Genomic DNA, 56,727 nt, shown 5'->3' on the forward strand with positions numbered 1-56,727 from the left:
CGATGTCGGCCGCGCTCACGCCCTCCAGGTTGAGGCTCTCGACGAGCAGTTCGGCGAGTTCGCGTTCGGCATCGGTTTGCACGGACATGGCAGGGAACACTGGCTGACAGGCCCGCCACGATCCTGCATCGGGCCGCGCGGCGCAAGCGTGGCGCGCTTGGCGGCGCCGGATCGACGACGTCCGGCGGCCCTTCAGGATGCCACCGGGCGGTCCGCTATCATGCGCACCCGTTCAGCGAACCCGCGTCCCGCACGTCCAGGATGGCCAACCCCGCATCGCCCGTCGCCGCCCCAGCAGCGCCCATGGACTGCGACGTCCTGGTGATCGGCGGTGGCCCGGCCGGCAGCACCGCGGCCGCCCTGCTGGCGCGTCGCGGCCGCCGCGTGGTCCTGCTGGAGAAGGACGCGCATCCGCGTTTCCATATCGGCGAGTCCCTGCTGCCGATGAACATGCCGATCCTGGAGGAGCTGGGCGTGCTGGACCGGGTCCGCGCGATCGGCGTGCGCAAGCCCGGCGCCGACTTCCCGCTCACCGAGATGGCCGGCAGGCGCTACGTGTTCCATTTCAGCCGCGCGCTCGACCCGCGCCACGACTACGCCGTGCACGTGCGCCGCGACCAGTTCGACCAACTGCTGTTCGCACACGCGCGCGACTGCGGCGTCGACGCGCGCCAGCGCACGCGTGTTGTGGACGTGACTTTCGGCGCGGACGGCCGCCCCGGCGTGGTCGAGGCCCGCGCCGCCGACGGCGCGACGCTGCGCTGGGCGCCGCGCTACCTGCTCGATGCCAGCGGCCGCGACACCTTCATCGCCACGCGCCGCCGATACAAGCGCAAGGACCCCCGGCACCAGTCGGCGGCGCTGTTCAGCCATTTCCGCGGCGTGGCGCGGCACGAGGGCGAGGACGCGGGCAACATCACCGTGGCGCGCTTCGACCAGGGCTGGTTCTGGCTGATCCCGCTGCCCGACGACATCATGAGCGTGGGCGCGGTGTGCTTCCCGGAATACCTGAAGCAGCGCAGCGCCGATGGCGGGCGCATCGACAACGAGGCCCTGCTGATGCGCACGCTGGACGCCAATCCCGAGGTGCGCGCGCGCATGCGGGGCGCGACCCGGGTGGCGCCGGTGCACGCCACCGGCAACTACTCCTACGGATCCACCCGCATGGCCGGCCCCGGCTGGATGCTGATCGGCGACGCCTATGCCTTCGTCGACCCGATCTTCTCCTCCGGCGTGTATCTGGCCATGGACAGCGCGCGCCAGGCCAGCGAGGTGGTCGACGCCGCGCTGCAGGATCCGGCGCGCGAAGCACCGATGCAGGCGGCGATGCAGGCGCGCCTGCACCGCGGCCTGCGCCACTTCACCTGGTTCATCCACCGCTTCAACACGCCGGTGATGCGGCGCCTGTTCTCCGCGCCGCGCAACGACTGGCAGCTGGAGCAGGCGGTCATCTCGATGCTCGCCGGCGACGTGTTCGACAACGCCGCGGTGCGCAGGCGCCTGCACCTATTCCGGTTGATCTACGCGCTCAACGCGGTGGCGATCGCACCGCGCGCGTTTCGCGGCTGGGTGCAGCGCCGCCGCCAGGCGCGCGTGGGCTTCCGTGGCGACACCCTGCACGAGGGCAATCCGTGAGCCGTCCCGCACCGATCCCGCCCGTCGCCCCGCGGCTGCGCGTCGAATACGTCGACCACGCCGATCCGGCCATCCCGCTGTCCGGCAGGGATGTGCTGGCGGTGCTCGGCTTCGGCGCCGACGCGCCACGCCTGGACGATCCACGCTACCTGCGCGTGCCGCTGCAGCCGCACGGCCGCGCGCCGCTGGAGGTCTGGCACGCGCATGCGCCGGTCCGCAGCGGGCGCAGCGGCGGGATCGCCTGGTCCTGCGACGGCCAGTTGCTGTTCGGCGCCATCGAGATCGACGAACCTGCCGGCCATACCGGGCTGGGCGACAACAGCGGCATCCTGCTGGCCGCCGAACACGCCTATCGCGCACTGACACGTTTCGTCGGCGAGAGCGAGTACCCGCACCTGCTGCGGGTCTGGAACTATCTGGACGCCATCACCCTGGGCGAGGGCGACGCGGAGCGCTACCGCCAGTTCTGCGTCGGTCGCGCGCGGGGCCTCGGCGATTTCGACGCCAGCACGCTGCCGGCGGCCACCGCCATCGGCCGCTGCGACGACGCGCGCACGGTGCAGGTGTACTGGCTGGCCGCCCGGGCGCGCGGAGCGCCGGTGGAAAATCCCCGCCAGGTCAGCGCCTACCGGTATCCGCGCCAGTACGGGCCGCAGCCGCCGAGCTTCGCCCGCGCGATGCTGCCCCCGCCCGGCGGCAGCATGCCGCTGCTGCTCTCGGGCACCGCGGCCGTGGTCGGCCACGCCTCGCATCACGCCGCCGACGAGCTGCTGGCCCAGTTGGACGAGACCTTCGCCAACTTCGACGCCCTGCTGGGCGCCGCGCGTGAACGCGCCCCCGACCTGCCCGCGCATTTCGGCCCGGGCACACGGCTGAAGGTCTACGTGCGCGACCGCGAGGACCTGCCGCTGGTCGAACGCGCGCTCGACGAGCGCTTCGGCGACCGCGTGCCGCGGATTCTCCTGCACGCCGCGATCTGCCGCCGCGAGCTGGCGGTGGAGATCGACGGGGTGCACGACGCGAGCTGAGGCCCGGCCCCTGACGCGTCGCAGCGGGACCAGGGCGAGACCCGGGCGGATCGAGCGCACGGCGAGCAGCGAGCAGCGAGCGGCGAGCATGGTGAATGTTCGGAGAGGCAAGCGGCGGGGGCTTCGGAGAGGGCCGCAGCGCCGCGGGCGGCGAGGGTGCCCCGCTCGGGCACACGTCCCTGTGCGCACTCGCGGCCGCCGCACATCCATGTGCAGCTGGCACCCTCCCCGCCCGCGTCGCTGCGGCTCGCGACGTTGATGTCGTCGCTTCGATGGCCGACCGAGCGCGCGATCGCGATTCCATAGCGCTTGGAGCTACGCTTTCGGCCGGCGCCACACTACCCTGTCATCAGGGATGCCGCCGAAGCCTCGCAGCGGAAAGCGAGGGCCGTTCTCATGGCGGCAGGAACTGCGACCAGGCGAACCGCGTGTTTGCGCGAGCGTCGGCGCGGCGGCGCAATCCGCAGGCATCGGCAGCGCTGCCATGGAGCTGCGACTTCACGCTACCCAAGCAACATCGCCGAAGCCTTATTGGGCAGGAAGCGTAGAGGTGCGTCCTGGCGGCCGGGGATCGCGAGAAGCAGAACATGGATGCTTTGCGCGCGAGTCGGGGCAGGGTGAGCGTGGATGACTTGCGCGGCATGTTGCGCTTACCGCGAACGCCCGGCCCGCTGGGTCGGGCCGGACCATGAAGCGGCCCGGCGGGGCGAAAAGCGATCCCCGATCGACAGGGCGCGGCGTCCGCACGAAGGCATGCTTATGGGCGCTGACGAAGCGGCGGCCATGCGATCGCGGCGCCGCTGGCAGCGACGACACCGCCGCGGACAGGCTTCCCGCAGGACGTCACGGGCCGACGGGGCTGCAGACCGCGGTGGAGCACCGTGCACGGAGCCTCCCCCGAAGCTGCGTCACAATCTCCCCGCAACCGTCGTCCCGTCACCGGGCACACGCCCGCATCTACCGGAGAACACACATGGGAATGATCAGTCTGGTCTGGGGCATCCTGGCCATGGTCTGGATGGTCCTCGCGCTGATTCCGATCATCGGCATCACCAACTGGCTGCTGATCCCGTTCGCCGCGGTGGGCGCGATCGTCGCCGCCATCGGCTTGCTGCTCACCCGCACCGGGCGGCGCGGCCGCGCGAAGGCCGGCCTGATCCTCAACGGGATCGTGATCTTCGTGGCGATCTGGCGCCTGGGCCTGGGCGGCGGCCTGATCTGAGCCGGGGCCGGGACATTCGGTCCCGGCCTACCACCATGGGCGGCGCGTAGAATGCCGCCCATGGCCTACCCCGATACCCGCATGCGGCGGATGCGCTGCGACGACTTCTCGCGCCGGCTGATGCGCGAGACCACCCTCAGCGCCGACGACCTGATCTACCCGGTGTTCGTGCACGAAGCGGACGGGCGCGCGCCGGTGCCGTCGATGCCGGGGGTGGAGCGGCTGTCGATCGACGAACTGCTGCGCGTGGCCGAAACCGCCAGCGAACTGCGCATCCCAGCGCTCGCGCTGTTCCCGGTGACCGCGCCGGAGGCCAAGTCGCTCGACGCCGCCGCGGCCTGGGACGACGAAGGCCTGTGCCAGCGCGCCGTGCGTGCGCTCAAGGCGCGCTTCCCGCAGCTGGGCGTGATCACCGATGTCGCGCTCGATCCCTATACCGCGCACGGCCAGGACGGCCTGCTCGACGCCGACGGCTACGTGATGAACGACGCCACGGTCGAGGCGCTGGTGCAGCAGGCGCTGTCGCATGCGCGCGCAGGCGCCGACGTGGTCGCGCCCAGCGACATGATGGACGGGCGCATCGGCGCGATCCGGCTGGCGCTGGAGGAAGCGGGCTTCATCCACACCCGCATCCTGGCCTACGCGGCCAAGTACGCCTCGGCGTTCTACGGGCCGTTCCGCGACGCCGTGGGCTCGGCATCCGCGCTGGGCAAGGCCGACAAGACCACCTACCAGATGGATCCGGCCAACAGCGACGAGGCCCTGCGCGAGGTCGCGGCCGACCTCGACGAAGGCGCGGACATGGTGATGGTCAAGCCCGGCCTGCCCTACCTCGACATCGTGCGCCGGGTGAAGGACCACTTCGGCGTGCCCACCTTCGCCTACCAGGTCAGCGGCGAGTACGCGATGCTCAAGGCCGCCGCGGCCAACGGCTGGCTGGACGAGCGCGCCTGCGCGCTGGAGGCGCTGCTGGCGTTCCGCCGCGCCGGCGCCGACGGCGTGCTGAGCTACCACGCGCTCGATGCGGCGCGCTGGCTGCGCGGCGGCTGATCGGGCGCATCGCGTCCCGACGCGCCGGGGCGGGGCTCGACCCGCTCCCGCGGCGCACCGTGCAATCGCGCCACCGGGCGTTCTATGCTGGCGGCGGACGCCGCGTCCCGGCCCGCCGCGCGGCGGCCGACTCCCCAGGAGGCTGCATGAGCAAGTTCGCCGTGTTCGGACATCCGGTCGCGCACTCCCTGTCGCCGCGGATCCACCGCGCGTTCGGACGCCAGCTCGGCATCGCGCTGCAGTACGAGGCCGTCGACGCCACGCCCGAACTGTTCTTCGAGGCGCTGGAGGCCTTCGCCGCCTCCGGCGGCGCCGGCGCCAACGTCACCCTGCCGCTGAAGGAGTCGGCGTTCGCGCTCAGCGCCAGCACCACCGAGCGCGCGCGCCGGGCGGGTGCGGTCAATACCCTGGCGCGACTCGACGGCCAGTGGCATGGCGACAACACCGACGGTGCCGGCCTGGTGCGCGATCTCACCGGCCGCCACCAGCTCGACCTGCGCGGCCGCCGCACCCTGCTGATCGGCGCCGGCGGCGCGGCGCGCGGGGTCGCGCCCTCGCTGTTGGACGCCGGCATCGCCGACCTGTTCCTGGTCAACCGCACCGCGCAACGCGCCGATGCGCTGGCCGACGCGCTGGGCGAACCGTCCCGCGTGCATCCGCGCCACCTCGGCGACCTGCGCGAACTGGGCGAGTTCGACCTGGTGATCAATGCCACCTCCGCCGGGCGCGGCGGCACCCTGCCGACGCTGCCGCGCTCGCTGCTGGGCATGCGCAGCGTCACGGTGGACCTGAGCTATGGCGAGGCGGCCATCCCGTTCCTGGCCTGGGCGCGCGCGCACGGCGCCTACCGCGCGATCGACGGCCTGGGCATGCTGGTCGAGCAGGCCGCGGAAAGCTTCGCGCTGTGGCACGGCGTGCGTCCGGAAACCGACGAGGTGTACGCGGAGCTGGACGCGCGGCACGCGGCCCTGGTGACGGCCGACTGAGATCCCGCCCGGGTTCTAGAGCAGGCCCTCGCGCTTGATCGCCAGGTAGCGTTCCACCAGCGCCGCGGGCAGCTGTTCGGCGGTGACATCGAGGACCTGCACGCGATGGCGGCGCAGGGCATCGTGGGCGGCAGCGCGCTGGGCGAGATAACGCGCGGTCGCACCGGCACGGATCGCGGCGTCCACGTCCGCCACGTCCTGCTCCAGTACTTCGTCGAGCGCGCGCTCGCGCAACGAGGCCACCACCACCAGGTGCCGTTTCTGCAGCATCCGCACCGCCGCCAGCACGTCCTCGATGTCCTCGTCGCGCAGGTTGGTGACCAGCATCAGCAGTCCGCGGCGGCGCTGGCGCAGCGACAGCTCGGTGGCGGCGGCGAGGTAGTCGGTGGCCACCGGCGTCGGTTCCAGGTCGTAGCTGGCGCGCAGCAGGGTGTCGATCGCGGCCATGCCGCGACGCGGCGGCACCCAGCGCGATTCGCCGCCGATGGCCAGCAGCCCCACCGCGTCGCCCTGGCGCAGCGCCAGATAGGCCACCAGCAGCGAGGCGTCCAGCGCATGGTCGAAATGCGCCAGCGCAGGCCCGGGACCGCCCGCGGACGGGTCGCGCGCGAGCATGCGCCGCCCGGTGTCGAGCACCACCACCAGTTGCTGGTTCTTCTCGTCCTGGTACTCGCGCGAGATGAGCTTGCGCGCGCGCGAGGTCGCTTTCCAGTCGATCTGGCGCAGGCTGTCGCCCACCCGGTATTCGCGCATCTGGTGGAAGTCGGTGCCCTCGCCACGCCGGCGCTTGATGTGCGCGCCCATCATCCGCGAGGCCTGCTCGGCGCTGACCAGGGCGAACTTGGTCAGCGGGGCGAAGTTGGGAAACACGCGCACGCGCTGCGCGGTGCCGGCCAGGCACAGCCGCCGCCACAGCCGCATCGGCGAGTGCAGCAGCAGGTGCACGCCCTCGAAGGCGAAGCTGCCGCGCGCCTGCGGACGCAGGCGGTAGTCGAACGCCGCCACCGTCCCGGGCGACAGGCGCAGCCGCCGCGGCAGCCCCTCGACCTCCCAGGCGCCGGGGTGCAGGTCGTGCACGTCCACGCGCAGGCCGCGCGGGCCGGATTCGAGTTCCAGCCGCACCTCGCGCTCGACCCCCAGCGCCAGCGCCTCGGGCACGCGCCGCGCCACGTCCGGCAGCGGCAGGCGCAGCAGCAGCGCCAGGTCGAGCAGCACCACCGCCGCCAGCGCGGCACCGGCCAGCGTCCATGCCGAAGCGGGCAGCCAGCCCAGGCTGGAGGGCACGCCCAGCAGCCCCCAGGCCACCGCGGCCACGACCACGCCCGGTGCGGGGCGCGGCAGGTGGCGACGGCGCACCGGCCCGGCATTGGTGGAGGTCGCGCTCACTTGCGCGGCGCGTCCACCTTGGCCAGCAGCGCGCGCAGCACCTGGTCGGCGTCCTGGCCCTCGATCTGCAGTTCCGGCGCCAGCGCGATGCGGTGGCGCAGCGCCGGCAGGGCCACATCGCGCACGTCGTCGGGGGTGACGAAATCGCGCCCGGACAGCACCGCCTGCGCGCGCGCGGTGCGCACCAGCGCCAGGCTGCCGCGCGGCCCCGCGCCGAGCGCGATGCCGGGCCAGCCGCGCGTGGCCGCCGCGATGCGCACGGCGTAATCGATCACTGCCGGGTCCAGCGTGGTCGCAGCCGTGCCCTGCTGCACGGCGACGATGCCTTCGGCGTCGAGTACCTGCCGCACCTGCTCCAGGTCGAAGCCGGCGGCGACGCTGTCGTGGCTGATCGCGGTGACCATCGCGACTTCGTCGGCATGCGCGGGATAGCCGATCAGCACCTTGAGCAGGAAGCGGTCGAGCTGCGCCTCCGGCAGCGGGTAGGTGCCTTCCTGCTCGACCGGGTTCTGCGTGGCCAAGGTCATGAACGGCGGCGGCAGGGCGAAACTCTGGCCCTCGATGGTGACCTGCTGCTCCTGCATCGCCTCGAGCAGCGCCGACTGGGTCTTGGCCGGCGCGCGGTTGATCTCGTCGGCCAGCAGCAGGTTGGTGAAGATCGGGCCGCGGCGCATGCTGAAGGTCTCGCTGCGCGCGTCCCAGACCGCGTGGCCGCTGACGTCGCTGGGCATCAGGTCGGGCGTGAACTGCACGCGCGCATGGCCGCAGCCCAGCGCCCGCGCCAGCGCCCGCACCAGCAGGGTCTTGCCCAGGCCCGGCACGCCCTCGATCAGCACGTGCCCGCCGGCCAGCAGCGCCACCAGGATCTGGTCGAGCACCTCGGCCTGGCCGATGAAGGCCTTGGAGACCTCGTCGCGCACGCGGGCCACGCGCTCGACCAGGGCATCGCCGGTGACCGGCGCGGGCGGGGTGTAGGTCTGGGTCATAGTCGTTTTCTCATCTCGACGAGTCGGGCCACGCGCAGCCGGAAATCGCCGGCATCGCGCGGTCGCGGGGAACGCAGGGCGTGTTCGATGTCGGGCGCGGGCAGGCCGGTGCGCGCGGCGATGGCCTCGGCCTGGGCCACGCCCTCGAGCGCGGCGGCCAGCGGATCGCGGCGCCGCAGGCGCGCCAGGAAGTCCTCGCGCATCGCGGCGTGCAGTAGCGAGGACAGCCCGTGGCGGCGCAGGTGCTCGCCGCTGGCCTGCACGTGTTCGAGCAGGGAACGGCGCTCCTGCGGCGGCGCGGGCATGGCCGGACCGACCCGCTGCACCCGCATCCACAGCCAGGCCAGCAGCGCCAGCAGCAGCGGCAGCCAGGCCATCCAGGCGCGCTCGAGCAGCAGCCGCCACAGCGGCGGCATGTCGGCCGCGTACACCAGGTGCATGCGGCCGTGGCCGTAGTTGGGCGCAAGCAGCTGCCGGGCCAGGGCCAGGTGCGGCACCTCGCGCAGGCCGTCGTTGGTCAGGAAGTCGGCCGAGGCCAGCACATCGACCAGGCCTTCGCCCCGCGCCAGCCGCACATAGGCGAAGCCGGCGCTGAAATCGCCCCAGGACAGCAGCGGATCGACCCGGGGCACGAAGCGGGTGCCGCCGCAGAACTCGGTATGCCGCTCCTGGCCCGGGACGTGCAGTTCCTCGCAGCTGGTCTGGCCCGGGCGCAGGGTCAGGCCCAGCCCATCGAGCAGATCCACCTCGCGCGGCGCCGCCCGGCGCTGGCCGCGCGGCGTGGTCAGCAGCAGGTGGCCGCCAGCATCCACCCAGTCCAGCAGCGCCTCGACGTCGCGTTGCGCCAGGGTGCGCGGGTCGCCCAGCAGCAGCACGGTGTCGCTCCGGTCCGGCCGCGCAACGGCGAAGTCCAGCCGTTGCCGCGACTGCGCCTCGATGCCGTCGGCACGCAGCGCCAGGCGCAGCGCATACAGCGGGTTGTAAGCCGCCTCGCCGGCCGGCGGCAGCGGCCGCGTCTGCACGACCCGCTCGTAGCGATGGTTCCACCACGCCGCCAGCAGCCCGGCGCAGACCAGCCCCAGGGCGACCAGCGCCGATGTGCGCAGACGGCTCACCGCGCCCATCCGAAGCGCTGCGACAGGTCGGCGAGCAGCGATTCGAACTCCTCGTCGCGCGGCAGCCGCTGCGCGTAGGCCGCCAGCTGCCAGACCCGCACCATGCGCGCGAAGCTCTCGCGGTCGGCCGGTTCGGGCATGCGCCGCGAGGCGCGCAGGCATTCGGCCTCGGTGGCGCCGGGCACCAGCGCGCTGCCGATCCGCGCGGCCATCGCCTCGACGCTGCCGCGGTACAGCAGCGCCAGCGCGCGCCGCGGTCGGCCTTCGCGCCACAGCCGCCGCGCCTGCGCGACGAGGTCATCGGGCAGGACGTCGGGCTCCGGCGCGGCACTGACGCTCACCGCGCTGGGCAGTTCCCGCCGTCCGCGCGCGCCGCGCATCCATGGCAGCCAGCGCCGCGCGGTGAGCGCCAGCGCAAGCACCACCAGTCCCAGCAGGATCCACAGCCCGAACTCGCCGACCACCGCCAGCACCTGTCCCAACCCCCGCAGCCAGGGTGGCGGCGTACGCGGCGGGGGCGCGGGCCGCTCCTGGCGCAGCCGCCAGCTGGCCTCGGTGCGGCTGCGGGTCAGCAGCGGATCCTCGTAAGCGCGCTTGACCGCCTGTCGGAAGGGCGCGTGGTCGACCACCGCATCCTTGCCAAACACGCGCGGTAGCGTCGGCCGCCGCGCGCGGTTCTCTTCGGCCGCGATCTCCTTGGCCCGAAGCCGCTGCCTGATCACCTCGCCCGGTTCCTGCACGCCCTGGCCGGCCTGGGCATGCGCCTGCGGCGCCAGCAGCGGCAGCGCGGCCACGGCCAGCAGCAGCACCACCGCCTGCGCCAGGCGCGCGCGCAGGCGGCGCAGCACGATCTCGATGTCCCAGGCCTCGATCCGCACGCGGCGGTTGAGGTACAGCCCGAACCCGGCACCGACATGGAAGGGTTCGACCGCCGAGATCGCCAGCCACAGGGCCGCGTTGAACCCCAGCTGGGCGATGCGCGGGGGATCCTGAATGATCAGGGTGAACATCGCGCGCGCCGATTCCGACAGCAGTTCCTCCGGCACGAACATCATCACCAGCAACAGCAGCGACACCACCAGGACCCCCACGAACAGCAGGCAGGTGCCGGCCAGCAGCGCCGCATGGCCCTGGATGCCGTCGACGATCACCGCGCGGCGGCGCGCCAGGGCCTCGCCCGACACGCCTTCCAGCATTTCCACCGGCATCGCGATCGACCGCCACGGGCTGGGCCGGCGCCAGCCGAGCCGCGCCACCGCCGCCCGCCAGCCGCCACGCCAGGGCGCGGCCAGCGCCTCGCGCGTGCCGGGCACCTCGCCGAACACGGATCGCGACAGCACGAACAGCACCAGGCGGTCGAACAGCGGCAGCAGCCACCACATCGCCAGCGCCGCCAGCCACAGCGCATCGACCGCCCAGGCCGCGGCGTTGAGCAGGACGAACAGCGGCAGCGTGGTCAGCGCCCAGGGGCGCCAGATCGCAGCGGCATGCCGGCGCACCAGCGCGTTGCCCAGCTCCATCGCCTCCCAGGGCGAACGCGGGCGCAACTCGAGGCGGACACGGTCAAGGCGCACGGCCTGGTTCCCTGGGGTGCCGACGCTGCCATCCGTGGCGGGACACCGGCATCTCCGGAACGTCCGGCCCAGCCATCCGTGGCCGCTCGCCCGGCATGGCGGCGCGGCCGTGCCGCGCCAGCGCGTCATGCCCCCGCCCACCCAGCGCCAGCCAGCCCAGCACCAGGCTCCACAGCAGCGCGCCAACGCCGAACTTCACCGGCGCCGGGATCGAGCCGGTCGAGGACCAGAACGCCTCGACGAACGCGGCGAACACCAGCATCGCCAGGATGCCCAGGCACAGCCGCGCGCCCACGCGCCCGGCTTCGGCCAGGGCATCGACCCGGCGCAGCCGCCCCGGCGCCAGCAGCGCCAGGCCCAGGCGCAGGCCGGCCGCACCGGCGATCACGATCGCGACCAGTTCCGGCGCCGAATGCCCGGCCACGAAGCGCCAGAACGGATCGCCGTGGCCGATCACCTGCAGGTGGCCGGCGACCGCCCCGAACACCACGCCGTTGAACACCAGCACGAAGGCCGCGCCCACCCCGGCCAGCAGTCCGGCGGCGAAGCTGCGGAAGGCGATGCTGACGTTGTTGTAGATGTAGTAGCCGAACATCGCCAAGTCAGTGCCGCTCTCGCGGCCCAGGCGATTGCGCGCATCGGCCGGGTCGTACATGGCTTCGAAGCTCGCCAGCTGCTGCTGGCTGAATACGCTGTGGACCAGCTCCGGCCACTGCTGCACGGCCAGGAACAGGGCCAGCGTAGGCAGCGCGAACAGCACCGCGGCCAGCCACAGGCAGCCGCGCTGGGCGCGCACCAGGCGCGGGAAATCGGCCGCCAGGAAGCGCAGCGCGCGTCGCCAGGGCGGCGGCGGCGCGCGATAGAGCACGTCGTGGCCGCGCTGCATCAGCGCCTGCAGCCGCTCGGTCACCTGCGGGCTGTAGCCGCGCCTGCGCGACAGCGCCAGCTGCTGGCACAGGCGCCGGTAGCGGGTGGGGATCTCCTCGTCGCGCGGCACCTCGCCACCGCGCCGGCTCGGACCGCGCGCATCCAGCCAGCGTTCGAACCCGCGCCACTCGGCCTCGTAGCGGGCGATGAATGCTTCCTGCCTCATGCGCGCCGCCCGAGCAGCCACTGGGCGATCGCGGCCAGCCGGTCCACGCCGGCGGCGCCGTGGGTGCCGGTGAGCGCGCTGGCGATGCCGGCCAGTTCTTCCTGGCGCTGCGGGGTGAGCGCATGCGCGCGCTCGGCGAACGCGATCAGGGCGGCCTGCTCGGCCGGCAGCAGCGGCACCATCGGGGCCAGGACCGGGCCCGGCGGCAGCGCCGCGCCATGGCCGCGCGCGGCGGCGTGCACCACCATGGTCCGCGCCACGATGTCGCCCAGGCGCCGGCTCCAGGGATCGGCCAGGCTCGCGGCCAGGCCGAAGGCGTAGCCGAACGGCAGCATGTCCACGGTCCGCATCAGGTTGCGCAGGAACGAGGCCATCCAGCCCACCGGCGCGCCGTCGGCCGAGACCACGCGCAGGCCCAGCGCGCGCTTACCCGGCGTCTGCCCATGCCACAGCGCTTCGAACAGCACCGGATAGCCCCAGACCACCGCGAACAGCAGCACCAGATACAGCCCGGAGCCGGCGCGGCCGAGCAGGGCGAACACGGTCGAGGCCAGCAGCAGCAGGCCGAAGCGGATCGCCAGGTCGATCAGCCAGGCGAAGGCACGCGGCACCGGCCCGGCGGCCGGCAGCCGCAGCGCCACGCCTTCGGGCGTGTGGATCTCGCGCACGGTGTCGAGCATCAGGGCGTCGCGCGCGGACACGCCGCCACCTCCGGCGCGCGCATCCCTGCGTCCAGTCCCACGCCCCCGCCTTGGCCGCGCTGCTCCCCGTGCACGCGGCTACTGTACGCCAGCCCCCGGCTCAGCGGGAGGCGTCGAGCAGGTACTCGTCCTTGAGCCGGACGTAGTGCTGCGCGCTGTAGTACAGCGCCTCGATCTGCGCGTCGTCGAGCTTGCGCACCAGCCGCGCCGGATTGCCCAGCCACAGCTCGCCTTCGCCCACCACCTTGCCCGGTGAGACCAGCGCGTTGGCGCCGACGAAGCCGTGCTTCTTCACCACCGCGCCGTCCATCACCACCGCGCCCATGCCGATCAGGCAGGCGTCCTCGATGCGGCAGGCGTGGATGATGGCGCGGTGGCCGATGGTCACGTCCTCGCCGATCACGGTGGCGAAGCCGCCGTCCTTCAGGTGCGGGCCGTCGTGGCTGACGTGCACCACCACCCCGTCCTGCAGGTTGCTGCGCGCGCCGATGCGGATGTAGTTCACGTCGCCGCGGATCACGGTCATCGGCCAGATCGAGACGTCGTCGTCCAGCACCACGTCGCCGATCACCTGGGCCGATGGATCGATGTACACGCGCTGCCCGGTTTCCGGGCGCTTGCCGCGGTACGGGCGCAGGTTGGGTGGGAGCGTCATGGCGGCATTGTAGGGCCTCGCCCGGCGATGCCCGTCACATGCCGACCGCTGCCGCCGGGCGCGCGCTCCAGAAAACATGGGGAGCGGCCGATACCGCAGCCAGTGGCGCGCCCCCGACAGCCGATCCGACGACCATGACCCTTCCCCCCTCCCGTTTCCGGGCGCCCGCCGGCCGAGCGCCGCATCGTCGCCGGCGCCTGGCCGCCGCACTCGCCCTGCTGTGCAGTGTCGCGCCCGGACTGCATGCCCAGGATGTCGCCGACTTGGCGGCGCTGTCGCTGGAGGACCTGCTGGACCTGGAAATCGTGACCGCTTCGCGCTTCGGGCAGCGCATTTCCCAGGCGCCGTCGGTTGTCCAGGTCATCACCGCCGACGACATCCGCGCCCATGGCTGGCGCACCCTGGGCGAGGCGCTGGACAGCCTGCCCGGCCTGTACGTCAGCGAGACCGGTCTGTACGCCTACCTCGGCGCCCGCGGCCAGCTGCGCGCCGGCGACTACGACACACGTTTCCTGCTACTGGTCAACGGCCACCGGATCAACGACGCGGTCTACAGCCAGGGCCCGGTCGGCGCCGAATTCCCGCTGGACATGGCGCTGGTGGCGCGCATCGAGTACGCGCCCGGCCCGGGCTCGGCGGTGTACGGCTCCAACGCCTTCTTCGGCGTGATCAACGTGATCACCCGCAGCGCCGCCGACTTCGGCGATGGCGAACTGCGCGCCGGCGTCGCCAGCTTCGGCACCCACGACGTACAGGCGACCCTGCCGCTGGCCACTGGCGCCGGCAGCACCCTACTCTCGGTCCGCCAGTCGCGCAGCCGTGGCCGCGACCTGTATTTTCCCGAGTTCGCCGACACCCCGTCGGGAGGCCACGTGCGCGGCCAGGACGGGGAGCGGGTGCGCCAGCTGTTCATCGAGCACCGCCAGGGCAGCCTGGCGCTACAGTTGGTGGCCGGCGACCGCCGCCGCGACGACCCGGTGGCGCCCTACGAGCAGACCTTCGCCGCGCCCGGCGCCGAGGTCCAGGACCGCTGGGTGGATCTCGGTGCGCGCTACGACCGCGCCCTGGGCGAGACGATGCAGGCCAGCGCGCGCCTGGACGTGGTCGATTTCCGCTACCTGGGAGATTACGTCTATGGCGAGGAGGACGACGCCTACGTCAACCGCGACATCGCCACGGGCACGTCGGTGGTGCTGGGCGGCCAGGTCGTCAGCCGCGCCATCGAGGGCCATACCCTGGTCGCGGGCGCCGAGCTGCAGCTCGACCGCTCGGTGGTGCAGCGCAACTTCGACCTCGATCCGCATGCGTCCTACCTGGACTCGCGCGAGGACATGACGAGCTTCGGCGTATTCGTGGACGACGAGATCAGGCTGTCGGACACCTGGCGCTTCAACGGCGGCCTGCGGCTCGACCGCAGCGACCTGGGCACGGTGCGCGCGAGCCCGCGCATGGCGCTGATCGCCGCACGCGCGGCGACGGTGTTCAAGCTGATCGTGGGCCAGTCGTACCGCTCGCCCAATGCCTACGAGCGCTATTACCAGGTCGAGTCCGAGGACAGCACGCAGCTGGCCAACCCCGCCCTCGGCGCGGAGCACGTGCAGACCAGCGAGCTGTACTACAGCGTCGACCTGTCGCCGCGCCATCGCGCCGAAGCGAGCGTCTACCACTACCGCCTGCGCGACCTGGTGACCCTGGTCGAGGTCGACGGCGGCACGCTGATGCTGACCAACGCCGGGCGCGGATCCTCGCGCGGGGCGGAGCTGGCCTATACCCACCACCGCGAGAGCGGCCTGCTGCTGCGCGCCAGCTACGCCTACAGCGAAGTCGCCGACGCGCAGTCGCCGCGGCCGCTCAACGCTCCCCGCGGGATCGCGCGCGTATCGGCCTCGCTGCCGCTGAGCCCAGGGCTGGACCTGGGCCTGGGCGCGCGCCACGTCGGCCGCCGCGCTACCAGGGCAGGTTCGGTGGAGGCCTACACCGTGCTCGACGCGCACCTGGACTGGACCCCGGCCGGCTCGCCGGTCTCCTTCGCCCTGGGACTGCGCAACCTGCTCGACGAGCGCTATGCCGACCCGGTCGGGCCGGAGTTCGCCCAGGATTCGATCCCGCGTCGCGGACGCGAATACCGGCTCGAAGCGACATGGCGCTTCTAGCGGAGGCAACGCAGGGCCGCCAGCGTCGGCGCGCGCCTGCCGCACTGCTCGCCGCGCTCGGGCTCGGCACGGCGGGCGCCGGCCATGCCCAGGTGGACGAGCACGCGCTCAAGGCCGCGTTCGTCTACAACATCGCGGCGTTCGCCGACTGGGGCGGCGCGCCCGACCAGGCCGTGATCCTGTGCGTGCAGACGGGGCCGCAGCTCGATGCCGCGCTTGCCGCGATGGCCGGACGCACGTTCGCCGGCCGCCGCGTCGAGATCGCGCGCACGCCGCCGGCCGCCGGCTGCGACGTGCTGGTGCAGGACGCGCAACTGCCGCCGCCGGCGCCTGCCGCCAGGCTGGTGATCTGCGACGCCTGCCAGCTGCCCGACGGCAGCAGCACCGTGGCCCTGGTGCGCGAAGGCAACCGCATCCGCTTCGACGTCGACGCCGCGCGTGCGCGCGCCGACGGCGTGACCCTGAGCAGCCAGCTGCTGCGCCTGGCCAGGCGCGTGCTGTGAGCCTGCCGACCTCGAAGGCCGCCGACGGCCTGCGCGCCAACGCCATCGGCGCGGCGATGGTGCTGATCCTCGCCGGCAGCGTGCTGCTGCTGCTGCAGTGGCTCGACATCCGCCGCGAGTTTACCTCCGATGCCCAGGCCCAGGCCCGGGTGATCGCCTCCAGCGCCGCCGCCGCAGTGATGTTCGGCGACGTCGAAGGTGCGCGCGAGACGCTGGCGCCGCTGGCCTCGGTGCCGGCGGTGCGCCGGGCCGACATCATCGACGGCCACGGCCGCGTGCTCGCGCACTATCCCGCCGATGCCGAGCGCGAAGCGCCGGCGACCGGACGCGGCTGCGGCCTGGGCTGCACCTGGGTGGCCGCGCCGGTGCTGCTGCGCGAGCAGGAGGTGGGCACGGTGCGGCTGCAGATCAACATGGGCCGCGCCCGCGCGCGCCTGTGGGGCCTGGCGATCGCCTTCCTGATCGCCTCGCTGGTCGCGTTCGCGTTGAGCTACCCGCTGATGCGGCGGATGCGCGAGCGCGTGCGCGGGGTCGAGGCGCAGCTGCGCTACCTGGCGCACTTCGATCCGGTCACGCGCCTGCACAACCGCAACGCCTTCAATGCGCTGCTGGAGGAAGGCCGCGCGCGCGGCGAGCCGATGGCACTGATCCAGCTCGACCTGGACCGCTTCAAGGAGGTCAACGACAAGCTCGGCCACCAGGGCGGCGACGAACTGCTGCGCCAGGTCGGCCTGCGCATTGCCGGCGCCCTGGGCGAGGAGCACCGCCTGTTCCGCCTGGGCGGCGACGAGTTCGCGATCGTGACCAGGGGCGCGGACGCCATCGCCAGGGTGCAGGACACGGCAGGGGCCGTGCTGGCCAGGTTCGCGGCGCCTTTCGCGGTGGACGGCATGAGCCTGGGCATCACCGCCAGCGCCGGCATCAGCCGCTGGCCGGACGATGCGCAGCGGCTGCCGGAGCTGGCCGCCAACGCCGACATCGCGATGTACGCGGCCAAGCGCGCCGGCCGCAACCGCTTCGCGGTGTTCGAGCCGGGCCTGCGCACCGCGCAGCTGGCGCGCATCGGCATTCGCGACGCGCTGGCCGGGGCGATCGCCGGCAACCAGCTGCAGCTGCACTACCAGCCGCAGGTCTGCGCCCAGACCGGCCGCCTGCAGGGGGCCGAGGCGCTGCTGCGCTGGACCCATCCCGAGCTGGGCGCGGTGTCGCCGGCCACCTTCATCCCGATCGCCGAGGAAGGCTCGCTGATCATCGACCTCGGCCGCTGGGTGATCGGCGAGGCATGCCGGCAGATCGCCGCCTGGCAGGCCGAAGGGCGTGGCCTGCTGCGCGTGGCGGTCAACCTCTCCGTGCGCCAGACCCGCGACGAGGCCCTGCCCGGCTTCATCGACCAGACCCTGGCGCACACCGGCATCCCCGCGCGCTGCCTGGAGCTGGAGGTCACCGAAAGCGTGCTGATGGAGGACACCGACAAGGCGGTGGCGCAGCTGGCGCGGCTGCGCGCGCGCGGCCTGCAGCTGTCGATCGACGATTTCGGCACCGGCTACTCGTCGATGGCCTACCTGCGGCGCCTGCCGATCGACAAGCTCAAGATCGACATGGCCTTCGTCCAGGCCGTACCGGGCGAGGGCGAGGCGATCGCCACCGCGATCCTGGCCATGGCCCGCACCTTCGGCCTGAGCGTGGTGGCCGAGGGCGTGGAAACCGTGCAGCAGCGCGATTTCTTCCGCCTGGCCGGATGCCAGCAGCTGCAGGGCTATTTCTTCGGCCGCGCGCTGCCGGCCGATGCCTTTGCCGCGAACTGGCTGGCTGGCGGGGACGGTGGCAACAACAGCGGCGAGGTCGCGGCCGGCGCTTAGCGCGAGCAGCCGCGCCTTGGGCCAGGGCGGCTGCAGCCTTCGATCCCGGCTCCTGTGGGAGCGACCTCGGTCGCGAAAGGCTTCGCGCGCAAGCGCGCTCCCACAGTGGCCGGGCGACGGCTGCTGGTTCAAGCGCATCCGCGCACGGCCGATACCGGAGCTGAGTCCATCCGTTGTGGCCCACCCGCCATGTCCCTGCCTGCGCAGCGCTCCAGTCCTGCCTGCCTCCGCCTGCCAGCGGCGGTCGGGCCGCGGGCGGGCAGAGCAGCCCCGGGCAGCCGACGCGGCGTTCACCCCCGCGCCCGGGACAATCGCCGGCCGATCCCGCCGCGGCCCACGCAAGCACAGGCACGACGATGAGACCGACTCCCGATTCCGGCGTGCCGCCCTGTCTGCCCGCCGCGAGCGGCCAGGAGTCGATCGACCAGGTCTGGATCCGCAACCTGCTCGATGCCTCCGACGAGGTGATCTACTTCAAGGACCTGCACAGCCGCTTCCTGCGCGTGAGCCTGGGCATGTGCAAGCAGCACGGCATGAGCCAGGACGCGATGCGCGGGCTCACCGATTTCGACCTGTTCTCCGAGGACCACGCCGCAGCGGCGCTGGCCGACGAGCGGCAGATCATCCGCAGCGGCGTGCCCATCCTGGACAAGGAGGAATGCGAGAGTTTCCCGGACCGCCCCTTGCGCTGGGTGTCCACCAGCAAGTTTCCGCTGCGCGACGGCGAGGGCCGGATCGTCGGCACCTTCGGCATTTCCCACGACATCACCCGCCGGGTGCTGGCCGAGCAGGAGATGGCGCGCCTGGCCGAAGCCTCGGCCGCGGCCAGCGCCCGGCTGACGCGGATCGAGGCGCAGCTGCGTTCGGTGCTCAATGGTTCGGCCGATGCGATCGCGCAGTACGCGCCGGACCTGCGCTACCGCTACATCAATCCGGCCGGCGAGCGCCTGCGCGGGCGCCCGCTGCACGAGCTGGTGGGCCGCACCGATCGCGAGATCGGCCCCGACCACGAAGCCGCCGACTCCTGGGAAGCCGCGCTGCGCCAGGTGCTGCGCACCGGCCAGCGCTGCGAGCACGAGTTCTCGATGCAGCACCCCGACGGCAGCCAGGGCTGGTTCCATACCACCCTGTCGCCGGAGACCGACGAAACCGGCGAGGTGGTGGGCGTGCTCACCTCCACCCGCGACGTCACCGCCGGCAAGCTGGCCGAACGCGCGCTGGCCCACCAGGCGATGCACGATCCGGTGACCGGGCTGGCCAACCGCTACCTGCTGATGGACCGGCTGGGCCAGGCGCTGCTGCGCCTGGACCGCACTCCGGGGCGGGTGGTGCTGATCTTCGTCGACCTGGACCAGTTCAAGGCGGTCAACGACGGCTACGGCCACGAGGTGGGCGACGAACTGCTGGTGCAGCTGGCGGCGCGACTGTCGGCGCTGCGGCGACGCGAGGACACGGTGGCGCGGCTGGGCGGTGACGAATTCGTGGTGCTGTGCGAGCACGTCCAGTGCGAGGCCAGCGTGCGCGAGATCGCCGCACGGATCGTGGACGCCCTGGCGCAACCCTTCGCCGTCGGCACCGGCCTGCAGGTGCGGTTGTCCGCCAGCCTTGGTGTTGCCGTGACCCACGACCCGGCGACCTGCGCCGCCGAACTGCTGCGCAATGCCGATACCGCGATGTACCGGGTCAAGCAGCAGGGGCGCAACGGTTTCCATGTGTTCGACGGTTCCGACCGCAAGGACGAGGGTCCGCTGCAGTTCGAGGCCGACCTGCAGCACGCGCTCGCGCGCGGAGAGCTGGCGCTGGTTTACCAGCCGATGCTCTCGCTCGGCGACCAGCGCCTGCTCGGCTTCGAGGCCCTGCTGCGCTGGCGCCACCCCGTGCGCGGCACCCTGCTGCCGGGCGACTTCCTGGCCACCGCCGAACGCCTGGGACTGATGGGCCCGATCGGCGAGTGGGTACTCGATACCGCCTGCGCGCGCCTGGCCGCCTGGTCCTCGGGATCGGCCAAGGGGGCCGCCGCCGCGCCGCTGGTGATGGCGGTCAACGTATCGGGCAACCAGCTGCGCGCCATGGGATTCGCCGACCAGGTGCGGCGCGCGCTGGCCGCACGGGAGGTCGCCGCCGCTTCGCTGCGGCTGGAGATCGGCGAGCGCGACCTGGTCCAGGACGATCCGCGGATCGAAGCCGCGCTCGCCGAGCTGGGCGCGCTCGGCGTGCAGCTGGCGGTGGACGATTTCGGTGCATCGGTGACCTCGCTGGCGCGGCTGTCGCGCATCCCGGTGAGCGTGGTCAAGCTCGACCGTTTCGCCGGCCTGCGCCAGCGCGAGATCGTGGCGGCGGTGATCGCGACCGCGCATGGCCTCGGCATGAGCGTGGTCGGGGCCGGCATCGAGGATGCCGGGCAGCTCGCCGAACTCAGCGCGCTGGCCTGCGACGACGGACAGGGCTTCCTGCTCGGACGCCCGCTGGAGGAGCCCGCCGTCGAGCAACTGCTGCGCAGGGATGGCGCCGCGCCGGCTGTGGCATAGTCCCCGGCCGATGGCGGCGGCAGCCGCCCGCGACGAGAACGACCGGAACCCCATGCGCATCGCCAGCTGGAACGTCAATTCGCTCAACGTGCGCCTGCCGCACCTCACGCAGTGGCTGCAGTCCTTCGCACCCGACGTGGTGGGCCTGCAGGAAACCAAGCTCGACGACCTGCGCTTCCCCGACGACGCGCTCGCGGCGCTGGGCTATCGCAGCGTGTTCTGCGGGCAGAAGACCTATAACGGCGTGGCGATCCTCGCGCGCGACCGCGCGATCGGCGAGGTGCAGTACGGGATTCCCGGCTTCGAGGACGAGCAGAAGCGGGTGATCGCGGCCACCGTCGGCGATGTGCGCATCGTCAACCTGTACGTGGTCAATGGCCAGGACGTGGGCACCGACAAGTACGCCTACAAGCTGCGCTGGCTGGAGGCGGTGCGCGCCTGGCTGGCCGACGAACTGGTGCGGCATCCGCGCATGGTGGTGCTGGGCGATTTCAACATCGCTCCGGATGCGCGCGACGTGCACGACCCCACCGTGTGGAACGACGGACACATCCTCACCTCGGCCGCCGAGCGCGATGCGCTGCAGCGGCTGCTGGCGCTGGGGCTGCACGATGCCTTCCGCCTGCACAGCGAGGAGGCCGGCATCTTCAGCTGGTGGGACTACCGGCAGGCGGCATTCCGCCGCAATCTCGGCCTGCGTATCGACCTGACCCTGGTCTCGGACGCGCTGCGCGCGCAGGCGGTTGAGTCCGGCGTCGACCGCGAACCGCGCACTTGGGAGCGGCCGAGCGACCACGCGCCTGCCTGGGTGCGGCTCGCGGGTTGATTGCAGGCCATCTCGTCGCCGCTGGCGCCGCGTGAGACCGCGGCATGATCGATCATCGAAGCGCTAGCCGCCGTTCCGGCTTTCGAGTCCCTCGGCCCGCGTCAGCCTGGGGCGGTGGAGCGGACGACACGCCCGCGCAGGCGGCGGACCGTCAGCGCGCCCCGCCCCTGTCCACCCGCCTCTGGAAGCAATGGGCGCCGGGCGGGTGCGCCCAGCCGCCGGTCGGATCGTATCCGCCGCGGCCCGGACCGCCGGTCGCGAACACGGCGCACAGGCGGTAGCGCTGCGCATCGACGGTGACGTACTCGTAAGGCGTCGCGGTTTCCGGATCGATGAGCGACAGCTGGCCGGCGGTGGCGGGGTCGAGCCGGTCCAGCCCAGCTGGCAGCGCATCGTGCTGGCGCGCATGGGCCTGGATGGCGCTGTCGATCCGCTGCAGGTCCTGCACCCGCCGCTCGTCGATCCGCGCCTGCCGCTGCGCGCCGGGCAGGCCGGTTTGGACCAGGGCGGCCGCGATCGTCGCGGCGACCACCACGCCGGCGACGATGAGCGCGCGCCCGCCAGGGCGGGTCATGCCTCACGCTCCTCGCCGCGCAGGTCGGCGAGATACCAGGCGAAAATCGCGCCGGCGATCGCGCCCGCCACCAGCACCTTGAGCACGAAGCGCAGGCTCAGCTCGCCGCCGAGCAGGTTGTGCACCAGCACGATGACGTCGCCGATGAGCACCGCGGCGGCGATGAACAGGGTCAGATAGGTCAACCAGCGACGCACCGCCGACAGGCGGCGCGAGGCATCGCGCCCGACCTCGCGGCCGATCCGGTGCGCGGTGAACGCAAACACCGGGAATGCCACCAGCAGCGTCGCCACCGACCAGCGCATCGATCGATCGAGGCCCTGCACGCGATAGGCGGGATCGGCCGGGTCGGGCAGCCAGATCTCGATCAGGTCGAACAGCAGGCTGCCCAGGTGCCAGGCCGACAGGTACAGCGTGGTGAACAGCACCAGGTACTGGAAGGCGTCGCGCGCGGACAGATAGGGGCGCGGCCTGGGCACCGGAACCACAAAGGGCATCTCGGCCCAAGCGGCCAGCGGGCCACGGATCTGGCCGGGGTTCCAACCCGCCGCCACCAGGGCCGCCTCGACCTCCTGGCGCGATGCGCCGGCCGCCAGCGCATCGTGGACGAAGCGTTCGAGTTCCTGTGCAGCCGATGTCATGGATCAATCCTGCGTCGGGGTTGGACGGGACGCTGCCCCGTCCCGGTGCCGGCGGTCAAGGCGGCTGCGGCAAGTCGAGGATTTCGCGTCCGCGGGGACAGGAATCCGGCGCGTCACACGGCAAGCATCCCGGGCGGGGTGCAACCGCCCGGGATCCGTGGTGCGGGCGCCAGTGTCCGCTTGAGCACCGCGTCCGCATCGCCTGCGATGGCGTTCGGACGGGCGGACGGGCCTCAGTCGCGGGCCTTGCCGATTACCTCGCCGGTGGTCGGATCCATGCGCAGCTCGACGTCCTTGCCCTGCGCGTCCTCGGCCTCCGCCTTCCACACGCCGTTCTCGAACTCGACGTCGTGGACATTCGCATAGCCGGCGGCGGCGAGCCTGGCCTTGACGTCGTCCTCGCCCAGATTGGCGACCTGCTCGTCGGGATACACGTTGCCGGTCTTGGGATCGATCGACAGTTCGACCCGGTTGCCGTCGGCGCTGCGCGCGTCGGCAGTCCAGACGCCGTCGTCGAACTCGACATCGTTGATATGGGTATAGCCCTGGGCTTCGAGCTTGCTGCGGACCTCGGCAGCGGTCAGCGGCTCCTGCGCCATGGCGGGCGCGCCGGCCAGCAGCATCACGACGGTCGCCAGGGCCAGGGCGGTACGACGGAACGCGGTGGGGCTGGACATGGTTCGACTCCTGTTTCGGGAGTGCGCATCCTGTGCGCTCGGCCTTCAATCGCCGGTGAAGCCAAACGGCGCGGGGCGGCTCCGGTTCATCGATGCATGCGCGACGAGAAGGCCGCCCGGCTTGCATTGGCTCTGCTCCTTCCACGGAGTCCGCCCAGGCTCCACGCAGAAGTTCAACGTTGTGGGAGAGCCGGTCGCCGGGAGTGGCTGCCCGTCGGCTTCGGTCAGCCGGCTACGCGCTCCGGCCCGTCGTCACGGAGACTACCCTCGCCCTCCAGCCAGATGCTGCCGGCCGCGGCGTATTCGAGCGCAAGTGATCAGTGTGGCCAAGGCAGCAGCGCGATGCGCCTGGCGGCGACGATGCTGCTCTGTTTCGAAACCACGCCACTGGCAGGCAGCGGTCGCTCCGGGCCGGGGATTGCGGAGAGCAGCGCATGATGCGCTGCGGCGGCGAGTCGGCCAGGGATGGCGATCGAGCCGAGGAGCAATCCCCGGCCCGGAGCGACCCTCACCGGAGACGGCGGTCCGGATGACTGATGCTGTGGAAGTTCCCAAGCATGGAAACAAAAAAGGCCCGGCATCGGCCGGGCCTCATGCGTCCCTGCATGACGTGGTCGCGTCAGCGGACGCTCCCGCGACGGAACAGGTTGACGATCGCGAGCAGGATCACCGCGCCGATCAGCGACACGATGAAGCTCATGACCGAGATGCCGTCGTTGATCGAACCGGCGCCCACCATCGGGCCGATCAGCCAGCCGCCGATCAGCGCGCCGATGATACCCACGATGATGTTGAGCAGGATCCCCTGCTGCGCGTCGCGCTTCATGATGATGCTCGCCAGCCAGCCGACGATGCCGCCGACGATCAGCCAGATGATGATGCCCATGCGCTGTCTCCCGTGAAGTTGTGGTCACACTCCGTTCGGAGCGGGGCCATGCTGGCAGCGGGATCGTGACGGGGATGTCAGCGGGTCGAGGCCGGGCTGGGGAGGCGCCTGCACGGTTGACCAAGGCCCGTGCCTCGGCCGGATCGCGGGCCCGGCGGCGTCAGGCCTGGCCGTCGCCCGAGTCGAGCAACCGCAGCAGCGCCTCGCGCGGCAGCTTGCCGGTCTCGTTGCGCGGCAGCGCATCCACGCGACGCAATGGCCGCGGCAGGAACACCGGATCGACGCTGCCGCGCAGCGCTTCGCGCACCATCGCCTCGTCGAGGCTGTCGCTGACGAAGACCGCGGCGATGCGGCGCACTCCGGCGGTGCCGGCATCGAGCTGGACCATCGCGCCGTCGCGCACGCCGGGCAGCGCCAGCAGGCGGCGGGTGAGATCGCCGAGCGACGCACGCTTGCCTGCGATCTCCAGCAGATCGGCCTGGCGGCCGTGCAGCACGAAGCGGCCATCCTCCTGCAGCCCGACCAGGTCGGCCAGCAGCACCGGCTGCGCGAGATGCGATGCCGACACCAGGGTCCCGTCGGGACGCGGCTGCAGGCGCACGCCCGGGTAGGGCGTCCACGCCAGGTCTTGCGCGGTGCGGCGGAAGGCGAAGATGCAGGTCTCGGTGGAGCCGAAGGTCTCGCGCACTTCGCAACCGAAGCGGGCCTCGGCCGCGGCAGCGAGTTCGCGCGACAGCGGGGCCGTGGCGGTGACGATGCCGGCCAGCGACGGCAGCGCGACCTCGGATTCGAGCAGCGCACGCAGGTGCACCGGCGTGGTCACCAGCAGCCGCGGCGCGGCCGCATGGTCGAGCGCACGCGCGATATCCGCGGGGAAGAAGGGGCGACCACGGTGCACGGCGGCGCCACCGAGCAGCGGCAGCATCACCGACAGTTCGACGCCGTACATGTGCTGAGGCGGTACGGTCGCGACCACGTCGGGCGTGGTTCCCGCGGGCCACAGGCTGGCCAATGCGGCCAGGTTCTGCGCGGTGCTGGTGCGGAACGAGCCCAGGGTCTTGGCATTGGGCGAAGGCGCGCCGGTGCTGCCGGAGGTGAAGCCGATCGCAACCACGGCCGCATCGTCGACCTGCAGCGGAGCGCCTTCGAGCATCGGCAGCGTGGCCGGCAGGGCCACGAAGTGGCCTTCCGGCCGCAGCGCCGCATCGCAGCCGCAGGCATCGCCGTCGCCGATGCAGTAGCTGTCCGGGTAGCGTGCGCGCACCTCGTCGATGGCCGCACGGGTGCGGCTGGGCGGCAGCAGGTTGGCCTGGCCGCGGATCGCCACCGCGCAGAACGCGACGAGGAAACGGTAGCGGTCCTCGCACAGGTTCACCGCGTATGCGGCATCGGGCAGGCGCGCGGCCAGCGCGCGGACATGGGCGGCGAACTGCGCGCGCGCGGTGGCGCCCTCGCCGTCGAAGGCGAAGCGCGCCGCGCCGTCGCCCGCCGGCAGCGGACCGCTGGAGAGAGGCTGTTGTGAGCTGTGCTGGATGACTGCCGCCATGCGTCCCGACCGGCGGATCCATTCACGCCGCCACGCCGGCTAGCTTACGCTGACGCGTCGTTCCGACGAAGGATCCGGCGCGCGCCGATGCCCCATACCGACCACAGCCTCGCCATCGGACCCGTCCGCTGCGCCTGGTTTCCCTATCGTCGCGGCGAGCCGGCCGAGCCGCAGGCGCGCCGCTGGCTGGCGCAGGCGCTGGCCGCGCCCGAGGCCGCGCTGGGCCTGCAGCGGGACGTGCATGGGCGTCCCCATCTGGACCCGGCCCAGGCCGGCCACGACGCCAACTGGAGCCACAGCGGCGAACGCCTGCTGGTGGCGCTGGCGCAGGGCGCCCGCGTCGGCGCCGATATCGAGTGGCTGCGGCCGAGGCCCAATGCCATGACCCTGGCGCGGCGCTTTTTCACCGCCGCCGAGGCCGAGGCTCTGTCGGCCCTGCCGCACGACCAGGCCGAGCGCTGGTTCGTGCGCCTGTGGTGCGCCAAGGAAGCGGTGCTCAAGGCGCATGGGCGCGGCATCGCCTTCGGCCTGGAGCGGCTGGAATTCAGCCCCGAGGGAGAAGGCTGGCGGCTGAGCGCCTGCGATCCCGCCCTGGGCCTGCCGGCGGAATGGCGCCTGCACGCCTTCAGTCCGGAACCGGACTACCTGGCGACGCTGGCCTGGCGCGCGATGCCCGCCGACGTGCCGGCCCAGGGGCGCTGAGCCGGGCTGCGACCGCTCCGGCACGCAGCGCGACGAGGCGTGTTCGCACCTGCCTGCCTCCATCAGGACAGCGGCATCCGCGCCTCGCGGCAGGGCCGGGTGCTACGACACGCGGCCGGATCGGCGCCAGCCGGCCGCCCCCTACAATGCCGTCATGACAGATCCCAACGTCGCGGCGCTGCGCGCCGATCTGGAAACCGGACTCGACGCGCTCGCCCTCGACCGCGCGCTGGCCTCGCCGCTGCTGGACTACCTGACCTTGCTGCAGCGCTGGAACGCGACCTACAACCTCACCGCCATCCGCGATCCCCGCCAGATGGTCACCCTGCACCTGCTCGACTCGCTGGTCATGCATCCGCACCTGGACGGCCTCGACAACCTCGCCGACCTGGGCACCGGCCCGGGGCTGCCCGGGATTCCGCTGGCGCTGGCCCGCCCCGACCTGCAGGTGACCCTGGTGGAGTCCAGCGGCAAGAAGGCGCGCTTCCTGCGGGAGGCCGTGCGCGCCCTGCGCCTGGGCAATGCGCGCGTGGCCGAGAGCCGCGCCGAAGCGCTGGACGAACCCGGCACCTACGCCGCGATCACCGCCCGCGCGCTGGCCACCCTTCCCGACATCCTGGCCGTGGGCGGGCACCTGCCGCGCCCCGGCGGCCGCCTGCTGGCGATGAAGGGGGTGCGCCCCGACGAGGAGATCGCCGCGCTGCCCGCCGGCTGGCGGCTGCAGGCGGTGCACCCGCTGCAGGTTCCCGGGCTGGCCGCCGAGCGCCACCTGGTGGTGGTCGAACGCCGCGACTGAGCGCGCTGGAGGACCAGGAACGGGCATGCGCCGACCGGATCGGGCACCATCCAAGCCGATCGGCCGCCGGCGCGGCATAATCCCCTGTCCGGGCCGCGCCCTGCGGCCAACCTCCGCCGCTACCAAAGGCTCCCGGACCCATGGCCCGCATCATCGCCATCGCCAACCAGAAGGGCGGCGTCGGCAAGACCACCACCGCCGTCAACCTGGCCGCCGCGCTCGCCGCCACCCCGAAGCGGGTGCTGCTGATCGACCTGGACGCCCAGGGCAACGCCACGATGGGCAGCGGCATCGACAAGCGCGACCTGCCCGCCTCCACCTGCGACGTGCTGCTCGAGGAAGTGCACGCCGAGGACGCGCTGATGGAGACGGCCGAAGGCTACGACCTGCTGCCGGGCAATACCGACCTGACCGCGGCGGAAATCGAGCTGATGGACGAGGAAGGCCGCGAGCAGCGGCTCAAGCGCGCGCTCGAACCGCTGCGCCCGCGCTACGACTACATCATCATCGACTGCCCGCCGGCGCTGTCCCTGCTCACGCTCAATGCGCTGACCGCCGCGGACAGCGTGCTGGTGCCGATGCAGTGCGAGTACTACGCGCTCGAGGGCCTCACCGCGCTGCTGCAGACCATCGACGCGCTCAAGGCCCAGCTCAACCCGCAGCTCGAGATCGAGGGCGTGCTGCGCACCATGTTCGACGTGCGCAACAACCTGGCCAATGCGGTGTCGGCGGAGCTGGTCGAGCATTTCGGCGACAAGGTGTTCCGCACCATCGTGCCGCGCAACGTGCGCCTGGCCGAGGCCCCCAGCCATGGGCAGAGCATCATCGGCTACGACCGCGGCTCCCGGGGCGGCATCGCCTACCTCGGCCTGGCCGGCGAGGTGGAACGCCACCGCCGCGAACGCGAGCAGGCCTCGCGCGAACCCCAGCAGAAGGAAGCGAACGTGACGGAGACCCCGGCATGAGCACCGCCAAGCCCGCGCCAGCGAAGAAGCGCGGCCTCGGCCGCGGCCTGGAGGCCTTGCTCGGGCCAAAGGCGGCCGCCGAAGCGCCGAAACTCGAAGCGGCGCCGGAAGACACGCTGCGCACGCTGCCGATCGACGCGCTGCGCGCCGGCAAGTACCAGCCGCGCCGGCAGTGGGACGCGGGCAAGCTCACCGAGCTGGCCGAATCGATAAAGGCCCAGGGCGTGATCCAGCCAATCGTGGTGCGCGCCCTGCCCGACCGCACCTACGAGATCATCGCCGGCGAACGCCGCTGGCGCGCCTCCAAGGAGGCCGGCCTGGCCGAGATCCCGGTGGTGGTGCGCGAGGTCGACGATCGCACCGTGGTGGCGATGGCGCTGATCGAGAACATCCAGCGCGAGGATCTCAACCCGCTGGAGGAGGCGCAGGCCCTGCAGCGCCTGATCGACGAGTTCGACCTCACCCACGCCGCCGCCGCGGGCGCCGTCGGCCGCTCCCGCGCCGCGGTGTCCAACCTGCTGCGCCTGCTGGAGCTGCCCGCGCCGATCCGCAATCTGGTGGAGACGCGGCGGCTGGAGATGGGCCACGCCCGCGCGCTGCTGACGCTGGCGCCGGAGCTGGCGGTCAAGCTGGCCAACGATGCCGCCGAGCACGGCTGGTCGGTGCGCGAGGTGGAGCACCGCGCGGCGCAGTTCGCGGCGGGCAAGGTGCCCGTCTCGTCGAAGAAGAAGCCGGCCAGCAAGGGCGCCACCGCGCCCGACATCGCCACCCTGGAGAACGAACTGTCCGCCTCCCTGGGCGCGAAGGTCAGCATCCACAATGGCCGCGCCAACAAGGGCAAGCTGGTGATCCACTACGCCAACCTCGACGCGCTGGACGGCGTGCTGGAGCGCCTGCGCAACCGCTGATCCGGCCACCCGCCGCTGCGGCCGACAGACGCGAGGATGCGGGGGGCAGCCTGCCGCGCGCGCCCGCACCAGGTGCAGACCCGGGATGCCCGCCCACGACTGGCATTCGCGGCCAAGGGGCGCTCCCACCAAAGGGGCGCTGCTCCTGGTGGAAGTGCGCTCGCGCGCGAAGGGCATTCGCGACCAAGGTCGCTCCCACGGAACACGCACTGTTCCCGTAGGAGCGCGCTTGCGCGCGAAAGGCGTTCGCGACCCAAGGCCGCTCACGCAGAAGTGGAAACCGCTCTTCGTAGGGGCGCCTCTACCCCGGCTGCACGTAGCAGTTCCACTCTCACCCCTGCGCCGGCCAGCACTCCGCTCATCCAGGTGCAACCACATGCGCGATACTGTGCGGCGATGAGCACCTGGCGCCTGGATTCGGTGTTTTCTCCGGCCTCGATCGCGGTCGTGGGCGGCAGCCCGCGCGAGCGCTCGGCCGGGCGCGCGGTGATGCGCAACCTGCTCATGTCCGGCTATGCGGGACAGGTCGGCTGGGTCACGCCGCGTCACCGCGAGATCGACGGCATCGCCACCGTGCGCCGGCTGCGCGACCTGGGCTGGGTGCCGGAACTGGCGGTCATCACCGCGCCACCGGCAGTGGTGCCCGATCTGGTCGAGGAAGCCGCCGCGCTCGGCGTCGGCGCCGCGGTGCTGCTCACCGCCGAACTCGGCGCGGGCCGCGCCGCGTTCCACGCGCGCATCGAACGCGCCGCGCGGCCACGCGGCATGCGCATTCTCGGTCCGCACTGCCTGGGCATCGTGTCCACCCACGCCCGGCTCAATGCCAGCATCGCCGCCGGCACCCCGCAGCCGGGCGAACTGGCCCTGGTGTCCGAATCCAGCGCGATCGCCGCGGCACTGATCGAGTGGGGCATGGCGCGTTCGGTGGGGTTCTCGAAGGTGGTGTCGCTGGGCGATGCGCTCGACGTCGATTTCGCCGACCTGCTGGACTATCTCGCCACCGATCCGCGCACCCGTTCGATCCTGCTCTACGTCGAGCACATCGGCGATGCGCGCAAGTTCATGTCGGCCGCGCGCGCCGCGGCCCGCGCCAAGCCGGTGGTGGTGGTGAAACCGGCGCGCCCGCAGCCGCCGCAGAGCATCGCGGAAGTGGGATTGCGTGCGCTGGCGCCGGCCGATGCGGTGCACGCTGCGGCGTTCCGGCGCGCCGGCCTGCTGCAGGTCGAGGCGCTGGACGACCTGTTCGCCGCCGCCGAGACGCTCGGCGCCCTGCGCACCTTTCCCGGCCGGCGCCTGGCGATCCTGGGCAATGGCGGCGGTGTCGGCGTGCTAGCCGCCCAGCAGTTGCAGCGGATGGGCGGCACGCTGGCGACGCTGTCGGAGGACACGGTGCACGCGCTCGACCAGCTGTTGCAGGGAGGCTGGTCCCGCGACAACCCGGTCGACATCGTGGTCGATGCCGATGGCGCGCGCTACGCGACGGCGGTCGAAGCCCTGCTCGCCGATCCCGACAACGACGCGCTGCTGGTGGTCAACGTGCCGACCGCGCTGTCCCCGCCCACCGAGTCGGCGCAGGCCCTGGTGGATGCGCTGGCGCGACGCCGGGGCGCGGCCGCGCGCAAGCCCGTGTTCGCGGTCTGGCTGTCGAGCGATGCGCAGGCGCATGCGGCGCTGCACGCCGCGCACCTGCCCAGCTACACCACCGAAACCGAGGCCGTGCACGGCTTCATGCACCTGGTGCGCTATCGCGAGGCGCAGCAGGCGCTGATGGAGACGCCGCCCAGCCTGCCCGCCGATTTCACCGTGGATGCCGCCGCCGCGCGCGCGCTGGTGCAGGCCGCGGTGGCGCGTGGCGAGGTCCAGCTCAACCCGCAGGCCACGGCGCGCATCCTGGCCGCCTACGGCCTGGCCTACGAGGCGCCGCTGGCCGCGGCCGACGCGGACGCCGCGGTCGAGGTCGCGGCGCCCCTGCTCGCGGCGGGGCGCCTGGTGGTGGTGAAGATCGATTCGCCCGACATCGCCCACAAGAGCGTGGTGGACGGCGTGCGCCTGAACCTCGCCAGCCCACGCGCCGTGCGCGATGCCGCCACCGAGGTACTGCGGCTGGCCCGCGAGCGACGCCCGGATGCGCGCATCCGCGGCGTCACCGTGCAGGCGATGGTGGACCGGCCGCACGCGCGCGAACTGATCGCGGCGATCGCCGACGACCCGGTGTTCGGCCCGGTGATCGTGTTCGGACGGGGCGGCACCGCGGTGCGCGTAGTCGACGACCTGGCGCTGGCGCTGCCGCCGCTGGACCTGCGCCTGGCCCATGAACTGATCGGGCGCACCCGCGTTGCGCGCCGGCTCAAGGCGCACCGCAACCAGCCGGCGGCCGACGAACGTGCGATCGCCCTGGCGCTGGTGAAGCTGGCGCAGCTGGCGGCAGACGTGCCGGAGATCCGGCAGATGAGCCTGAATCCGCTGCTCGCGGACGACCGTGGCGCAGTGGCGGTGGACGCGCGGATCCTGGTCGGCCCGGTCGAGGCCCTGCACAAGGGCCGCGGCCATCCGCGGTTCGCGATCTTCCCCTATCCCAGCGAGTGGGAGCGCAGCATCACCCTCGACAGCGGCCAGCCCGCGCAGGTGCGGCCGGTGCGCCCGGAAGACGAGGAACTGTTCCGCGAGTTCTTCCGCCACGTCACCGACGAGGACCTGCGCCTGCGCTTTTTCCAGTCGGTCAAGCACTTCAGCCACGAGTTCATCGCGCGCCTGACCCAAATGGACTACGCGCGCTCGATCGCGCTGCTGGCGGTGGACCCGGCCGGCGCGATGCTCGGCGCGGTACGCCTGCACGCCGACGCCAACTACCAGGCGGGCGAGTACGGGATCCTGGTGCGTTCCGACCTCAAGGGCCAGGGCCTGGGCCGGCAGCTGATGACCATCATGATAGAGGTCGCCGGCTGGCTCGGCCTGCAGGAAGTGGAAGGCCAGGTGCTGCGGCAGAACCGCGGCATGCTGGCGATGTGCGCGCAGCTCGGCTTCGCCATGCAGCCCGACCCGGACGATCCCTCGCTGGTGATCGTGCGCCTGCCGGTGGGGACGACCCCGGCACCCTGATCGCGCCCGCTCGGGACCCGACTTGTCCACAGGCCCGGCTGCGGGCATAATGCCCGGCTCGCTGCGCCCGGACGTTCCGCCGTCCCGGGCACGGACCGGCCGGACACGCGCTTTCCGCCCGCCCCCGCCCAGCGAACCTGAACCCGCAACGCGTGGCAGGCATGGCCTTCGGGCCGCGCCCGCCGGGGCCGCCGCCTCCCTGGCCAAGGGGGGCACCATGACACTTTCGAGGTGTGCAATGTCCCGAGTCTGCCAAGTCACCGGCAAGCGTACGACGACCGGCAACAACGTGTCGCACGCGATGAACAAAACCCGCCGCCGCTTCATGCCGAACCTGCACGAGCGCCGGTTCTGGGTCGCCAGCGAGAACCGCTGGGTGAAGCTGCGCGTTTCCACGGCTGCCCTGCGCACCATCGACAAGAACGGCATCGACGCCGTGCTCGCCGACCTGCGCAAGCGCGGCGAGAAGGTCTGAGGAGTAGAAGGTCATGGCATCCAAGCGCGACAAGATCCGTCTGATTTCGTCGGCCAACACCGGCCACTTCTACACGACGGACAAGAACAAGAAGAACACCCCCGGCAAGATGGAGATCAAGAAGTACGATCCCGTCGTCCGCAAGCACGTGATCTACAAGGAAGGCAAGATCAAGTGACGCAGTTGTCCGCGCTTCGGCGCGGCAACAATTGCGTCATCCCCGCGGCTTTCAACAGACGAACGTCTGGTCAAGCGGGAGCGCCTTTCAACGGACGCATGTCCAGTCATCCAAAGGCCCGCCGCAAGGCGGGCCTTTTGTTTGGTTCTTCTCCAACTCACGAATGTCTTCTCCTCTTGGAGACGATCTGTCCGGACTTCGGACGGACGCCGCGCCCTGCCGACCGGGGGTCGCTCTTCGCTCGGTCAGGACATCCTGTCCTGACTCGCGCGCAAGACATCCATGTCTTGCTTTGCCGCAACCCCCGGCCGTCAGGGCGCGGCTCACTGAGTCTGTTGGTCCGGCACTTCGGCCACTATGCGTTCGCTTTTCTGACGATCGAAGCCAACAGCGAGAGGCCCGTAGCCGTCACGGGCCGGGGGTTGCGGATAGCAGCGCATGGATGCGCTGCGGCGGCGAGTCAGCCATGGATGGCTGACCGAGCCGGGGAGCAAGCCCCGGGCCGGGGCGGCCTCGGTCCGCAAGCCACAGATACGTTCCCCCCCGTCGGCCCGGTTCCGCCATACTGGAGGGCGGAAAGGCGTTAAGCGGTGCGGGCGACATAGAGACGCCCGGCCTCGATGTTGGGGAGGTGAGGGTCGGACAGGGTGGTCGCGCCCGAGCCGCGCCTACTGGGGCCGGGGGCACAGGTGCGCGGCCGCGCTACACTCCGGGGCGCTTCGAACGGGGGAGGCGGGATGCTGCCGGGCTGGGTCCTGCTGCTGGTGTCGGTCGGCTATGCCGCGCTGCTGTTCGCGGTGGCGTGGATCGGCGACCGTTATCCGCTGTACCCGCAGCGGCCCTGGCTGCGCCCGCTGGTCTACAGCCTGGCGCTGGCGGTGTACTGCTCGTCCTGGACCTTCTACGGCGCGGTCGGCACCGCGGTGCGTTCGGGCATCGGTTACGTGCCGATCTACCTGGGCCCGCTGCTGCTGCTGCTGTTCGGCTGGCGCATCCTCGAGCGCATGGCCAAGGTGGCGCAGAGCCAGAACACCGTCTCGATCGCCGACTTCATCGCCTCGCGCTTCGGCCGCTCGCAACCGCTGGCCGCGCTGGTCGCCACCATCGCCCTGATCGCCGCGGTTCCTTACCTCGCCCTGCAGTACAAGGCGGTGGCGATCAGCGTGGTGGTGCTGGCAGGGCAGGATCCCGACGGCCCGGCGCTGGGCGATCCGGCCCTGTACGTGGCCGCGCTGATGGCCCTGTTCGCGATCCTGTTCGGTACCCGCCAGGTCGATGCCACCGAGCACCGGCCGGGCATGATGCTGGCGGTGGCGCTGGAGTCCCTGGTCAAGCTGGTGGCGCTGGTGGCCGTGGGCATGTTCGCGAGCGGCTGGCTCGGCGCGCGCGATGTCGACTACGTGGCCGCCACCCGCGCCCTGGTCGACGTGGCCCCGCCGGTGGGCTTCGCCGCGCAATGCCTGCTCGCGTTCACCGCGATCTTCTGCCTGCCGCGCCAGTTCCACGTGGCCATCGTCGAATGCGGCAACGTCGCCGACATCCGCCGTGCGCGCTGGATGTTCGGCGCCTACCTGGTGATCGTCACTCTGATGGTGGTGCCGATCGCCAGTGCGGGCATGGTGCTGTTCGGCAATGCGCCGCACGTGGCGCCGGACAGCTTCGTGCTGGCGCTGCCCCTGGCCGAGCAGCGTGACACCCTGGCACTGCTGGCCTACGTGGGCGGCTTCTCGGCCGCCACCGGCATGGTGATCGTGGCCAGCGTGGCGCTGGCGACCATGGTCAGCAACGACCTGGTGATGCCGCTGCTGCTGCGCCGCGGCTGGGCCGAACGCCACCGCGGCGATGTCGCCTCGACGGTGCTGTGGATCCGGCGCATCGCCATCGTCTGCATCGCCGGCATGGCCTGGGGCTATTACCGCGCCAGCGGCAGCGATGCCTCGCTGGCCTCGTTCGGGCTGATGTCGTTCGCCGCGGTCGCCCAGTTCGCGCCGGCGCTGATCGGTGGGCTGTACTGGCACGGCGCCAGCCGGCGTGGCGCCGAGGTCGGGCTGGTGCTGGGCTTCGCGGTGTGGCTGTACACGCTGCTGCTGCCGACGCTCACCGACGCCGGCTGGTTCGATCCGGCCTGGGTGCAGGACGGCCCGTTCGGCATCCATTGGCTGCGGCCGCGCCAGCTGTTCGGGCTGTGGGGCTGGGACCCGCTCACCCATGGCACGTTCTGGTCGCTGCTGGCCAACATCGGCGCACTGCTGCTGGTGTCGGCGCGCTGGCGCCCCAACCTCGACGAGCGCCTGCGCGCCGCGCCCTTCCTCGACCCCTACGCCGAGCGCAGCGCGCTGGCGGCCGGCGAATGGAAGGGCAACGTGGCCATCGGCGACCTGTTGGTGCTGGCCAGCCGCATCGTCGGCGAGCGCACCGCGCAGCGCGCGTTCGAGCAGCACGCACACGAACTGGCGCAGGAGCTGCAGCCGCAGGCGCGCGCCGACCGCAACTGGGTGCAGTTCACCGAGCGCCTGCTGGCCGCGGCCGTCGGCGCGGCCTCGGCGCGGCTGGTGGTGACCAGCGTGCTCAAGGGTTCGGGCATGGAGGTCGGCGAGGTGGTCGCCGTGCTCGACGAGGCCGGCCAGGAGCTGCGCTTCAACCGCGAGATCCTGTCCAACACCCTGGAGAACATCGACCAGGGCGTGAGCGTGGTCGACGGCGACATGTGCCTGGTGGCCTGGAACCGCCGCTACCAGCAGCTGTTCGACTATCCCGACGGCATGCTCTACATCGGCCGCCCGGTCGCCGACCTGATCCGCTACAACGCCGAGCGCGGCGAACTCGGTCCGCTGGGCGCCGAGGAGATCGAGGCCGAGGTAGGCAAGCGCATCGAGTACATGCGCGCCGGGTCGCCCCATGTCAGCGAGCGCGTGCGCGCCAATGGCCAGGTGCTGGAGCTGCGCGGCCAGCCGCTGCCGGGCGGCGGCTATGCGACCAGCTACAGCGACGTCACCGACTACAAGCGCGCCGAGCGCGAGCTGCGCGAGATCAACGAGCACCTCGAGCAGCGCGTGGCCGAACGCACGCGCGAGGCCGAAACCGCGCAGGAGTCGCGTTCGCGCTTCCTGACCGCGGTCAGCCACGACGTGCTGCAGCCGCTCAACGCCGCCCGCCTGTTCACTTCGGCGCTGCGCGAAAGCGCCGATCCGCAGGAACAGGCGCACCTGGCCGAACGGGTCGATACCGCCCTGCGCGCGGCCGAGGAACTGCTCGACGGCCTGCTCGACGTCTCGCGCTTGGACGCGGGCAAGCTGCAACCCGAGATCTCCGACTTCGACGCCGGTGCGCTGATGCGGGAACTGGCCGCGCAGTACGCGCCGATGGCCGCCGCGCGTTCGATCGCGATCCGCGTGTATGCGCCGCTGTTGCCGGTACGCAGCGACCGGAGGCTGCTGCGGCGGGTACTGCAGAACTTCATCGCCAACGCGCTGCGCTATACCCCGCGCGGCCGCGTGGTGCTCGCGGCGCGCCCGCGCGGCGACGGCATCGCATTGCAGGTCTGGGACTCGGGACCGGGCATCCCGGAACACCACATGCGCCAGATCTACGACGAGTTCCACCGCTACGAACAGCCCTTCGACTGGGACGGCCGCGGCCTCGGCCTGGGCCTGTCGATCTGCCAGCGCATCTCGCGCCTGCTCGGTCATGCGCTGGACGCGCGCTCGGTGGTCGGACGCGGCAGCATGTTCTCGATCGTCGTGCCGCGCGGCGCAGCCCTGACCGCCAACACCGGCGCCACCCCGCGCATGCACGTCGACCAGGATCTGCACGGGCTGACCGTGCTGTGCGTCGACAACGACCGCGACATCCTGGCGGGCATGGAGGCGCTGCTGTCGCGCTGGCAGGTCACCACGGTGCTCGCCACGACCGTGGACGAGGCGCTGGAGCAGGTGGCGACGGCGCCCGATGTGCTGCTGGTGGATTACCACCTGCACGACCGGCTAGACGGCCTGGACACGCTGGATGAGCTACGCGCCAAGGCCGGACGCGCCATCCCGGGCGCGCTGTTGACCGCCGATGGCAGCGATGCGCTCAAGCAGGCCGCGCGCAAGCGCGGTTACCGGGTCCTGACCAAGCCTGTGAAGCCGGCCTCGCTGCGTGCCTTCCTGACCGCGCAGCACCGGATCGACACCGACGCCTGAGCCTGCGCACCCGCGGCAGGCTCGCCACGGCTAGTCCGCCTCGTCCTCCAGCGGCACCACCTGCTCGGGATCGACCGACAGGCGTCCGGCCATCAGCACCGCCTGGGTGCGGTTGGACGCGCCGAGCTTGCGCAGGATCGCGCTCATGTGCGCCTTGATCGTCGCTTCCGACACGCCCAGCTCGTAGCCGATCTGCTTGTTGAGCTTGCCCGAACCGAGCATCTGCAGCACCCGGAACTGCTGCGGGGTCAGCTCGCGGATGCGCGCGGCGACGTCGTGCTCGTCCTGCGCGGTCTGCGGCGCGGCGCCGGCGATGTCCGGCACGAAGCGGTCGCCGTCGAGCACCCGCCGCAGCGCAGCCCCGAGCGCGTCGGCATTGGAGGACTTGGGAATGAAGCCCATCGCGCCGTGGTCGAGCGCGCGCCGGACCACGGCCGGCTCCTCGCGCGCGGACACCATCACCACCGGCAGCTGCGGGTGCAGCCCGCGCAGGTGCACCAGCGCGCTGAAGCCCTGCGCACCGGGCATGTTGAGGTCGAGCAGCAGCAGGTCGGCGTCGGGGTGGGCGTCGGCCATGGCGTACAGGCCGTCGGCGTTGTCGGCCTCGTGCAACTCGGCGCCGGGGATGTTGCGGCCGACGACGCCGCGCAGGGCTTCGCGGAACAGGGGATGGTCGTCGGCAACCAGGATCGTCGTCATGCGGGGGAGTTCCGCCTCCTGCGGAACGCATCTCCGGCGCCGGCACGATGCCGGCGCCCGTCTTTCTATCGGATCCGCCCCGGCGACTAGGCGCCGTGGCGGTTCTTCACCAGCGAATCGACCACGGAAGGATCGGCCAGCGTGCTGGTGTCGCCCAGCTGGTCGGGCGCATTCTCCGCGATCTTGCGCAGGATGCGGCGCATGATCTTGCCCGAGCGGGTCTTCGGCAGGCCGGGGGCCCACTGCAGGAAGTCCGGAGACGCGATCGGTCCGATTTCCCTGCGCACGTGCGCGACCAGCTCCTTGAGCAGTTCGTCGCTCTCCACCTCGTCGGCCACCAGGGTGACGTAGGCGTAGATACCCTGACCCTTGATGTCGTGCGGGAAACCGACCACGGCCGCCTCGGCCACCTTCGGGTGCGAGACCAGGGCGCTTTCCACTTCCGCGGTGCCGATGCGGTGGCCGGACACGTTGATCACGTCGTCGACGCGGCCGGTGATCCAGTAGTAGCCGTCCTCGTCGCGGCGGCAGCCGTCGCCGCTGAAGTACATGCCCGGATAGGTGCGGAAATAGGTGTCGATGAAGCGCTGGTGGTCGCCATAGACGGTGCGCATCTGTCCCGGCCACGAGTCGAGCATCACCAGGTTGCCCTCGGCCGCGCCCTCCAGCAGCTTGCCCTCCGCATCGACCAGGGCCGGCTGCACGCCGAAGAACGGCAGGGTCGCCGAACCGGGCTTGAGGTCGATCGCGCCGGGCAGCGGTGAGATCAGGATGCCGCCGGTCTCGGTCTGCCACCAGGTGTCGACGATCGGGCAGCGGCTGTCGCCCACCACTTCGTAGTACCAGCGCCAGGCCTCGGGGTTGATCGGCTCGCCGACGCTGCCGAGCAGGCGCAGGGAGGCGCGCGAGGCCGCCTTCACCGGCGCCTCGCCCTCGCGCATCAGCGCACGGATCGCGGTGGGCGCGGTGTAGAAGATCGTCACCTTGTGGCGGTCGATGACGTTCCAGAAGCGCGAGTAGTCCGGGTAGTTCGGCACGCCCTCGAACATCAGAGAGGTTGCGCCGTTGGCCAGCGGCCCGTAGACGATATAGCTGTGCCCGGTGACCCAGCCCACGTCGGCGGTGCACCAGTAGATGTCGTCCTCGCGCAGGTCGAAGACAGCCTCGTGCGTGTAGCTGGCGAACAGCAGGTAGCCGGCGGTGGTGTGCAGCACGCCCTTGGGCTTGCCGGTGGAACCGGAGGTGTAGAGGATGAACAGCGGGTCTTCCGCATTCATCCGCTCGGGCTCGCATTCGACCGGCTGCGAATCGACCACCGCGTCGTACCAGCGGTCGCGGGGCATCTGCATGTCCACCGCGCCCCCGGTGTGGCGCACCACCAGGACCGTATCCACCGTCGTGGTGCCCGGCAGCTTGAGCGCGGCATCCACGTTCGCCTTGAGCGGCACCTTGCGGCCGCCGCGCAGGCCCTCGTCGGCGGTGATGATCAGCTTGCTGCCGCAGTCGGCGACGCGGTCGGCGATCGAGTTGGGCGCGAAGCCACCGAACACCACCGAGTGCACCGCGCCGATGCGCGCGCAGGCCAGCATCGCCACCGCGGCCTCGACGATCATCGGCAGGTAGATGGTCACCCGGTCGCCCTTCTGCACGCCCAGCGCGCGCAGCGCGTTGCCGAGCTTGCAGACGCGCTCGTGCAATTCGCGGTAACTGACATGGCACGGGGCGGTGTCGGGGCTGTCGGACTCCCAGATCAGCGCGGTCTTGTCGCCACGCGTGGCGAGCTGCCGGTCCAGGCAGTTGACGCTGACGTTGAGTTCGCCGTCGGCGAACCAGCGGATCCGGAAGTCGTCCAGGTCGTAGCTGACGTCCTTGATCACGGTCGGCTTGCGGTACCAGTCGAGCCGGCCCGCAGCCTCGCCCCAGAAAGCGTCGGGATCTTGCACCGAGGCGGCGTAGTCGCGCCTGTAGCGCGCCTGATCGATCCGCGTGCCCGCGGCGAAGTCCTGCTTGACGGGATAGATGTCGCTCATGTCGCCCTCCGGAAACGTGTGTCTCTGAACAATGACGTGCCTGGGTCAAGTGTGCCCCATCCACGCATATTGCAATGCAACATCATGCTAGGACTTTGGTCGATGCCGCGCCGACCCCTACCAAAGACGAATAGGCACCGCCGCCCGCCGCGCGCAGCCTCGGCGAGCCAGTGTGCACACATGTTTCTCTGGGAGGGGAAGATCGATGACAAGACGCAGGCCACTGCGGCCCTTGGCGGCCGCGATGATGTTCGCCCTGATCGCGCCAGGGGTCGCGTTCGGGCAGACCACCAAGGAGCGGGAACTGGAGGCCCGCATCGCGCAGCTCGAGGCGCAGGTGCAGGCGCTGCTGCAGTCGCAGCAGCAGACCCAGGCCACGGTGACCGAAACCAAGACCCAGCTCGACGAAGTCCGGGTCGCGCAGGGCGCCGCCGACGGCAAGCCCCGCATCCAGTCCACGCCGATCCTCACCGCCGGCAACCCCGGCAGCACGTTCTCCTACGGCGGATTCATCAAGCTCGACGCCATGACCACCGACACCAGCGACGGCGCGATCGCCGACGGCTCGGCCGGTCGGCTGTTCTACGTTCCGAGCACGATCCCGGTCACCGCCAACGGCGCCGAACCCGACACCGATCCGTACACCGACATCCATGCCGCGTTCTCGCGCTTCTGGCTGGCGGCCGACTGGACCAGCGAGGGCGGCGACAAGTTCCGCGGCTACATCGAGGCCGACATGTTTGGTGGCGGCAGCGCCAACCTCGGCAACGAGGTGTCCACCAATACCCACGGCATCACCATCCGCCAGGCTTTCGTGAGCTGGAACAACTGGCTGGCCGGCCAGACCTGGTCCAACTTCCAGGACACGGCCGCGCTGCCGGAAGCGGTCGACTTCGTCGGCGTCACCGAGGGCACCACCTTCGTGCGCCAGGCGCAGGTCCGCTACACCAGCGGCCCGTTCTCGATCGCGCTGGAGAATCCCACGACGACGGTCAGCAACGTGGTCAACGCAGCGCGCAACAATGCCGGCGGCAGCAATTTCATGCCCGACCTCACCGCCCGCTACGTCACCAAGGGCGACTGGGGCCACTTCAGCATCGCCGGCCTGTTGCGACAGCTCAAGTCGGGCGACGAGAGCGACAGCGGCGCGGCTGTCAGCGTCTCGGGCCGCTTCAACCTCGGCGCCAGCGACGACATCCGCTGGATGGCCAACTATGGTGCCGGCATCGGCCGTTACCTCGCCTTCGGCCTCGGCGCCGATGCGGTGCTCGATGCCAACGGCGAACTGCATGCGCAGGACGGTGCGGGCGGCTTCGTGGCCTGGCGCCACGCCTTCACGCCAAAGCTGCGCAGCAACCTGATGTATTCGGTAGCCGAGTTCGACAACGACCGCAGCCTCGCCGGCTGGGGCCCGGCCAGCTGGGCCGCCGTCGAACGCGCCCAGTCGTTCCACGCCAACCTGATCTATTCCCCGTTCCCGAAGCTCGATATCGGCGCGGAAGTCAGCTGGGGCGAACGCACGCTTGAGGACGACCGCGAGGGCGATCTTCGGCGTATCCATACGACCGTCAAGTACAGCTTCTAAGGGGAGGCGCCGATGTCAACTGCAGCAAGCAATCCCGCCGTCCAGACCGGTGGCATGACCAAGGAACATCGCAAGGTCATTGTCGCCTCGAGCCTGGGCACCGTGTTCGAGTGGTACGACTTCTACCTGTACGGATCACTGGCCGCGGTGATCGCGGTGCACTTCTTCTCGTCCCTCGCACCGGGGCCGGCGTTCATCATGGCGCTGCTGACCTTCGCCGCGGGCTTTGCGGTGCGCCCCTTCGGTGCGCTCGTGTTCGGCCGGCTCGGCGACTTGATCGGCCGCAAGTACACCTTCCTCATCACGATCGTGATCATGGGCGTTTCGACTTTCCTGGTCGGCGTGTTGCCCACTTACGAGAGTATCGGCATCGCCGCACCCATCATCCTGGTCGTCCTGCGATGCCTGCAGGGCCTGGCCCTGGGCGGCGAGTACGGCGGCGCGGCCACCTACGTGGCCGAACACGCGCCGATGGGCAAGCGCGGCCTGTACACCAGCTTCATCCAGACTACCGCCACGGTCGGCCTGTTCCTGTCGCTGCTGGTGATCCTCGGCTGCCGCCTGATCCTGGGCAACGAGGCCTTCGCCGAATGGGGCTGGCGCATTCCGTTCCTGATCTCGTTCGTACTGCTGATCATCTCGATCTGGATCCGCATGCAGCTCAACGAGTCGCCGCTGTTCCAGAAGATGAAGGAAGAGGGCACGCGTTCGAAGGCGCCGCTGACCGAGAGCTTCGGCACCTGGAGCAACGGCAAGATCGTGCTGCTCGCGCTGTTCGGCGCCACCGCCGGCCAGGCCGTGGTGTGGTACGCCGGCCAGTTCTACGCGCTGTTCTTCATGACCCAGACGCTGAAGGTCGATCCGATCACCGCCAACCTGTTCATCGCGGCGGCGCTGGCGATCGCCACCGGCGGGTTCATCTTCTTCGGCTGGCTGTCGGACAAGATCGGCCGCAAGCCGATCATCATGGTCGGCTGCCTGCTGGCGGCGCTGACCTATTTCCCGCTGTTCAAGGGCCTGATGTACTTCGGCAACCCGGCCCTGTACGCGGCCTCGCAGGCCAACCCGGCGGTGGTCGTCGCCGACCCGGCGGACTGTTCGTTCCAGTTCGTGCCGGGTGAGCTGAAGAGCCACGTGAAGTTCAGCAATTCCTGCGACATCGTGAAGAACCTGCTGAACGCCCGCAGCGTCACCTACACCAACGAAGAGGCCGCGGCCGGCACCTTGGCATCGGTGCGTATCGGCGAGACCGAGATCGAGAGCGTGTCGCTCAGCGGCCTGTCCGCCGACGAGGCCGCCGCCGCGCAGGCCAAGCTGCAGGCCGACCTGACGGCAGCGATCGATGCCGCCGGCTATCCGGCCGCCGCCGACAACAGCCAGATGAACAAGCCGATGGTGCTGTTGATCCTCACCATCCTGGTGCTGTACGTGACCATGGTGTACGGGCCGATCGCGGCCTGGCTGGTGGAGCTGTTCCCGACCCGCATCCGCTACACCTCGATGTCGCTGCCCTATCACATCGGCAACGGCTGGTTCGGCGGCTTCCTGCCGACCACGGCCTTCGCCCTGGTGCTGCTGACCGGCAACATCTACGCCGGCCTGTGGTACCCGATCGTGATCGCGGTGATGACCTTCATCATCGGCACCTTCTTCCTGAAGGAAACCAAGGACGTCGACATCAGCAAGTAGCGTCATCGCTCAACGCCGCGACGCAACGCCGGCCCGAAGGGGCCGGCGTTTTTTTATTCTTCTCGCGTGTGCGGGGACGTCTGCCCGCACAAAAGCGACAGCTGCTGGCCGACTCGACCCGGGATGGTGCCGGCTCGGGTCGACCGTTGCCCATTCACTGACGCAGCTTCGATAGAGGCTGCGCATCGGAAGCACCGCGGCACCGGCAGCGGTGAGCCGTGCACTGACGGCCGGAATCGCGGCAAGCAAGACATGCATGTCTTGCTCGCGAGTCAGGGCAGGGTGAGCGTGGCTGGATTGCGCGGCTCTGCCATGTATCCATGCGAACGCCGGCGTGCTGCGCAGGGCCGGACCACGCAGCGGTCCTGATCGAGCGCAGAGCGATCTCCGGCCGACAGGGCGCGGCGACAGCCGGATAGCTGCGCGGGATGTATCACAACCCCGCTCAAGGCCCCCATGGTTGGAGAAGAACCTTTTCCGGACTTCCGCATCGGCGGAAAGCGCCGTGGCGTCACCCCTCGATCCCGGCGGGACATCCGGCGCGCGGCCGTCCCCGTGCTAGGGTGCGCGCCATGCCGCAGCCCCTGTCCTCGATCGCCGCCGCCCGCCACGCGCGTGAGGGCACCGACAGCGCGGGCGTCAACAGCATGCGCCAGCTGGTGCAGCTGCGCTGGATCGCGGTTGTCGGGCAGTTGCTCACCATCTCCCTGGTCCATTCGGGGCTGGGGATCGCCCTGCCGCTGCTGCCGATGTTCGCCGTGCTGGCGGCGCTGGTGGCCTTCAACCTCGTGGCGATGCTGCGGTGGCGCGGGCGCGGACTGGTCACCAATGCCGCGCTGATGCTCGGCCTGGTGGTGGACGTGGCGGCGCTGACCGTGCAGCTCTACCTCAGCGGCGGCATCACCAACCCCTTCGCCTTCCTCTACCTGCTGCAGGTGGGCGTGGCCACGGTGCTGCTGCGGCCCTGGTCGAGCTGGGCGATCGCCGGCCTCACCACGGCCTGCATCATCGGCCTGGCCCTGTTCCCCGGCCCGGTCCATCTGCCCGCGCACCCGGGCCGCGGCCTGCCGGACTACTACGTGCTGGGGCTGCTGCTGTGCTTCGCCCTGATCGCGACCCTGCTGGTGGCGTTCGTGATCCGGATCGGCCGGATCGTGCGTGCGCGCGACGCGCGCCTGGCGGCGCTGCGCCAGCGCGCGGCCGAGGAGGAGCACGTCGTGCGCATGGGGCTGCTGGCCTCCGGGGCCGCGCACGAGCTGGGCACCCCGCTGGCCACCATCGCGGTGATCCTCGGCGACTGGCGCCACCTGCCGCAGTTCCAGTCCGATCCGGAACTGCTTCAGGATATTTCCGAGATGCAGGCGCAGGTGCTGCGCTGCAAGTCCATCGTCTCGGGCATCCTCGCCTCCGCGGGAGAGACGCGGGCGGAGGCCCCGCGCGGCACCACCCTGCGGGCCTTCCTCAACGGCCTGCTGGAGGAATGGCAGCGCAGCCGCGTGGTGCGGGGTTTCGAGTACCACGACGGGGTGGAGGGCGAGTTCGCCATCGTCTCCGACGCCGGCCTGCAGCAGATGCTGTGGAACGTGCTGGACAACGCGCTGGAAGCCTCGCACGCGCGCGTTCGCCTGGAGGCGTCGACCGAGGCGGGCATGCTGGTGCTGCGGGTGACCGACGATGGCCCCGGCTTCGCGCCGGACATCCTCGAGCGTCTCGGCGCCCCCTACAACTCGAGCAAGGATGCGCCCGGGCGCGGCCTGGGCCTGTTCCTGGCCCTGAACGTGGCCCGCACGCTGGGCGGTACCATTGCCGCACGCAACCCGCCTTCCGGTGGCGCCATGGTGACCGTCACCCTGCCGCTGGCGGCGCTGTCGCTGGAGCAGGATGATGATGAACACTGAATCGCGCCGTCTGCTGATCGTCGAGGACGATGCCGCCTTCGCCCGCACGCTGGCGCGCTCGTTCGAGCGCCGCGGCTACCAGGTGCGCGGCGCGAGCAACGTGGACGGCCTGGCGCCGCTGCTGCAGGAGTTCGCTCCCACCCATGCGGTGGTCGACCTCAAGCTGGCGGGGGGCAGCTCCGGGCTGGCCTGCGTCAAGGCACTGCACGCCCACGACCCGGACATGCTGATCGTGGTGCTGACCGGCTACGCCAGCATCGCCACCGCGGTGGAGGCGATCAAGCTCGGTGCCCACCACTACCTGGCCAAGCCCTCGAACACCGACGACATCGAAGCGGCGTTCGCACGCGAGGGCGGCGACGCGGAGGTGGAACTGACCCGGCGCCAGACCTCGATCAAGACGCTGGAGTGGGAACATATCCACGAAGCCCTGGCCGCGGCGGACTTCAACATCTCCGAGGCCGCGCGCCAGCTCGGCATGCACCGGCGCACGCTGGCGCGGAAGCTGGAGAAGCGGCGGGTGAAGTAGGCGCGGTGCGGGCGGACCCAGCTCCGATCGACGGGGAGCGGCGTCCCTATCGGAGCCGACGAAAGGGAACTCGACCTCCCGCAACGGATCGGTCAAACACCCCGTCTACTCCGCTTCCGGCTCCCGGTACACCGTCTCGATGTCATCGCCGCGCGCGCGGCGCACGTTCTCGGCCCAGTGCAACACTTCGGCCACGGCGTCGAAGAATTCGCCTGAAATGTAGTCGTCCAGTTCGACCTGCTCGTTGAGCCCGCGCGCCAGCGGCACGTTCTGCAGGATCGGGATGCCTTCTTCCTCGGCGGTCTTCTTGATCAGTTCGGCGAACGCGCCTTCGCCCTTGGCCACCACCACCGGCAGCTCGGTCTCGCCGGGCTCGTACTGCAGGGCGACGGCGATGTGGGTGGGATTGGTCACGACGACGTTGGACTTGCGCACCGAAGTCAGCATGTTCTGCTGCGCCCACTCCTGATGCAACTGCCGGCGACGCTGCTTGACGTAGGGGTCGCCCTCGTTCTCCTTGAGCTCCTGGCGGATGTCGCGCCGGCTCATGCGCAGCTTCCTGGTGTAGGAGAACTTCTGGTACCACACGTCCAGCGCGGAGACGAGGAAGAACACCGCGATGGTCCAGACCGCGATCCACTTCACGCCATGCCAGAACGCCGCGGCCATCGCCGAGGGCGGGGCGTAGGGCAGCTTCAGCAGCCACTCCATCATGCCGCGCAGCACGATATAGCCGATGCCGATCAAGGCCGCGCACTTGAGCACGGACTTGACCAGTTCGACCAGGTTGTCCATCGAGAACATCCGCTTGACGCCCTCGACCGGGTTCATCTTGTCCATCTTCGGCGTGATCTTCTTGATCGACAGCACCGGGCCGACCTGCAGGAACTCGATCACCACGCCCAGCGCCAGCACCATCGCCAGCAGCGGCAGGCAGATCCACAGCAGGGTTTCGAAGGCGAGCTGGCCGAGCCGCGGCAGCGCCTCGTGGAAATCCTGGCCCACGGCCTGCAGGCTCTGGTTGAACAGCCCGGCCAGGCGCCCGTAGATGAACGAGGCCAGCATCCCGCCCAGCGCGATCCAGCCCAGCAGCAGCACGGTCCCGGTCAGTTCCTTGCTGCGCGCGACATTGCCTTCCTTGCGCGCGTCGCGGATCTTTTTCGGGGTCGGCTTTTCGGTCTTGTCGGCGCCCTGGTCCTTGTCGGCCATGCGAAGGTCCGGTGGCTGGCGTGAACGCGGCCCGAGGCTAGCATGTCGATGGATGCGGGCCGTGGAGACCCGATGATCTCGCCGGCATCCGGATGAACACCCCCTGCGTCGCGCCGCGGCCTAGGGTTGCCCCCGGGATGCGGGCAGATGACAGCCTCGCTACAGTGTGCCTGTCCCCGCCATTGCGGCCCCGGCCCGCCCCCGTCCGACCCCATGAGCAGCATCGGTTCCAACCCTCCCGGCTTCGGCACGACCGGCCTGCCCCAGGCAGGGCAGGTGTCGCTCGACGAGGCCCGCCAGCAGGACCTGCTGCGGGGCGGGATGGAGTTCGCGCCGGACGCGGCCGCGCCTGCGGCGCTGCTCGACCCGGGCGAATCAGTGCTCGAACTCGCGGCCTGGGAAGGCGCGGACGCCCCGCACACCCTGCCCCGTGACGCTGCACTGGTGTCCCGGCTGGCCGCGATGGATCGCGCCGAAGCGGCCAATGCCGGCGTCGACAGCATCCTGGCGGCGCTCTGAGCCGCCGCAGCGCGCGCCATCCCGCTGGCCGATAATGGCCGGGTGAATACCCAGGCTCCCTCGCCCGACCAGCTGCGGCAGGCCGCGGCACGTCTAGTCTCGACGCTGGCGGCGCACGACGATCCCGAGTACCGGCTGGCGGTGCTCAAGCGGCTGTCGCGGCGGCTCGGCGAGGACCACTATCCGATGTTCCTGCGTCTGCTGGGCGTGGTTGCCGAAAGCGACGACGGCGACGCCAAGCGACTGCTCGCCGATACCGTGGTCACCGCGCTGCGCCGCTCCGACCTGCCGGGCGGCGCGCTCAGTTCCTGGGGCGCCACGCGCCTGCCCGAGAACGTGACCGGGATGAGCGCGGGGGCGCTGGCGGGCGGCTTCTTCGGCAGTTCGCCGCGGCGGATGCTCGGCCCGGTCGAATACCTCGTGGTCTGGCACCTGCAGCGCACCCAGCGCACCTCGCTGGGCGCCGACGCGTTCCGCCGCCACCTGGCGCTGCTGGTGGACCTGCTCAACCACAGCAGGGAGGCTGCCACGCTGTACCCGCAGAAGCTGGCGGCCGACGCGCAGAACGAGCTGGAAGGCGCCTACACCCGGGCCACCCGCGAACGCCTGGCGGCCATCGCCCGGGCCTGGCAGGCCGGGCAGCCGCCGCAGGCGGTCGCCCAGGCGGCGATCGATGCCGGCCACGTCGACCTGCCCGCCGGCTGGGTGGTGCGCGACCTGTAGCGCCCGCCGCCCGCGCGTCGAAAGCGCGGACCGCACCTCGTTTCGCTGCCGCCGCGGTTGAACAGCGTCTTCACAGCGGCCAAGATGCGGGCGCAACGAAGTGGAAGGGGCTGCCATGGGGAACCGCACGATCGCGGCACTGTGCGTGCTGCTGGCCGTCCTGGCCGGCTGCAGCCGGCCGGCGGCGGATGTGGCCGCGGCGGCCGCAGCCGCCACCCCCGTCGAAGCCGTGCGCCGGCTCACCGCCGACCTGCGGGCTAACGACCTGGAAGCCTTTGCCCAGCACGCCGTGACCCCCGCCGTCCACGCCCGCCTGCAGGCGGCGTGGGGCGAAGGCCGCACGCGCTGGCCGCTGGACCAGCTGCCGTTCGCGCGCCACCTCCCGCGCGCCATGGCCGCCCTGTCCGCGCCCGACGCCGAACAGGTGCTGGAGCGCGGCTTCGAACGGCAGCTGGCCGATGCCAGCCTGGGCGCGGCGGCCGAGTTCCTGACCCTGTTCACCGTGCAGTACATCCTGCAGCAGGGCGAGTTCAGCGTGTCCGAGCGCGAGCACTATCCGCAGCTGGTGCAGGCCTTCGGCGCCTGGGCCGCGGGCGCGCCGATCGGCGACCGCGATCGTGCGCGGGCCGCGATTACGGCCATGACCGCGGCCGCGCGCGAGGCCGGGCTCGACAGCGACCAGGCGTTCGCGGAGGCCGGGATGACCGATTCGCTACAGCGCATGTCGCGGGTGCTGTCCACCGGCAAGCAGGTGCTGGTGTCCTACGGCTTCGACCTGGATGCCGACCTGGCCGCGATGGATGTGCAGCTGCAGTCGCAGACCGGCGACGTGGCGCGCGTGCGCATGCAGTACGCGCTGGCCGGCACGCCCATCGACACCATCGTCAACCTCGAGCGTCGCGACGGCGTATGGTACGTGAGCGACTTCCTGCGCCACGCCGAGGATGCGTTGGCCAGCGCCGACTGAAGCGGCTCACAGCAGCACGCTGATCCCCACCAGCACCATGAACACCGCGAACACGCGCTTGAGCGCGGCGCCGCTGATCGCGTGCGCCAGGCGCGTGCCCAGGGGCGCGGCCAGCACCGAGGCCAGTGCGATGCCGATCGCCGCCGGCAGGTAGACGTAGCCGAGCGCATGCGCCGGCAGCACGCCCGCCGGCGCATGCAGCGCATAACCGGCCGCGCTCGCCAGGCCGATGAAGATGCCGCAGGCCGAGGAGGTGCCGACCGCGCGCACCGGCACCACGCCGCGCCACACCAGCAGGGGGACGGTCATGCTGCCGCCACCGATGCCGACGATCGCCGAGACCGCGCCGATGCCGCCCCCGGCCGCGATCATGGGCATGCCGCGCGGCACCACATCCGCCAGCGCCACGCCGCCGCGCGGGCCGCCGAAGGCCATCTGCGCCGCGACCAGGAAGCAGTACAGCGCCACGCACCAGCGCAGCACCTCGCCCTGCAGCCCCACCGCGACCAGGCTGCCCAGCCAGCCGCCGAGCAGCAGGCCCGGCACCATCCACGCCACCGTCGGCCACAGCACGCTGCCGCGCTTGTGGTGCGCGCGCGCGGACGAGGATGCGGTGAGCACGATGCTCGCCAGCGAACTGGCCAGCGCGGCGTGCATGGCGGCTTCCTGCGGAACGCCGTAGGCCGGCAGCAGCCACACCAGCGCGCCGATCAGCACCAGCCCGCCGCCGATGCCGAGCAGCCCGGCCAGCACGCCGGCGGCCACGCCCAGCAGCGGGAACACCCACCAGCCTTCGATCATGTGGCGGTACCTTCGCTGCGGGCGTTGTCTGAAAGGATGTTCATCGGGCTCTGGCTATAGTCGGCGGATGTCGAAACGGCCGCCCATCCTACTCGCCGCGCTCATGCTGTCGGTCCTGCCGCTGGTCCAGGCGCAGGACGATTCCGCCCCCCTGCGCGCCGCCCTCGAAGCCGCCGAACGCGGCCTGCCCGCGCCTGCGCTGGCGTCCTCGCACCCGGCGCGGCGCTGGGTCGAGATGGCCAGGCTGCGGCGCGACATCGACACCCTGCCCGCGGCGGAGGCCCAGGGTTTCCTGTCGCGCCACCAGGGCGAAGCCGTGGCCGAAGTGTTCCGCGAGGCCTGGCTGCGCGCCCTGCTCAAGCGCGAGGACTGGCGCGGGCTGCGCGCGGCCTGGTCGCCGTCGATCACCAGCCCCGCGCTGCGCTGCGCCGAGCTGCAGGCGCGTCAGCGCACCGGCGCGATGGACGCGCAGTGGACGCGCGACGCGCAGGCGATGTGGCGCAGCAGCGGCAACTCGCTGCCCGACAGCTGCGATCCGGTGTTCGACGCGCTGGCCGCCAGCGGCGGGCTGGACGCGGCGCTGCGCTGGGAGCGCATCGAACTGGCCGCCACCGAGTGGCAGCCGGGCGTGATGCGCGCAGCCGCGCGCGGCCTGCCCGCCGACCAGCAGGCTTTGGCCAACGACTACGCCGCCTTCATGACCGCGCCGCACGATCGCGCCCTGGGCTGGCCCAAGACCGCGCGCAGTCGCCTGGTGGCGTCGCACGGCCTGGCGAAGTTCGGCAAGGACGACCCGCTGGCGGCGGAAGCGCGGCTGCCCGCGATCGCCGCGGCGCTGGAGTTCGGCGAAGCCGAGCGTGGCCGCGTGCTCTACCAGGCCGCGCTGTGGACGGTCGCCTCCTACCTGCCCGACTCGGCGCGATTGCTCGCGCGCGTGCCCGACAGCGCCTACGACGAACGCCTGCACGAATGGCGCGTGCGCGAGGCGCTGGCGCGCTCGGACTGGAGCGCCGCGCTGGCCGCGCTGCAGAAGATGGGCCCGGCGCAGCGCGCCAGCTCGCGCTGGCAATGGTTCGAGGCGCGCATGCGCGAGCTCACCGGCGATCGCAGCGGCGCGCAGGCCCTGTTCGCGCAGGTGGCCGCGCAGCCGGAGTTCCACGGTTTCCTGGCCGCCGACCGCCTCGACCGGCCCTATGCACTCTGCCCCTGGAACCCCACGCATGAGCCGGCCGACAAGGCAGCGGTCGCCAAGGATCCCGCGATCGTGCGCGCGATGGCCCTGTACCGTGCCGGTCGCAGCGGCTGGGCGACGCGCGAATGGCAGGACGCGCTGTCGCGCTTCGATGACGCGCAGCGCCGCATCGCGGTGGAGGTGGCGCAGGAGCACGGCTGGTTCGACCGCGCCGTGTTCAACCTCGGCAAGGCGCCGGGCGAGACGCGGCTTTATACGCTGCGCTTCCCCATCCACCACGCCGACGTCATCCAGCGCGAGGCCAGGAAGAACGGGCTCGACCCGGCCTGGGTCGCGGCCGAGATCCGCGCCGAGAGCACCTTCAACCCCAACGCCCGTTCGCCCGCCGATGCGCGCGGCCTGATGCAGGTGCTTCCCTCCACCGGCGCGGCGGTGGCGCGACGGCTGGGACTGCCCTGGAACGGCGCGCAGGACCTGTACGACCCGGCCACCAACATCGCGATCGGCACCGCCTACCTGCGCGAGAAGGAAGAGATGTACGGCAAGCCGTATGTCGCCATCGCCGCCTACAACGCGGGGCCCACGCCGACCTCGCGCTGGCTGTCGCAGCGTCCGCAGATGGACCCGGACCTGTGGATCGAGACGATCAGCTATCGCGAGACGCGCGAATACGTCGCCCGCATCCTCGCCTTCAGCGTGCTCTACGACTGGCGCATGTTCGGCAAGGCCACGCCGGTCACCGAGCGCATGCGCGGCGGCACCGGCGCCCCGCGCAAGGCGTTCGCCTGCCCCACGCCGACGGCCACCGGCTGAGCGCCAGGCGCTAAGCTGGCGCCACTTCCTCCACAGGGGCCGCACATGGGTCTGCTCGATGCACTGCTGGGCAACGCCGGCGACGCGCCGATCGACAAGGTCGCCGCGGAACTCGCGCCGCTGCTGGTCGAGGGCGAACGGGTGGAGCGGGGCTTCATCCTGTTCCGCGACCTGTTCGTCTTCACCAGCCATCGCCTCGTCCTGGTCAACAAGCAGGGACTGACCGGCAGCAAGGTCGAGACCCTGTCCATTCCCTACCGCAGCATCGTCAGCTTCTCGGTGGAGAACGCGGGCAGCTTCGACATGGATTCGGAACTGCGGCTGTGGATTTCCGGCCAGGCCACGCCGATCACCAGGACCTTCGGCCGCAAGGTCGACGCGACAGCGCTGCTGGGCCTGCTCAGCGCGCGCGTGCTGGGCTAGGCATGCGGACGTATCTGGTCGGCGGCGCGGTGCGCGACCGGCTGCTCGGCCAGCCGCCGGGCGACCGCGACTGGGTGGTGGTCGGGGAGACGCCCGAATCGATGCTGGCCGCCGGCTTCCGCCCGGTTGGACGCGATTTCCCGGTGTTCCTGCATCCGCGTACCGGCGAGGAACACGCGCTGGCGCGCACCGAACGCAAGAGCGCACGCGGTCACCGCGGCTTCGTGGTGCATGCCGATCCGTCGGTGACGCTGGAACAGGACCTCGTACGGCGCGACTTCACCATCAACGCGATCGCGCAGGACGACGGCGGCGAACTGGTCGACCCGTTCGGCGGCGCCAAGGACATCGAGGCGCGCGTGCTGCGCCATGTCGGCCCGGCCTTCGTCGAGGATCCGCTGCGGGTGCTGCGCGCGGCGCGGTTCATGGCGCGATTGGCGCCGCTGGGCTTCCGCGTGGCGCCGGAGACGATGGCGCTGATGCGACAGATGGCAGACAGCGGCGAACTCGACACCCTGGTGGCCGAGCGCGTCTGGCAGGAGCTGTGCAAGGCGCTGCAGGCGAAGCAGCCATCGGCCTTCCTGCGTACCCTGCGCGGGGCCGGCGCACTGGCGGCCGTGCTGCCCGAGGTCGACGCGCTGTATGGCGTGCCGCAGCGCGCCGAGTACCACCCGGAGGTCGATACCGGCACGCACCAGGAGCTGGTCAGCGACATGGCCGCGAGCCTGGCGCCGGGCGACGCGATGATCGGCTTCGCCGCGCTGACCCACGACCTGGGCAAGGCACTCACCCCCGCCCACGTGCTGCCGCGCCACATCGGCCACGAGCAGGCGGGCGTCGCGCCGCTGCGCGCACTGTGCGAGCGCCTGAAGGTGCCGCTTGAGCACCGCGAGCTTGCGATCATCGCCTGCCGCGAACACCTCAACGTGCATCGCCTGCGCGAACTGCGCGACAGCACCGTGCACGACCTGCTGCAGCGCTGCGATGCGTTCCGCAAACCCGCGCGCATCCCGAAGCTGGCGCTGGTCTGCGAGGCCGACAAGCGTGGCCGCCTCGGCCTGCAGGACGAGCCGTATCCGCAGGGACAGGAACTGCAGCGCCTGCACGCCGCTGCGCTCGCGGTGAACGCGCGCGACATCGTCCACGAAGGCATGGATGGCCCGCAGATCGGCCAGGCGCTGCGCAAGGCGCGCGTCCGTGCCATCCAGGCCGCGCGCGCCCCTGGCGCGGCCGGCGAGCAGCCGGAGCCCAGCGCGGACGCGTCGTAGCGACAGCCGCGTCGGCCCGCGCCGTGCCCGGTGGCAGGCCGGGCCGCACCCGTGTCTGGCCGCTCCGCCGCCCCCCATTCCGGCACCGCTTCCCCGCCGCCATCGCCCGCCGCCACGAACCGCGCACCCACGCACGGATCCGGCACGTGCAGCGTTGAAGGCCGGTCGCGATCGCGCTATTGATACCGCGCGGATCCGTGGAAACAGCGGCCGGCCGCGCAAGGGGTGGCGACATGGACTGGACTCCAGCAGTCGAAGGCAGCGCCGGGCGGGAAGCGGCGATCGCGGCGATCGCGGCCCGGCACTCGGACCTGGTGGCGCGCTATGGCGGCGAGGAGTTCGCCGTGGTGCTGCCGGAGACGCCCGACCCAAGGCCACTGCTCGACAAGTTCATGACCGCCATCGGGGCGCTGGAGATCGCGCACCAGGGTTCGCCCACCGGCCGCCTGACCATCAGCTGCGGCGCGGTGAGCGCCGCGCGCGCGTGCCTGACGATGCCGCAGCTGTTCAAGCTCAGCGACGATGCGCTCTACGAAGCCAAGCACAGCGGCCGCAACCGCTACGTGGTGCGCAGCGCGGGCGAAGGCTAGCGCGCGCCACCGCCGTCGCGCGGCGCGCGCGCGAGAAAACCCAGCAGGGCGGCCTCCCACTGACGGGGACCGCGCAGCCTGGCCGTCCTGCGGTGCAGCCGCCCGTCCCGCCAGCCCTCGAACACGCGCGGATCGACATAGCTCTTGCGACACACCGTCGGCGTATTGCCCAGCATCGCCGCGACCGAGGTCACCACCTCGCGACAGACGCCTGCGGCGGCGGTGTCGGAAGTCGCCGCGTCGGCCGGGATCTCCGCCAGTTGCCGGAAGGCGGCCTCGGTCGCGCCCCAGGTGCGGAAGTCCTTCGCGGTGAAGTCGGCGCCCATGCACTCGCGCAGATAGGCGTTGACGTCGCTCGACTCCACCGGCACCAGGCTGCCGTCCTCGTCGCGATACTGGAACAGGCGCTGCCCCGGCAGTTCGTGCATCGCGCGCACCAGCTTCAGCAGCCGCGCGTCCTGTATGCCGGCCTCGTGCGCGCGGCCGCCCTTGCCGTTGAACTGCAGCCGCAGTTCCTGGCCCAGAAAGCGCGCGTGGCGGGTGCGCAGCGTGGTCAGGCCGAAGGATCCGTTTTGCCGCGCATAGCAGTCGTTGCCCACGCGGATCAGCGTGCAGGCCATGATCGCGACCACGCCGGCCAGCACCTTCTCGCGCGGCAGCCCCGGCCGCGCCAGGTCGGCACGCACGCGCTGGCGCAGCTTCGGCGGCGCACGGCCGAAGGCGACAATGCGGTCGAACTTGTTGGCATCGCGCAGCGGCCGCCAGTCGGGGTGATACCGGTACTGCTTGCGGCCGCGCGCATCGCGGCCGGTGGCCTGGATGTGGCCCAGCGGCGATGCGCAGATCCACACTTGGCGATACGCGGGCGGGATGGCCAGCATGCGGATGCGCTGCAGGGTGTCGGCATCGCGCACGATGGCGCCATCCGGATCGCGGTAGCAGAAGCCGCGTCCGCGTCGCTGGCGCGTGATCCCCGGCGCGGTGTCGCTGACGTAGCGGAGGCCCGCCTCGATCGCGTCGCGTTCGGCGGGCGTGAGGGCGCGCCGGCGCGATGGCCGGCGGGCGGTGGAGGTGCGTGTCGAGGGCATGCGCGCGAGTGTCGCCGCGCGCCGTGATCGGGCAGTGAACCGGCATGGGCGCGGCACGCACGCGTGGCGTTCCCAGGGTGCCGATGCGGCCACCTCATCGCCGCGCGTTGATGTGTCGCGGCTGCCGCCTGCAGATGGGGACGATGCTGGGAATCCTGATCACGACTTCGCAAGCGGGCGGCATCCCAGGCGGACGCGGCCGCATGATTCGCGCGCCCCGCCCACGTACGCGGGGCGGTTGCCCGCCCCGCGCATGCAGCCATCAGGCTGCGGTGTCGACCAGTACCAGTTCCGCATCCTCCAGCGCGGTGACGCGGATGCGTTCCTCGCCGCTGATGGCGGCGCCATCGCGCGCCTCCAGGGTCACGCCCTCCACTTCCACGCGACCGCTGGCCGGCACCAGGTAGCCATAGCGGCCCGCATCGGCGAAGCGGTACTCGGTGCTCTCGCCGGCCTTGAGGCTGGCCCCGAGGACGCGCGCGTTGGTGCGGATCGGCAGCGCATCGCCGTCGCCATCCATGCCGCTGGCCAGGGTCACGAACCGGCCCGAACGCTCGCCCTTGGGGAAGGGCTTGGCCCCCCAGGCCGGCGCCTCGCCCTTGCGATCCGGGAAGATCCAGATCTGGAAGATGCGGGTGACGCCCGGCTCCAGGTTGTACTCGGCGTGGCGGATGCCGCTGCCGGCGCTCATCACCTGCACGTCGCCCGCTTCGGTGCGCCCCTTGTTGCCGAGGCTGTCCTGGTGGGTGATCGCGCCTTCGCGCACGTAGGTGATGATCTCCATGTCGGCGTGCGCATGCGGCGGGAAGCCGGTGCGGGGCTGGATGGTGTCGTCGTTCCACACCCGCAGCGCACCCCAGTGGACGCGGGCCGGATCGTGGTACTCGGCGAACGAGAAATGATGCTTCGCATCGAGCCAGCCGTGGTTGGCTCCACCCAGGCTGTCGAAGGGACGGCGTTCGATCATGGCGGTGCTCCTGCATTCGGGACTGGGGCCAGTCTAGGCAGCGGCCCCTATCACCGGAATAGAATCAATGGAAAATCATTCTTTCCATTTGTGACATGATCCGAGCGCCCGTCCGGAGCTTGCCATGACCCGCCTGCCCGACCTCGAAGCCTGGGCCATCTTCGCCACCGTAGCCGAAGCCGGCTCCTTCGCCCGCGCCGCCGAGTCGCTGTCGCTGTCTCAGGCCACCGTTTCCAAGGCCATCACCCGGCTGGAGGCGCGCATCGGCACCAGCCTGTTCCACCGCACCTCGCGGCGCATGTCGCTGACCGAGAGCGGCGAGGCCGCACTGGAGCGCGCCAGTCGCATCCTCGAGGAAGGCGAGGCGGTGGAGCTCGAAGCGGCCGAACAGTCGGCCAGCCTGCGCGGCCCGATCCGCCTGGCCGCGCCGATGTCGTTCGGCGTCGCGCGACTCGCGCCGATGCTGCCCAGCTTCCTGCAGGCGCATCCGCAGGTGCAGCTCGACATTGCGCTCAGCGACGAGCTGGTCGACCTCGTTGGGCAGCGCTTCGACCTTGCGCTTCGCATCTCCTCGCTGGCCGACTCCAGCCTGCGCGCCCGCCGGCTCTGCACGGTGCGCCTGCTGATGGTCGGCGCGCCGGACTACTTCGCCCGCCACGGCCGCCCGCAGCACCCGCGCGAGCTGGCGCAGCACCGCGCCCTGCACTACGCCCATTCGCGCAGCGGCACCGCCTGGCGCCTGCGCCACGCGCGTCACGGCGAATTCGCCCAGGCCGTGCCCGCGCAACTGCAGGCCAACAACGCCG

General features: G+C 71.4%; 49 protein-coding genes (2 of these 49 cut by a window edge). 30 read left to right on the plus strand and 19 right to left on the minus strand.

Features of this window, described 5'->3' with window-relative positions; all coding sequences use genetic code 11:
- Positions 1-88 carry the 5' portion of a phosphopantetheine-binding protein gene (locus ACQYVW_RS16165; protein ID WP_434936134.1) on the minus strand. It extends 182 nt beyond the left edge of the window, so the window shows 88 of its 270 coding nt (coding positions 1-88); the start codon lies at positions 86-88; the stop codon falls past the left edge of the window.
- Positions 89-261: 173 nt separating this feature from the next.
- Between ACQYVW_RS16165 and ACQYVW_RS16170 the strand changes: the two genes are divergently transcribed.
- The 5 genes from ACQYVW_RS16170 (at position 262) to aroE (ending at position 5,921) form a co-directional block, all read left to right on the plus strand.
- Positions 262-1,635, plus strand: a complete 1,374-nt coding sequence (locus tag ACQYVW_RS16170; protein WP_434947682.1) for an NAD(P)/FAD-dependent oxidoreductase — start codon at positions 262-264, stop codon at positions 1,633-1,635.
- Entirely contained in the window at positions 1,632-2,663 is a 1,032-nt protein-coding gene (locus ACQYVW_RS16175; protein WP_434947683.1) for a chorismate transformation FkbO/Hyg5 family protein, read from the plus strand. Before ACQYVW_RS16170 ends, ACQYVW_RS16175 begins: the two co-directional genes overlap by 4 nt.
- A 979-nt stretch (positions 2,664-3,642) precedes the next feature.
- Positions 3,643-3,885, plus strand: coding sequence for a hypothetical protein (locus tag ACQYVW_RS16180; protein ID WP_434947722.1), 243 nt, complete (start codon positions 3,643-3,645; stop codon positions 3,883-3,885).
- Positions 3,886-3,945: 60 nt separating this feature from the next.
- Positions 3,946-4,935: a porphobilinogen synthase gene (gene hemB / locus ACQYVW_RS16185; RefSeq protein ID WP_434947684.1), complete on the plus strand. Its 990-nt coding sequence runs from the start codon at positions 3,946-3,948 to the stop codon at positions 4,933-4,935.
- A gap of 146 nt (positions 4,936-5,081) precedes the next feature.
- Complete coding sequence (gene aroE, locus ACQYVW_RS16190) at positions 5,082-5,921, plus strand: shikimate dehydrogenase (protein ID WP_434947685.1); 840 nt, start codon at positions 5,082-5,084, stop codon at positions 5,919-5,921.
- A gap of 15 nt (positions 5,922-5,936) precedes the next feature.
- Here the strand turns inward: aroE and ACQYVW_RS16195 are convergent, their stop codons facing one another.
- From ACQYVW_RS16195 to ACQYVW_RS16225, 7 genes are all read right to left on the minus strand, one after another.
- Complete coding sequence (locus ACQYVW_RS16195) at positions 5,937-7,307, minus strand: DUF58 domain-containing protein (protein ID WP_434947686.1); 1,371 nt, start codon at positions 7,305-7,307, stop codon at positions 5,937-5,939.
- Positions 7,304-8,293 (minus strand): AAA family ATPase, encoded by a 990-nt coding sequence (locus ACQYVW_RS16200; RefSeq protein WP_434947687.1) that lies wholly within the window; start codon positions 8,291-8,293, stop codon positions 7,304-7,306. Before ACQYVW_RS16200 ends, ACQYVW_RS16195 begins: the two co-directional genes overlap by 4 nt.
- The gene (locus tag ACQYVW_RS16205; RefSeq protein ID WP_434947688.1) at positions 8,290-9,417 is read right to left on the minus strand and encodes a DUF4350 domain-containing protein; all 1,128 of its coding nucleotides are present in this window, start codon (positions 9,415-9,417) and stop codon (positions 8,290-8,292) included. Before ACQYVW_RS16205 ends, ACQYVW_RS16200 begins: the two co-directional genes overlap by 4 nt.
- The gene (locus tag ACQYVW_RS16210) at positions 9,405-10,982 is read right to left on the minus strand and encodes a DUF4129 domain-containing protein (protein WP_434947689.1); all 1,578 of its coding nucleotides are present in this window, start codon (positions 10,980-10,982) and stop codon (positions 9,405-9,407) included. The genes ACQYVW_RS16205 and ACQYVW_RS16210 overlap by 13 nt, the downstream gene beginning before the upstream one ends.
- On the minus strand, positions 10,972-12,075 hold the full coding sequence (locus ACQYVW_RS16215) for a stage II sporulation protein M (RefSeq protein ID WP_434947690.1): 1,104 nt from the start codon (positions 12,073-12,075) through the stop codon (positions 10,972-10,974). The genes ACQYVW_RS16210 and ACQYVW_RS16215 overlap by 11 nt, the downstream gene beginning before the upstream one ends.
- The gene (locus ACQYVW_RS16220) at positions 12,072-12,755 is read right to left on the minus strand and encodes an RDD family protein (protein WP_434947723.1); all 684 of its coding nucleotides are present in this window, start codon (positions 12,753-12,755) and stop codon (positions 12,072-12,074) included. The genes ACQYVW_RS16215 and ACQYVW_RS16220 overlap by 4 nt, the downstream gene beginning before the upstream one ends.
- Before the next feature lie 121 nt (positions 12,756-12,876).
- Positions 12,877-13,431, minus strand: a complete 555-nt coding sequence (locus ACQYVW_RS16225; RefSeq protein WP_434947691.1) for a gamma carbonic anhydrase family protein — start codon at positions 13,429-13,431, stop codon at positions 12,877-12,879.
- Positions 13,432-13,565: 134 nt separating this feature from the next.
- Between ACQYVW_RS16225 and ACQYVW_RS16230 the strand changes: the two genes are divergently transcribed.
- From ACQYVW_RS16230 to xth, 5 genes are all read left to right on the plus strand, one after another.
- Positions 13,566-15,584: a TonB-dependent receptor plug domain-containing protein gene (locus tag ACQYVW_RS16230; RefSeq protein ID WP_434947692.1), complete on the plus strand. Its 2,019-nt coding sequence runs from the start codon at positions 13,566-13,568 to the stop codon at positions 15,582-15,584.
- Positions 15,572-16,087, plus strand: a complete 516-nt coding sequence (locus tag ACQYVW_RS16235) for a YfiR family protein (protein WP_434947694.1) — start codon at positions 15,572-15,574, stop codon at positions 16,085-16,087. Before ACQYVW_RS16230 ends, ACQYVW_RS16235 begins: the two co-directional genes overlap by 13 nt.
- Positions 16,084-17,946 carry a putative bifunctional diguanylate cyclase/phosphodiesterase gene (locus ACQYVW_RS16240; RefSeq protein ID WP_434947695.1) on the plus strand — a complete coding sequence of 621 codons (1,863 nt, stop codon included), beginning with the start codon at positions 16,084-16,086 and terminating at the stop codon, positions 17,944-17,946. Before ACQYVW_RS16235 ends, ACQYVW_RS16240 begins: the two co-directional genes overlap by 4 nt.
- 356 nt (positions 17,947-18,302) lie before the next feature.
- A complete protein-coding gene (locus ACQYVW_RS16245; protein WP_434947696.1) occupies positions 18,303-20,474 on the plus strand; it encodes a putative bifunctional diguanylate cyclase/phosphodiesterase in 2,172 nt (723 codons plus the stop codon).
- Between the two features lie 52 nt (positions 20,475-20,526).
- Entirely contained in the window at positions 20,527-21,300 is a 774-nt protein-coding gene (gene xth / locus ACQYVW_RS16250) for an exodeoxyribonuclease III (RefSeq protein ID WP_434947724.1), read from the plus strand.
- Between the two features lie 151 nt (positions 21,301-21,451).
- Here xth and ACQYVW_RS16255 read toward each other — a convergent pair whose 3' ends face one another.
- The 5 genes from ACQYVW_RS16255 to ACQYVW_RS16275 form a co-directional block, all read right to left on the minus strand.
- Complete coding sequence (locus ACQYVW_RS16255; protein ID WP_434947697.1) at positions 21,452-21,874, minus strand: hypothetical protein; 423 nt, start codon at positions 21,872-21,874, stop codon at positions 21,452-21,454.
- Positions 21,871-22,515 carry a DUF5671 domain-containing protein gene (locus tag ACQYVW_RS16260; RefSeq protein ID WP_434947698.1) on the minus strand — a complete coding sequence of 215 codons (645 nt, stop codon included), beginning with the start codon at positions 22,513-22,515 and terminating at the stop codon, positions 21,871-21,873. The genes ACQYVW_RS16255 and ACQYVW_RS16260 overlap by 4 nt, the downstream gene beginning before the upstream one ends.
- A 233-nt stretch (positions 22,516-22,748) precedes the next feature.
- The gene (locus ACQYVW_RS16265) at positions 22,749-23,192 is read right to left on the minus strand and encodes a PepSY domain-containing protein (RefSeq protein ID WP_434947699.1); all 444 of its coding nucleotides are present in this window, start codon (positions 23,190-23,192) and stop codon (positions 22,749-22,751) included.
- 619 nt (positions 23,193-23,811) lie between these two features.
- Positions 23,812-24,078, minus strand: coding sequence for a GlsB/YeaQ/YmgE family stress response membrane protein (locus tag ACQYVW_RS16270; RefSeq protein WP_434935497.1), 267 nt, complete (start codon positions 24,076-24,078; stop codon positions 23,812-23,814).
- Between the two features lie 160 nt (positions 24,079-24,238).
- Entirely contained in the window at positions 24,239-25,624 is a 1,386-nt protein-coding gene (locus ACQYVW_RS16275) for an AMP-binding protein (protein WP_434947700.1), read from the minus strand.
- Between the two features lie 87 nt (positions 25,625-25,711).
- On the opposite strand from ACQYVW_RS16275, the gene ACQYVW_RS16280 reads away from it, so the two are divergent.
- The 8 genes from ACQYVW_RS16280 (at position 25,712) to ACQYVW_RS16315 (ending at position 36,931) form a co-directional block, all read left to right on the plus strand.
- Complete coding sequence (locus tag ACQYVW_RS16280; RefSeq protein WP_434947701.1) at positions 25,712-26,326, plus strand: 4'-phosphopantetheinyl transferase family protein; 615 nt, start codon at positions 25,712-25,714, stop codon at positions 26,324-26,326.
- A gap of 154 nt (positions 26,327-26,480) precedes the next feature.
- Positions 26,481-27,122 (plus strand): 16S rRNA (guanine(527)-N(7))-methyltransferase RsmG, encoded by a 642-nt coding sequence (gene rsmG, locus ACQYVW_RS16285; protein WP_434947702.1) that lies wholly within the window; start codon positions 26,481-26,483, stop codon positions 27,120-27,122.
- Positions 27,123-27,262: 140 nt separating this feature from the next.
- Positions 27,263-28,087 (plus strand): ParA family protein, encoded by an 825-nt coding sequence (locus tag ACQYVW_RS16290; protein WP_434935490.1) that lies wholly within the window; start codon positions 27,263-27,265, stop codon positions 28,085-28,087.
- Positions 28,084-28,995 (plus strand): ParB/RepB/Spo0J family partition protein, encoded by a 912-nt coding sequence (locus tag ACQYVW_RS16295; protein ID WP_434935489.1) that lies wholly within the window; start codon positions 28,084-28,086, stop codon positions 28,993-28,995. The genes ACQYVW_RS16290 and ACQYVW_RS16295 overlap by 4 nt, the downstream gene beginning before the upstream one ends.
- A 396-nt stretch (positions 28,996-29,391) precedes the next feature.
- Positions 29,392-32,094: a bifunctional acetate--CoA ligase family protein/GNAT family N-acetyltransferase gene (locus ACQYVW_RS16300; RefSeq protein ID WP_434947703.1), complete on the plus strand. Its 2,703-nt coding sequence runs from the start codon at positions 29,392-29,394 to the stop codon at positions 32,092-32,094.
- A 238-nt stretch (positions 32,095-32,332) separates the two neighbouring features.
- Positions 32,333-32,569, plus strand: a complete 237-nt coding sequence (gene rpmB / locus ACQYVW_RS16305; RefSeq protein ID WP_146385816.1) for a 50S ribosomal protein L28 — start codon at positions 32,333-32,335, stop codon at positions 32,567-32,569.
- A 13-nt stretch (positions 32,570-32,582) separates the two neighbouring features.
- Positions 32,583-32,747 (plus strand): 50S ribosomal protein L33, encoded by a 165-nt coding sequence (rpmG, locus tag ACQYVW_RS16310; protein ID WP_027070918.1) that lies wholly within the window; start codon positions 32,583-32,585, stop codon positions 32,745-32,747.
- A 737-nt stretch (positions 32,748-33,484) separates the two neighbouring features.
- Positions 33,485-36,931, plus strand: a complete 3,447-nt coding sequence (locus tag ACQYVW_RS16315) for a NahK/ErcS family hybrid sensor histidine kinase/response regulator (RefSeq protein ID WP_434947704.1) — start codon at positions 33,485-33,487, stop codon at positions 36,929-36,931.
- Positions 36,932-36,961: 30 nt separating this feature from the next.
- Here ACQYVW_RS16315 and ACQYVW_RS16320 read toward each other — a convergent pair whose 3' ends face one another.
- Both ACQYVW_RS16320 and acs read right to left on the minus strand, forming a co-directional pair.
- Positions 36,962-37,630, minus strand: a complete 669-nt coding sequence (locus tag ACQYVW_RS16320) for a response regulator (protein WP_434934834.1) — start codon at positions 37,628-37,630, stop codon at positions 36,962-36,964.
- An 86-nt stretch (positions 37,631-37,716) separates the two neighbouring features.
- Positions 37,717-39,660 (minus strand): acetate--CoA ligase, encoded by a 1,944-nt coding sequence (gene acs / locus ACQYVW_RS16325; protein WP_434934832.1) that lies wholly within the window; start codon positions 39,658-39,660, stop codon positions 37,717-37,719.
- A 244-nt stretch (positions 39,661-39,904) separates the two neighbouring features.
- On the opposite strand from acs, the gene ACQYVW_RS16330 reads away from it, so the two are divergent.
- The 4 genes from ACQYVW_RS16330 (at position 39,905) to ACQYVW_RS16345 (ending at position 45,361) form a co-directional block, all read left to right on the plus strand.
- Positions 39,905-41,245 (plus strand): DcaP family trimeric outer membrane transporter, encoded by a 1,341-nt coding sequence (locus ACQYVW_RS16330; RefSeq protein ID WP_434934830.1) that lies wholly within the window; start codon positions 39,905-39,907, stop codon positions 41,243-41,245.
- A 12-nt stretch (positions 41,246-41,257) separates the two neighbouring features.
- On the plus strand, positions 41,258-42,934 hold the full coding sequence (locus ACQYVW_RS16335; protein ID WP_434947705.1) for an MFS transporter: 1,677 nt from the start codon (positions 41,258-41,260) through the stop codon (positions 42,932-42,934).
- 572 nt (positions 42,935-43,506) lie between these two features.
- A complete protein-coding gene (locus ACQYVW_RS16340) occupies positions 43,507-44,832 on the plus strand; it encodes an ATP-binding protein (protein ID WP_434947706.1) in 1,326 nt (441 codons plus the stop codon).
- Positions 44,822-45,361 (plus strand): response regulator transcription factor, encoded by a 540-nt coding sequence (locus ACQYVW_RS16345; RefSeq protein WP_434934825.1) that lies wholly within the window; start codon positions 44,822-44,824, stop codon positions 45,359-45,361. The genes ACQYVW_RS16340 and ACQYVW_RS16345 overlap by 11 nt, the downstream gene beginning before the upstream one ends.
- Positions 45,362-45,466: 105 nt before the next feature.
- Here the strand turns inward: ACQYVW_RS16345 and sctU are convergent, their stop codons facing one another.
- Positions 45,467-46,570, minus strand: a complete 1,104-nt coding sequence (sctU, locus tag ACQYVW_RS16350; protein ID WP_434934823.1) for a type III secretion system export apparatus subunit SctU — start codon at positions 46,568-46,570, stop codon at positions 45,467-45,469.
- A 213-nt stretch (positions 46,571-46,783) separates the two neighbouring features.
- Between sctU and ACQYVW_RS16355 the strand changes: the two genes are divergently transcribed.
- The 3 genes from ACQYVW_RS16355 (at position 46,784) to ACQYVW_RS16365 (ending at position 48,779) form a co-directional block, all read left to right on the plus strand.
- Complete coding sequence (locus tag ACQYVW_RS16355; RefSeq protein WP_434947707.1) at positions 46,784-47,089, plus strand: hypothetical protein; 306 nt, start codon at positions 46,784-46,786, stop codon at positions 47,087-47,089.
- Positions 47,090-47,131: 42 nt separating this feature from the next.
- Positions 47,132-47,812: a hypothetical protein gene (locus ACQYVW_RS16360; RefSeq protein ID WP_434947708.1), complete on the plus strand. Its 681-nt coding sequence runs from the start codon at positions 47,132-47,134 to the stop codon at positions 47,810-47,812.
- A 115-nt stretch (positions 47,813-47,927) separates the two neighbouring features.
- On the plus strand, positions 47,928-48,779 hold the full coding sequence (locus ACQYVW_RS16365) for a hypothetical protein (protein ID WP_434947709.1): 852 nt from the start codon (positions 47,928-47,930) through the stop codon (positions 48,777-48,779).
- Positions 48,780-48,785: 6 nt separating this feature from the next.
- On the opposite strand, the gene ACQYVW_RS16370 is transcribed toward ACQYVW_RS16365, so the two are convergent.
- Positions 48,786-49,580, minus strand: a complete 795-nt coding sequence (locus tag ACQYVW_RS16370) for a sulfite exporter TauE/SafE family protein (RefSeq protein WP_434936557.1) — start codon at positions 49,578-49,580, stop codon at positions 48,786-48,788.
- 67 nt (positions 49,581-49,647) lie between these two features.
- Here ACQYVW_RS16370 and ACQYVW_RS16375 point away from each other — a divergent pair, with 67 nt between their 5' ends.
- The 4 genes from ACQYVW_RS16375 to ACQYVW_RS16390 all read left to right on the plus strand — a co-directional run bounded on the left by ACQYVW_RS16375 (position 49,648) and on the right by ACQYVW_RS16390 (position 53,866).
- Positions 49,648-51,585 (plus strand): lytic transglycosylase domain-containing protein, encoded by a 1,938-nt coding sequence (locus ACQYVW_RS16375; RefSeq protein WP_434947710.1) that lies wholly within the window; start codon positions 49,648-49,650, stop codon positions 51,583-51,585.
- A gap of 45 nt (positions 51,586-51,630) precedes the next feature.
- The gene (locus tag ACQYVW_RS16380; RefSeq protein ID WP_434947711.1) at positions 51,631-52,008 is read left to right on the plus strand and encodes a PH domain-containing protein; all 378 of its coding nucleotides are present in this window, start codon (positions 51,631-51,633) and stop codon (positions 52,006-52,008) included.
- A gap of 2 nt (positions 52,009-52,010) precedes the next feature.
- Positions 52,011-53,276, plus strand: a complete 1,266-nt coding sequence (locus ACQYVW_RS16385; protein WP_434947712.1) for a multifunctional CCA addition/repair protein — start codon at positions 52,011-52,013, stop codon at positions 53,274-53,276.
- Between the two features lie 233 nt (positions 53,277-53,509).
- The gene (locus ACQYVW_RS16390) at positions 53,510-53,866 is read left to right on the plus strand and encodes a diguanylate cyclase (RefSeq protein WP_434936531.1); all 357 of its coding nucleotides are present in this window, start codon (positions 53,510-53,512) and stop codon (positions 53,864-53,866) included.
- Here ACQYVW_RS16390 and ACQYVW_RS16395 read toward each other — a convergent pair.
- Complete coding sequence (locus tag ACQYVW_RS16395) at positions 53,863-54,954, minus strand: DNA topoisomerase IB (protein WP_434947713.1); 1,092 nt, start codon at positions 54,952-54,954, stop codon at positions 53,863-53,865. The genes ACQYVW_RS16390 and ACQYVW_RS16395 overlap by 4 nt on opposite strands.
- A 262-nt stretch (positions 54,955-55,216) precedes the next feature.
- Positions 55,217-55,921 carry a pirin family protein gene (locus ACQYVW_RS16400; RefSeq protein ID WP_434947714.1) on the minus strand — a complete coding sequence of 235 codons (705 nt, stop codon included), beginning with the start codon at positions 55,919-55,921 and terminating at the stop codon, positions 55,217-55,219.
- Positions 55,922-56,045: 124 nt separating this feature from the next.
- On the opposite strand from ACQYVW_RS16400, the gene ACQYVW_RS16405 reads away from it, so the two are divergent.
- On the plus strand, positions 56,046-56,727 hold the 5' portion of the coding sequence (locus ACQYVW_RS16405) for a LysR family transcriptional regulator (protein WP_434936536.1). The gene runs 230 nt beyond the window's last position; only the first 682 of its 912 coding nucleotides appear in the window; the start codon lies at positions 56,046-56,048; the stop codon falls past the right edge of the window.

Origin of the sequence: Luteimonas campi (assembly GCF_051162505.1) — a bacterium.
GTDB lineage: Bacteria > Pseudomonadota > Gammaproteobacteria > Xanthomonadales > Xanthomonadaceae > Luteimonas.

Coding starts and splice junctions, on each gene's coding strand:
- ACQYVW_RS16170 (WP_434947682.1), top strand. CDS start 262: ATGGCCAACCCCGCATCGCCCGTCGCCGCCCCAGCAGCGCCCATGGAC.
- ACQYVW_RS16180 (WP_434947722.1), top strand. CDS start 3,643: ATGATCAGTCTGGTCTGGGGCATCCTGGCCATGGTCTGGATGGTCCTC.
- hemB (WP_434947684.1), top strand. CDS start 3,946: ATGGCCTACCCCGATACCCGCATGCGGCGGATGCGCTGCGACGACTTC.
- aroE (WP_434947685.1), top strand. CDS start 5,082: ATGAGCAAGTTCGCCGTGTTCGGACATCCGGTCGCGCACTCCCTGTCG.
- ACQYVW_RS16200 (WP_434947687.1), bottom strand. CDS start 8,293: ATGACCCAGACCTACACCCCGCCCGCGCCGGTCACCGGCGATGCCCTG.
- ACQYVW_RS16205 (WP_434947688.1), bottom strand. CDS start 9,417: ATGGGCGCGGTGAGCCGTCTGCGCACATCGGCGCTGGTCGCCCTGGGG.
- ACQYVW_RS16215 (WP_434947690.1), bottom strand. CDS start 12,075: ATGAGGCAGGAAGCATTCATCGCCCGCTACGAGGCCGAGTGGCGCGGG.
- ACQYVW_RS16220 (WP_434947723.1), bottom strand. CDS start 12,755: ATGCTCGACACCGTGCGCGAGATCCACACGCCCGAAGGCGTGGCGCTG.
- ACQYVW_RS16225 (WP_434947691.1), bottom strand. CDS start 13,431: ATGACGCTCCCACCCAACCTGCGCCCGTACCGCGGCAAGCGCCCGGAA.
- ACQYVW_RS16230 (WP_434947692.1), top strand. CDS start 13,566: ATGACCCTTCCCCCCTCCCGTTTCCGGGCGCCCGCCGGCCGAGCGCCG.
- ACQYVW_RS16235 (WP_434947694.1), top strand. CDS start 15,572: ATGGCGCTTCTAGCGGAGGCAACGCAGGGCCGCCAGCGTCGGCGCGCG.
- ACQYVW_RS16245 (WP_434947696.1), top strand. CDS start 18,303: ATGAGACCGACTCCCGATTCCGGCGTGCCGCCCTGTCTGCCCGCCGCG.
- xth (WP_434947724.1), top strand. CDS start 20,527: ATGCGCATCGCCAGCTGGAACGTCAATTCGCTCAACGTGCGCCTGCCG.
- ACQYVW_RS16255 (WP_434947697.1), bottom strand. CDS start 21,874: ATGACCCGCCCTGGCGGGCGCGCGCTCATCGTCGCCGGCGTGGTGGTC.
- ACQYVW_RS16260 (WP_434947698.1), bottom strand. CDS start 22,515: ATGACATCGGCTGCACAGGAACTCGAACGCTTCGTCCACGATGCGCTG.
- ACQYVW_RS16265 (WP_434947699.1), bottom strand. CDS start 23,192: ATGTCCAGCCCCACCGCGTTCCGTCGTACCGCCCTGGCCCTGGCGACC.
- ACQYVW_RS16270 (WP_434935497.1), bottom strand. CDS start 24,078: ATGGGCATCATCATCTGGCTGATCGTCGGCGGCATCGTCGGCTGGCTG.
- ACQYVW_RS16275 (WP_434947700.1), bottom strand. CDS start 25,624: ATGGCGGCAGTCATCCAGCACAGCTCACAACAGCCTCTCTCCAGCGGT.
- ACQYVW_RS16280 (WP_434947701.1), top strand. CDS start 25,712: ATGCCCCATACCGACCACAGCCTCGCCATCGGACCCGTCCGCTGCGCC.
- rsmG (WP_434947702.1), top strand. CDS start 26,481: ATGACAGATCCCAACGTCGCGGCGCTGCGCGCCGATCTGGAAACCGGA.
- ACQYVW_RS16290 (WP_434935490.1), top strand. CDS start 27,263: ATGGCCCGCATCATCGCCATCGCCAACCAGAAGGGCGGCGTCGGCAAG.
- ACQYVW_RS16295 (WP_434935489.1), top strand. CDS start 28,084: ATGAGCACCGCCAAGCCCGCGCCAGCGAAGAAGCGCGGCCTCGGCCGC.
- ACQYVW_RS16300 (WP_434947703.1), top strand. CDS start 29,392: ATGAGCACCTGGCGCCTGGATTCGGTGTTTTCTCCGGCCTCGATCGCG.
- rpmB (WP_146385816.1), top strand. CDS start 32,333: ATGTCCCGAGTCTGCCAAGTCACCGGCAAGCGTACGACGACCGGCAAC.
- rpmG (WP_027070918.1), top strand. CDS start 32,583: ATGGCATCCAAGCGCGACAAGATCCGTCTGATTTCGTCGGCCAACACC.
- ACQYVW_RS16315 (WP_434947704.1), top strand. CDS start 33,485: ATGCTGCCGGGCTGGGTCCTGCTGCTGGTGTCGGTCGGCTATGCCGCG.
- ACQYVW_RS16320 (WP_434934834.1), bottom strand. CDS start 37,630: ATGACGACGATCCTGGTTGCCGACGACCATCCCCTGTTCCGCGAAGCC.
- acs (WP_434934832.1), bottom strand. CDS start 39,660: ATGAGCGACATCTATCCCGTCAAGCAGGACTTCGCCGCGGGCACGCGG.
- ACQYVW_RS16330 (WP_434934830.1), top strand. CDS start 39,905: ATGATGTTCGCCCTGATCGCGCCAGGGGTCGCGTTCGGGCAGACCACC.
- ACQYVW_RS16335 (WP_434947705.1), top strand. CDS start 41,258: ATGTCAACTGCAGCAAGCAATCCCGCCGTCCAGACCGGTGGCATGACC.
- ACQYVW_RS16340 (WP_434947706.1), top strand. CDS start 43,507: ATGCCGCAGCCCCTGTCCTCGATCGCCGCCGCCCGCCACGCGCGTGAG.
- ACQYVW_RS16345 (WP_434934825.1), top strand. CDS start 44,822: ATGAACACTGAATCGCGCCGTCTGCTGATCGTCGAGGACGATGCCGCC.
- sctU (WP_434934823.1), bottom strand. CDS start 46,570: ATGGCCGACAAGGACCAGGGCGCCGACAAGACCGAAAAGCCGACCCCG.
- ACQYVW_RS16355 (WP_434947707.1), top strand. CDS start 46,784: ATGAGCAGCATCGGTTCCAACCCTCCCGGCTTCGGCACGACCGGCCTG.
- ACQYVW_RS16365 (WP_434947709.1), top strand. CDS start 47,928: ATGGGGAACCGCACGATCGCGGCACTGTGCGTGCTGCTGGCCGTCCTG.
- ACQYVW_RS16370 (WP_434936557.1), bottom strand. CDS start 49,580: ATGATCGAAGGCTGGTGGGTGTTCCCGCTGCTGGGCGTGGCCGCCGGC.
- ACQYVW_RS16375 (WP_434947710.1), top strand. CDS start 49,648: ATGTCGAAACGGCCGCCCATCCTACTCGCCGCGCTCATGCTGTCGGTC.
- ACQYVW_RS16380 (WP_434947711.1), top strand. CDS start 51,631: ATGGGTCTGCTCGATGCACTGCTGGGCAACGCCGGCGACGCGCCGATC.
- ACQYVW_RS16385 (WP_434947712.1), top strand. CDS start 52,011: ATGCGGACGTATCTGGTCGGCGGCGCGGTGCGCGACCGGCTGCTCGGC.
- ACQYVW_RS16390 (WP_434936531.1), top strand. CDS start 53,510: ATGGACTGGACTCCAGCAGTCGAAGGCAGCGCCGGGCGGGAAGCGGCG.
- ACQYVW_RS16395 (WP_434947713.1), bottom strand. CDS start 54,954: ATGCCCTCGACACGCACCTCCACCGCCCGCCGGCCATCGCGCCGGCGC.
- ACQYVW_RS16400 (WP_434947714.1), bottom strand. CDS start 55,921: ATGATCGAACGCCGTCCCTTCGACAGCCTGGGTGGAGCCAACCACGGC.